The organism is Thioclava sp. 'Guangxiensis' (assembly GCF_045348365.1).
Taxonomy (GTDB): domain Bacteria; phylum Pseudomonadota; class Alphaproteobacteria; order Rhodobacterales; family Rhodobacteraceae; genus Thioclava; species Thioclava kandeliae.
Genome location: NZ_CP155822.1, coordinates 2,656,056 through 2,712,987 on the forward strand (window position 1 = coordinate 2,656,056; position 56,932 = coordinate 2,712,987).

53 protein-coding genes (2 of these 53 only partly in view) are annotated in these 56,932 nt (G+C 62.3%); 35 read left to right on the plus strand and 18 right to left on the minus strand.

Annotation, left to right across the window (positions count from 1 at the left end):
• The 3 genes from ABEB22_RS13170 to ABEB22_RS13180 form a co-directional block, all read left to right on the plus strand.
• On the plus strand, positions 1–545 hold the final stretch of the coding sequence (locus tag ABEB22_RS13170) for an efflux RND transporter periplasmic adaptor subunit (RefSeq protein ID WP_406870520.1). Its footprint begins 688 nt before the window's first position; 545 of the gene's 1,233 nt are visible here — the last part of the coding sequence; its start codon lies off the left edge, out of view; the stop codon is at positions 543–545.
• Between the two features lie 6 nt (positions 546–551).
• On the plus strand, positions 552–3,659 hold the full coding sequence (locus ABEB22_RS13175) for an efflux RND transporter permease subunit (RefSeq protein WP_350934128.1): 3,108 nt from the start codon (positions 552–554) through the stop codon (positions 3,657–3,659).
• A gap of 146 nt (positions 3,660–3,805) precedes the next feature.
• A complete protein-coding gene (locus tag ABEB22_RS13180) occupies positions 3,806–4,675 on the plus strand; it encodes a hypothetical protein (protein ID WP_339112421.1) in 870 nt (289 codons plus the stop codon).
• A gap of 392 nt (positions 4,676–5,067) precedes the next feature.
• Here the strand turns inward: ABEB22_RS13180 and ABEB22_RS13185 are convergent, their stop codons facing one another.
• Positions 5,068–5,967 carry a LysR family transcriptional regulator gene (locus ABEB22_RS13185; protein ID WP_339112420.1) on the minus strand — a complete coding sequence of 300 codons (900 nt, stop codon included), beginning with the start codon at positions 5,965–5,967 and terminating at the stop codon, positions 5,068–5,070.
• 135 nt (positions 5,968–6,102) lie between these two features.
• Between ABEB22_RS13185 and ABEB22_RS13190 the strand changes: the two genes are divergently transcribed.
• Together ABEB22_RS13190 and ABEB22_RS13195 are read left to right on the plus strand one after the other, a co-directional pair.
• Positions 6,103–7,179, plus strand: coding sequence for a dipeptidase (locus ABEB22_RS13190; RefSeq protein ID WP_406870521.1), 1,077 nt, complete (start codon positions 6,103–6,105; stop codon positions 7,177–7,179).
• A 72-nt stretch (positions 7,180–7,251) separates the two neighbouring features.
• Complete coding sequence (locus tag ABEB22_RS13195) at positions 7,252–7,653, plus strand: DUF2177 family protein (RefSeq protein WP_339112418.1); 402 nt, start codon at positions 7,252–7,254, stop codon at positions 7,651–7,653.
• 47 nt (positions 7,654–7,700) lie between these two features.
• Here ABEB22_RS13195 and ugpC read toward each other — a convergent pair whose 3' ends face one another.
• The 5 genes from ugpC to ABEB22_RS13220 form a co-directional block, all read right to left on the minus strand.
• Positions 7,701–8,786, minus strand: a complete 1,086-nt coding sequence (gene ugpC / locus ABEB22_RS13200; protein WP_406870522.1) for a sn-glycerol-3-phosphate ABC transporter ATP-binding protein UgpC — start codon at positions 8,784–8,786, stop codon at positions 7,701–7,703.
• Position 8,787: 1 nt separating this feature from the next.
• Entirely contained in the window at positions 8,788–9,636 is an 849-nt protein-coding gene (gene ugpE / locus ABEB22_RS13205; RefSeq protein ID WP_406870523.1) for a sn-glycerol-3-phosphate ABC transporter permease UgpE, read from the minus strand.
• Position 9,637: 1 nt separating this feature from the next.
• Entirely contained in the window at positions 9,638–10,522 is an 885-nt protein-coding gene (gene ugpA / locus ABEB22_RS13210) for a sn-glycerol-3-phosphate ABC transporter permease UgpA (protein WP_406870524.1), read from the minus strand.
• A gap of 67 nt (positions 10,523–10,589) precedes the next feature.
• Positions 10,590–11,906 carry a sn-glycerol-3-phosphate ABC transporter substrate-binding protein UgpB gene (gene ugpB, locus ABEB22_RS13215; protein ID WP_406870525.1) on the minus strand — a complete coding sequence of 439 codons (1,317 nt, stop codon included), beginning with the start codon at positions 11,904–11,906 and terminating at the stop codon, positions 10,590–10,592.
• Positions 11,907–12,099: 193 nt separating this feature from the next.
• Positions 12,100–14,289, minus strand: a complete 2,190-nt coding sequence (locus tag ABEB22_RS13220; protein ID WP_406870526.1) for an NADP-dependent isocitrate dehydrogenase — start codon at positions 14,287–14,289, stop codon at positions 12,100–12,102.
• A 327-nt stretch (positions 14,290–14,616) separates the two neighbouring features.
• On the opposite strand from ABEB22_RS13220, the gene ABEB22_RS13225 reads away from it, so the two are divergent.
• Together ABEB22_RS13225 and ABEB22_RS13230 are read left to right on the plus strand one after the other, a co-directional pair.
• The gene (locus ABEB22_RS13225; RefSeq protein WP_406870527.1) at positions 14,617–15,180 is read left to right on the plus strand and encodes a TetR/AcrR family transcriptional regulator; all 564 of its coding nucleotides are present in this window, start codon (positions 14,617–14,619) and stop codon (positions 15,178–15,180) included.
• Between the two features lie 204 nt (positions 15,181–15,384).
• Positions 15,385–16,560, plus strand: coding sequence for an ROK family protein (locus tag ABEB22_RS13230; RefSeq protein WP_406870528.1), 1,176 nt, complete (start codon positions 15,385–15,387; stop codon positions 16,558–16,560).
• A gap of 12 nt (positions 16,561–16,572) precedes the next feature.
• Here ABEB22_RS13230 and ABEB22_RS13235 read toward each other — a convergent pair whose 3' ends face one another.
• Positions 16,573–17,409: an alpha/beta hydrolase gene (locus ABEB22_RS13235; RefSeq protein WP_406870529.1), complete on the minus strand. Its 837-nt coding sequence runs from the start codon at positions 17,407–17,409 to the stop codon at positions 16,573–16,575.
• Positions 17,410–17,653: 244 nt separating this feature from the next.
• On the opposite strand from ABEB22_RS13235, the gene ABEB22_RS13240 reads away from it, so the two are divergent.
• From ABEB22_RS13240 to ABEB22_RS13265, 6 genes are all read left to right on the plus strand, one after another.
• Positions 17,654–18,025, plus strand: a complete 372-nt coding sequence (locus ABEB22_RS13240; protein WP_339112409.1) for an SUF system Fe-S cluster assembly protein — start codon at positions 17,654–17,656, stop codon at positions 18,023–18,025.
• Positions 18,026–18,085: 60 nt separating this feature from the next.
• Positions 18,086–18,670 (plus strand): MarR family transcriptional regulator, encoded by a 585-nt coding sequence (locus ABEB22_RS13245; protein ID WP_406870530.1) that lies wholly within the window; start codon positions 18,086–18,088, stop codon positions 18,668–18,670.
• Complete coding sequence (locus ABEB22_RS13250) at positions 18,667–19,446, plus strand: DUF3307 domain-containing protein (RefSeq protein WP_406870531.1); 780 nt, start codon at positions 18,667–18,669, stop codon at positions 19,444–19,446. Before ABEB22_RS13245 ends, ABEB22_RS13250 begins: the two co-directional genes overlap by 4 nt.
• A 27-nt stretch (positions 19,447–19,473) precedes the next feature.
• Positions 19,474–19,878: an iron-sulfur cluster assembly accessory protein gene (locus ABEB22_RS13255; RefSeq protein ID WP_339112406.1), complete on the plus strand. Its 405-nt coding sequence runs from the start codon at positions 19,474–19,476 to the stop codon at positions 19,876–19,878.
• Between the two features lie 92 nt (positions 19,879–19,970).
• A complete protein-coding gene (tpiA, locus tag ABEB22_RS13260; RefSeq protein ID WP_406870532.1) occupies positions 19,971–20,711 on the plus strand; it encodes a triose-phosphate isomerase in 741 nt (246 codons plus the stop codon).
• 124 nt (positions 20,712–20,835) lie between these two features.
• Complete coding sequence (locus tag ABEB22_RS13265) at positions 20,836–21,291, plus strand: heme-degrading domain-containing protein (protein ID WP_406870533.1); 456 nt, start codon at positions 20,836–20,838, stop codon at positions 21,289–21,291.
• A gap of 72 nt (positions 21,292–21,363) precedes the next feature.
• Here ABEB22_RS13265 and ABEB22_RS13270 read toward each other — a convergent pair whose 3' ends face one another.
• From ABEB22_RS13270 to ABEB22_RS13290, 5 genes are all read right to left on the minus strand, one after another.
• The gene (locus ABEB22_RS13270; RefSeq protein ID WP_339112403.1) at positions 21,364–22,755 is read right to left on the minus strand and encodes a TRAP transporter large permease; all 1,392 of its coding nucleotides are present in this window, start codon (positions 22,753–22,755) and stop codon (positions 21,364–21,366) included.
• A gap of 6 nt (positions 22,756–22,761) precedes the next feature.
• On the minus strand, positions 22,762–23,454 hold the full coding sequence (locus tag ABEB22_RS13275; protein ID WP_406870534.1) for a TRAP transporter small permease: 693 nt from the start codon (positions 23,452–23,454) through the stop codon (positions 22,762–22,764).
• Between the two features lie 119 nt (positions 23,455–23,573).
• On the minus strand, positions 23,574–24,587 hold the full coding sequence (locus ABEB22_RS13280) for a TRAP transporter substrate-binding protein (RefSeq protein WP_406870535.1): 1,014 nt from the start codon (positions 24,585–24,587) through the stop codon (positions 23,574–23,576).
• A gap of 224 nt (positions 24,588–24,811) precedes the next feature.
• On the minus strand, positions 24,812–26,041 hold the full coding sequence (locus ABEB22_RS13285; RefSeq protein WP_339114502.1) for a sigma-54 dependent transcriptional regulator: 1,230 nt from the start codon (positions 26,039–26,041) through the stop codon (positions 24,812–24,814).
• Positions 26,042–26,043: 2 nt separating this feature from the next.
• Positions 26,044–27,822 (minus strand): sensor histidine kinase, encoded by a 1,779-nt coding sequence (locus ABEB22_RS13290; RefSeq protein WP_406870536.1) that lies wholly within the window; start codon positions 27,820–27,822, stop codon positions 26,044–26,046.
• A 106-nt stretch (positions 27,823–27,928) separates the two neighbouring features.
• Between ABEB22_RS13290 and ABEB22_RS13295 the strand changes: the two genes are divergently transcribed.
• The gene (locus ABEB22_RS13295) at positions 27,929–29,131 is read left to right on the plus strand and encodes a cytochrome P450 (protein WP_406870537.1); all 1,203 of its coding nucleotides are present in this window, start codon (positions 27,929–27,931) and stop codon (positions 29,129–29,131) included.
• 10 nt (positions 29,132–29,141) lie between these two features.
• Here ABEB22_RS13295 and ABEB22_RS13300 read toward each other — a convergent pair whose 3' ends face one another.
• On the minus strand, positions 29,142–29,603 hold the full coding sequence (locus ABEB22_RS13300) for an Lrp/AsnC family transcriptional regulator (protein WP_339112398.1): 462 nt from the start codon (positions 29,601–29,603) through the stop codon (positions 29,142–29,144).
• A gap of 136 nt (positions 29,604–29,739) precedes the next feature.
• On the opposite strand from ABEB22_RS13300, the gene cobA reads away from it, so the two are divergent.
• From cobA to ABEB22_RS13330, 6 genes are all read left to right on the plus strand, one after another.
• Entirely contained in the window at positions 29,740–30,552 is an 813-nt protein-coding gene (cobA, locus tag ABEB22_RS13305; protein ID WP_406870538.1) for a uroporphyrinogen-III C-methyltransferase, read from the plus strand.
• Positions 30,552–30,860, plus strand: coding sequence for a DUF2849 domain-containing protein (locus ABEB22_RS13310; RefSeq protein WP_406870539.1), 309 nt, complete (start codon positions 30,552–30,554; stop codon positions 30,858–30,860). The genes cobA and ABEB22_RS13310 overlap by 1 nt, the downstream gene beginning before the upstream one ends.
• A gap of 13 nt (positions 30,861–30,873) precedes the next feature.
• Complete coding sequence (locus ABEB22_RS13315) at positions 30,874–32,538, plus strand: nitrite/sulfite reductase (protein ID WP_406870540.1); 1,665 nt, start codon at positions 30,874–30,876, stop codon at positions 32,536–32,538.
• Positions 32,510–33,307: a phosphoadenylyl-sulfate reductase gene (locus tag ABEB22_RS13320; RefSeq protein ID WP_339112394.1), complete on the plus strand. Its 798-nt coding sequence runs from the start codon at positions 32,510–32,512 to the stop codon at positions 33,305–33,307. Before ABEB22_RS13315 ends, ABEB22_RS13320 begins: the two co-directional genes overlap by 29 nt.
• Complete coding sequence (locus tag ABEB22_RS13325) at positions 33,304–33,675, plus strand: DUF934 domain-containing protein (RefSeq protein ID WP_339112393.1); 372 nt, start codon at positions 33,304–33,306, stop codon at positions 33,673–33,675. Before ABEB22_RS13320 ends, ABEB22_RS13325 begins: the two co-directional genes overlap by 4 nt.
• Before the next feature lie 163 nt (positions 33,676–33,838).
• Positions 33,839–34,669 carry a ferredoxin--NADP reductase gene (locus ABEB22_RS13330; RefSeq protein WP_406870541.1) on the plus strand — a complete coding sequence of 277 codons (831 nt, stop codon included), beginning with the start codon at positions 33,839–33,841 and terminating at the stop codon, positions 34,667–34,669.
• A gap of 47 nt (positions 34,670–34,716) precedes the next feature.
• Here ABEB22_RS13330 and ABEB22_RS13335 read toward each other — a convergent pair whose 3' ends face one another.
• Positions 34,717–35,460 (minus strand): metallophosphoesterase family protein, encoded by a 744-nt coding sequence (locus ABEB22_RS13335; RefSeq protein ID WP_406870542.1) that lies wholly within the window; start codon positions 35,458–35,460, stop codon positions 34,717–34,719.
• A 127-nt stretch (positions 35,461–35,587) separates the two neighbouring features.
• Between ABEB22_RS13335 and ABEB22_RS13340 the strand changes: the two genes are divergently transcribed.
• The 4 genes from ABEB22_RS13340 (at position 35,588) to ABEB22_RS13355 (ending at position 38,807) form a co-directional block, all read left to right on the plus strand.
• The gene (locus tag ABEB22_RS13340) at positions 35,588–36,247 is read left to right on the plus strand and encodes an NAD(P)H-binding protein (RefSeq protein ID WP_406870543.1); all 660 of its coding nucleotides are present in this window, start codon (positions 35,588–35,590) and stop codon (positions 36,245–36,247) included.
• 258 nt (positions 36,248–36,505) lie between these two features.
• Positions 36,506–37,054: a translation initiation factor IF-3 gene (gene infC, locus ABEB22_RS13345; RefSeq protein ID WP_339114501.1), complete on the plus strand. Its 549-nt coding sequence runs from the start codon at positions 36,506–36,508 to the stop codon at positions 37,052–37,054.
• 216 nt (positions 37,055–37,270) lie between these two features.
• Positions 37,271–37,873 carry a L,D-transpeptidase family protein gene (locus ABEB22_RS13350; RefSeq protein WP_406870544.1) on the plus strand — a complete coding sequence of 201 codons (603 nt, stop codon included), beginning with the start codon at positions 37,271–37,273 and terminating at the stop codon, positions 37,871–37,873.
• A 187-nt stretch (positions 37,874–38,060) separates the two neighbouring features.
• Positions 38,061–38,807 (plus strand): class I SAM-dependent methyltransferase, encoded by a 747-nt coding sequence (locus tag ABEB22_RS13355; RefSeq protein ID WP_406870545.1) that lies wholly within the window; start codon positions 38,061–38,063, stop codon positions 38,805–38,807.
• Between the two features lie 234 nt (positions 38,808–39,041).
• Here ABEB22_RS13355 and ABEB22_RS13360 read toward each other — a convergent pair whose 3' ends face one another.
• Positions 39,042–41,279, minus strand: coding sequence for a hypothetical protein (locus ABEB22_RS13360; protein ID WP_406870546.1), 2,238 nt, complete (start codon positions 41,277–41,279; stop codon positions 39,042–39,044).
• A gap of 140 nt (positions 41,280–41,419) precedes the next feature.
• Entirely contained in the window at positions 41,420–42,772 is a 1,353-nt protein-coding gene (locus ABEB22_RS13365) for a hypothetical protein (protein ID WP_406870547.1), read from the minus strand.
• A gap of 212 nt (positions 42,773–42,984) precedes the next feature.
• Between ABEB22_RS13365 and ABEB22_RS13370 the strand changes: the two genes are divergently transcribed.
• From ABEB22_RS13370 to ABEB22_RS13380, 3 genes are all read left to right on the plus strand, one after another.
• Positions 42,985–45,291 (plus strand): glycosyltransferase family 2 protein, encoded by a 2,307-nt coding sequence (locus ABEB22_RS13370; protein WP_406870548.1) that lies wholly within the window; start codon positions 42,985–42,987, stop codon positions 45,289–45,291.
• Between the two features lie 96 nt (positions 45,292–45,387).
• A complete protein-coding gene (locus ABEB22_RS13375; RefSeq protein ID WP_406870549.1) occupies positions 45,388–46,446 on the plus strand; it encodes a glycosyltransferase family 2 protein in 1,059 nt (352 codons plus the stop codon).
• 139 nt (positions 46,447–46,585) lie between these two features.
• Positions 46,586–47,557: a phosphoadenosine phosphosulfate reductase gene (locus ABEB22_RS13380; RefSeq protein WP_339112383.1), complete on the plus strand. Its 972-nt coding sequence runs from the start codon at positions 46,586–46,588 to the stop codon at positions 47,555–47,557.
• 177 nt (positions 47,558–47,734) lie between these two features.
• Here ABEB22_RS13380 and ABEB22_RS13385 read toward each other — a convergent pair whose 3' ends face one another.
• The gene (locus tag ABEB22_RS13385; RefSeq protein ID WP_339112382.1) at positions 47,735–47,956 is read right to left on the minus strand and encodes a hypothetical protein; all 222 of its coding nucleotides are present in this window, start codon (positions 47,954–47,956) and stop codon (positions 47,735–47,737) included.
• Positions 47,957–48,173: 217 nt separating this feature from the next.
• Between ABEB22_RS13385 and pyrC the strand changes: the two genes are divergently transcribed.
• The 5 genes from pyrC (at position 48,174) to ABEB22_RS13410 (ending at position 53,996) form a co-directional block, all read left to right on the plus strand.
• Positions 48,174–49,214 (plus strand): dihydroorotase, encoded by a 1,041-nt coding sequence (gene pyrC / locus ABEB22_RS13390; RefSeq protein WP_406870550.1) that lies wholly within the window; start codon positions 48,174–48,176, stop codon positions 49,212–49,214.
• A gap of 51 nt (positions 49,215–49,265) precedes the next feature.
• Entirely contained in the window at positions 49,266–49,946 is a 681-nt protein-coding gene (locus ABEB22_RS13395; protein ID WP_339112380.1) for an orotate phosphoribosyltransferase, read from the plus strand.
• Between the two features lie 257 nt (positions 49,947–50,203).
• Entirely contained in the window at positions 50,204–51,706 is a 1,503-nt protein-coding gene (locus ABEB22_RS13400) for a replicative DNA helicase (RefSeq protein WP_339112379.1), read from the plus strand.
• A 186-nt stretch (positions 51,707–51,892) separates the two neighbouring features.
• Positions 51,893–52,942: an alanine racemase gene (gene alr, locus ABEB22_RS13405; protein ID WP_339112378.1), complete on the plus strand. Its 1,050-nt coding sequence runs from the start codon at positions 51,893–51,895 to the stop codon at positions 52,940–52,942.
• Positions 52,943–53,093: 151 nt separating this feature from the next.
• Positions 53,094–53,996, plus strand: a complete 903-nt coding sequence (locus ABEB22_RS13410; protein ID WP_406870551.1) for a DNA repair protein — start codon at positions 53,094–53,096, stop codon at positions 53,994–53,996.
• 6 nt (positions 53,997–54,002) lie between these two features.
• Here ABEB22_RS13410 and ABEB22_RS13415 read toward each other — a convergent pair whose 3' ends face one another.
• Entirely contained in the window at positions 54,003–54,293 is a 291-nt protein-coding gene (locus ABEB22_RS13415) for an SH3 domain-containing protein (RefSeq protein ID WP_339112376.1), read from the minus strand.
• Positions 54,294–54,454: 161 nt separating this feature from the next.
• On the opposite strand from ABEB22_RS13415, the gene radA reads away from it, so the two are divergent.
• The 3 genes from radA to purF all read left to right on the plus strand — a co-directional run.
• A complete protein-coding gene (gene radA / locus ABEB22_RS13420) occupies positions 54,455–55,822 on the plus strand; it encodes a DNA repair protein RadA (RefSeq protein ID WP_406870552.1) in 1,368 nt (455 codons plus the stop codon).
• Between the two features lie 32 nt (positions 55,823–55,854).
• The gene (locus ABEB22_RS13425; protein WP_339112374.1) at positions 55,855–56,433 is read left to right on the plus strand and encodes a CvpA family protein; all 579 of its coding nucleotides are present in this window, start codon (positions 55,855–55,857) and stop codon (positions 56,431–56,433) included.
• Positions 56,434–56,560: 127 nt separating this feature from the next.
• A protein-coding gene (gene purF, locus ABEB22_RS13430; RefSeq protein ID WP_406870553.1) for an amidophosphoribosyltransferase crosses the window boundary here: on the plus strand, positions 56,561–56,932 show its beginning. It continues 1,104 nt past the right edge of the window; the window shows 372 of its 1,476 coding nt (coding positions 1–372); the start codon lies at positions 56,561–56,563; the stop codon falls past the right edge of the window.

Genomic DNA, 56,932 nt, shown 5'->3' on the forward strand with positions numbered 1-56,932 from the left:
CTGCCCAGATGCAGCGCACCAAGGATATGATCGCGGCTGGAACGCTAAAGACCAGCGATGACGTAAAGGCACAGGTGACGCTGGAAACCGGTGATGTCTATCCGCGGGATGGCAAACTGGTGGCGCCCTCCGCGGTCGTGTCGGATACGACCGGCACCGTGGATTACCGCGTCCAGTTCGATAATCCCGATGCGAAAATGCTTCCCGGCCAGTTCCTGCGTGTAACGATGACACTTGGCACGACCAAGGCGATCCTGATCCCGCAAAACGCCACTACCCGCAAGAGCGACGGCACGCTGACCGCCTTCATCGCCTCGGACGAGAACAAGGCCGAGCAGGTCACCCTGAGCACAAACGGCTCGTATAACAATCAATGGATCGTCACCAGCGGCCTGAAAGATGGCGACAAGCTGATCGTCGACGGGTTGATGAACCTGCAAAATGAAGCCGAGATCGAGACAGTGCCGGTTACCATCAATGACGAAGGCGTCGTCGAGGATGCCCAGACCGACGGTTCGGATGCGTCCGGCAAGGCCAGCGAGTAAGGGCTGATGGTCAATTTCTTTATCCACCGCCCGATTTTCGCTTGGGTTATCGCGATCACGATCATGCTGGCAGGCACGCTTGGCCTGACCTCGCTGCCCGTGGCGCAATATCCTGAAATCGCGCCGACAACGGTGCGGATCTCTGCCACCTATACAGGTGCTACCGCAGAGACCGTGCAGAACTCGGTGACCTCCACGCTTGAAGATGCGCTCACCGGCCTCGATGGCCTTCTTTACATGGTGTCGAAAAGCTCGGAAGGAAAGGTCAGCATCACCCTGACCTATGACGAGTCCATCGACCCGATCGACGCCCAGAACGATGTGCAGAACAAGATCTCCCAGGTCGAAAGCCAGCTACCGGATTCGGTGGTGCAGCAGGGTGTGAGCGTTTCGCGCTCCTCCAGTTCGATCCTGCTGGTGGCAGCACTCGTATCGGAAGACAACCGCTACACCCAGATCCAGCTGGGCGACATGGTCGCCAACCAGATTGAGGATCCGGTGCAACGGGTGCAGGGTGTGGGCTCGATCAATTCCTTCGGCTCGGGCTACGCAATGCGCGTCTGGCTCGATCCGCTGAAACTGCGCCAGTATGATCTGACCGCGACAGATGTGACCGATGCGATCACCGCGCAGAACACCAACGTCTCGGTCGGCTCGCTAGGCTCGCAACCCACGACGGCGGGGCAGACCTTCACCGCCACCATCACCGCGCAGAGCCAGCTGACCTCGGTCGAGGATTTCGAGAATATCCTTCTCAAGACCGATGCCGATGGCGGCACAGTCTTCCTGGGCGATGTGGCGCGGGTCGTGCTGGGTCAGGAAGATTACGGCACCCAGTCGCGCTTCAACGGCCAGAACGCCTCGGGCTTCGGGGTGAACCTCTCGACCGGTGCGAATGCGGTGGATACCGCGGCAGCCGTGCGGGCCAAGATCGACGAGATCGCCAAGAGCCTTCCGGCAGGTGTCGAGGTGAAATACGCCTATGATACCTCGCCCTTCGTGGAAGCCTCGATCGGCAAGGTGGAGCACACGCTCTTCGAGGCCATCGGCCTCGTGCTGATCGTGATCCTCGTCTTCTTGCAGAAATGGCGCGCGACGCTGATCCCGATCATCGCCGTGCCCGTGGTTCTGCTCGGGGCCTTCGGGATCCTGTCGGTCTTCGGCTATTCGATCAACACGCTGACGATGTTCGCCATGGTTCTGGCCATCGGCCTCCTGGTCGATGACGCCATCGTGGTGGTGGAAAACGTCGAGCGGGTGATGGAGGAAGACGACCTCACGCCACTGCAGGCGACGATCCGCTCGATGGGCCAGATCGTGGGCGCGTTGATCGGGATCGCGCTGGTCCTGTCGGCGGTGTTCCTGCCGATGGCCTTCTTCGGGGGCTCGACCGGTGTGATCTATCGCCAGTTCTCGGTGACGATCATCTCGGCCATGGTCCTGTCGGCGGTGGTGGCCATCATCATCACGCCCGCGCTTTGTGCGACGATGCTCAAACATAGCGACGGCAAGCAGCCCCCCGCGCCCGCGCGCTGGTTCAACCGCAATTTCGACCGGCTGAACGACTTCTATATCAGCACCGTCACGAAACTGCTGAAAGCGCCGATCATCGCGCTGGTCATTCTGGCAGCCTCGGTGGGCGGCGTTGTCGTGCTCTACAAGAACCTGCCCAGCTCGTTCCTGCCAACGGAGGACCAGGGCGCTGTGATGGTAATGATCACATTGCAGGAAGGCGCCACACAGGCGCAGACCAAGGATGTGATGACCAAGGTGGAGGACTACCTGCTCAATGACGAGAAGGACTATGTGACCTCGACCTTCGGGGTGCTGGGCTTCTCCTTCACGGGGACCGGCCAGAACAACGCGCTGCTCTTTGCCAAGCTGAAGGACTTCGACGACCGGACCGATGCGCAGGCTGCGGCTTCGGCAGTGGTCGGGCGGGCGATGGCCAAGTTCGGATCGAGCCGCAAAGGTCAAATCTACTTCCTGCTTCCGCCCGCAATTCAGGGTCTGGGCAATTCGACCGGCTTCTCGATGTATCTCGTGGATCAGGGCAATCAGGGCATCGAGAAACTGCGCGCTGCAGCCAACAAACTCGTGGCGACGGCAAATCAGGACAAGATGCTCTCTGCAGTCCGCGTGAACAATAACGAGGAGGAGGCCGCGCTGAAGATCAATGTCGACCAGCAGAAGGCGGAAAGCTTCGGGCTGACCATTTCCGAGGTCAATTCGATGCTCTCGACCATTTTCGCCTCGAGCAATGTCAACGACTACAATCAGGACGGCAACCTCAACCCGGTGATCGTTCAGGGGGATGCTCCCTACCGGATGCAGCCCGAGGATATCGGCAAGTGGTATGCGCGCAATACCGATGGCGACATGGTGCCCTTCTCGGCCTTCATGACGACCGGATGGCAGAGCGTCTCGCCCTCGCTGTCGCGGATCGGTGGCACACAGGCCATCGAGGTGCAGGGCAGCGCGGGGGATGGCTACTCCTCGGGCGATGCGATGAACGAGATGGAGAAACTGGTGGCCGATATGGATGGTGGCTATTCCGCCTCCTGGACCGGCATGTCCTATCAGGAACGCCAGTCGGGCAATCAGGCACCGATGCTCTATGCGATCTCGGTTCTGGTGGTCTTCCTGTTCCTCGCGGCGCTCTATGAAAGCTGGTCGATCCCGATCTCCGTCATGCTGGTGGTGCCGATCGGGGTGCTGGGCGCGCTTGCGGCTGCCAAGCTCTTCGGCCAGTCGAATGACGTCTACTTCAAGGTGGGCCTGCTGACGACGGTCGGTCTGGCCGCGAAGAACGCGATCCTGATCGTGGAATTCGCCAAGGATCTCGAGGCCGAGGGCAAGAAACTCTACGAGGCCACGATCGAGGCCGCCCGGATGCGTCTGCGCCCGATCCTGATGACTTCCATCGCCTTCATGCTCGGTGTTCTGCCTCTGGCACGCGCCTCGGGCGCGGGGGCTGCGGCACAGAATGCCATCGGCATCGGTGTTTTGGGCGGTATGGTGGCGGCCACCTTCATCGGGATTTTCCTCGTCCCGAGCTTCTATGTCCTGATCCGCAAGATCTCCGACAAGAGCGTGCGGGGCGAGAAGCTCTGAAATCCTGAAAACCGACTGCAAAGGCCCCGGAGCGATCCGGGGCCTCTTTCATACGCTTGCCTCCGGCGCGAGTCTTCGTGCGCATAAACGATTTCTGAAGATATCGCTGGCAGAAACACAGGGACATCCAGAACCCGGGATTGCCTATGTGCCAGTATGGCTTTTTCTTGCGCGCCCTGCCGCTCGCCCTCGCCAGCCTCGCGACCGCGCCGGTCGCGGCGCAGCCTGTGTCGCTGCTGGCCGCGCAGGGAGGCACTGTCGAGCGTTCGCAGGCCCTCATCCCGTCTTTGCAAGGCCAGTCGGCCGCCACTCCGCTGGTCGAGCTGGCAAGCCTTCCCACCAAGGAGCAGGCGGCGGCTGTCGCTGCGGAGGCGGGGCCGCTCCTGCCTGGTAGCCTCTTTGCCGGCACCGGAGGCTCGAGCTTCTTTGCCCCCATGCCGCGCCGTGTGCGTGCCAACCGCACCGCCGAGAACCCTGACAGCCTGATGGACCCGATGGAGCCGATCGCCCGTCTTGCGCCCTTCATGCGGCAGGGCTCGGATGAGGCCCAATGGATCCGTCACCTGATCGCGCAAGCAGAAGCTGGCCCTGCGGGGTATGACGCGGTCAATTACGGTGCCAAGCGCCGCCCCGCACGCGCGCCGAGCCAGATGACGCTGGGCCAGATCTACCAATGGATCGACGCGACCCCCGGCCAGCCCCATGCCATCGGGCGCTACCAGTTCATCCCGACCACGCTCAGGCGGCTTGCCAATATGCTGGAGCTGGACACCAGCACCCGGTTCAGCCCCGATATCCAGGACCGACTGGCAGACCTGCTCCTCGAGGAAGCGGGGCTGAGCAGACTGATGGCGGGCACGCTCTCGCGTCAGAGCTTCATGAACAATCTCGCCAAGATCTGGGCCGGCCTGCCGACCTCGACCGGGCAATCGCATTACCATGGATATGCGGGCAACAAGGCCACTATGACATGGGCGAAATTCGACCGCGAGATGGCGCGGATCTTCCCGGGTTAGGTTCTGCCGGACGTGGCCTTGCCGGCCCGGCGTATAAACTGAAAAAGGCGCCCATCGGGCGCCACTCTGCGTGCCTGAAAAAAGTGGACCGTATCGCGCCGCGCCTGTCCTCCCCGATCAGGGGCACGATACGGTCCTTATTTGATCTGACTTGCAGATCCACAGCAATCACACCGAGGGTCCTCCAACCCGACACCAGCTCCCCTCCCCGAGAGCCGATATGCAACCGGCATCATTGTCGTTCCTCCCACTCGATCCGGACCCAAGCACGACAGGTTCGAACCGTGTAAGGCAGTTGAAGCATGTGGCGCATCCGACGTCCAGCGGGTTATTCAAGTTTCTTGATTTACCTAGGGTCAATCAAATCCGGATTCCGCCCTCGGGACGCGGCGTCACAACACGAAACGGGCCCGCGATGCGCGGGTCGCGTTCTGTAAATATTCCGAGACAAGCCGGACCCGCGCGAGGTCTTCGGTGGACTGGTGCGACAGGATCCACATCGTGCGCTTGAGCACATGGCGCGGCGCGAGGATCGGCACGAGATCGGGATCGTCATGGATAACATAGGCGGGCAGCACACCGATCCCCGCGCCCTCCCGGATAGCCTCACGCTGCGCGAGGATCGAGTTCGAACCGAAGAGCACGGGATTGGTGATCCCCAGCTCGACCTGATAGCGCATCGCATCCGTGGGCAGCAGCTCGTCGACATAGCCCACATAGTTATGGGCCTTAAGGTCATCGATCGTCTTGGGCGTTCCATGCTTTGCCAGATAGTCCCGCGAGGCGTAGAACCCCAGATGGTATTCCGTCATCCGCCGTGCCAGAAGCCGCCCTGATGTCGGCAAAGCCATTGAAAACGTTAGGTGCGCCTCTTGCCGAGACAGCCGGAACGTGCGCGAGCGGACCAAAAGCTCGATCCGGATATCGGGATACTCCTCTTGGAATTGCGTGAGCACGGGCGCCACGAAGTGGATCCCCAGACCGTCGGGCGCGCCCACCCTGACGGTGCCCGAGGCGCGTCCCGCCTCGCCCCCGATCTCCTCGCGGGCCCGCCCTGTCGCGCGCTCGATCTCGAGCGCCATCGGCAGGATACGTTCGCCCGCGGGCGTGACCTCGTAGCCATCGGGAGATTTGGTGAAAAGCTGCGCGCCAATGGATTTCTCCAGCTGGCGCACACGCCGTGCGATTGTGGTCTGGTCGATCCCGAGCGCCTGCGCGGCCGCGACCATGCGTTTTGATCTGTGAAGTGCAAGAAAGAACTTCAGATCGTTCCAGTCGAATTCATGCTGCATTTGTGCAATGTAGCTCTGCAGAAATATGAATGTCAATTCGACGCAATCGGCTCTTTTACACATCCGGCAAAGGGTGTTCACTGCGACTCATTAGCGCAGGTGCGGCCTTCCGGGCAGCCCGCGCCCAGAAATCCGATGGAGAGTTTCGTGTCCAGTTTGCCCCAGATCCCCGTTTTCGACGGCCATAACGACTTCCTGCTGCGGCTTTTGAAAGATCCTGCCCGCCGCGAGGCGATCTGGAGCGGTGCGGATGGTCGCGGACAGATCGACCTACCGCGCGCCAAGGCAGGAAATTTTGCAGGCGGCTTTTTTGCCATCTACACCCCCTCGCCGATGTCGGGCGATCTGGCGCAGATGTTTGCCGCGATGGATAACCCGCCCTATTGCCTCGATCTGCCACCAATGATGCCGATGACCGAAGCGGTGGATGTAGCATTGGCCGAGACCGGCCATCTGATGTGGCTCGAACGCAAGGGCGATCTGCAAATTTGCAGGACATCCGCCCAGATCCGGGCCGCGATGGCCGCCGGAAAGATCGCGGCGATTCTGCATATGGAGGGCGCGGAGGCGATCAGCCCCGATCTGGATTCGCTCTATGTCTGGCACGCGGCGGGGCTGCGCTCGCTCGGACCGGTCTGGTCGCGGCCCACCGTCTTTGGCCACGGGGTGCCCTTTGCCTATCCCTCCTCCCCCGATACCGGCGACGGGCTGACCATGGCGGGCAAGGACCTGATCCGTGAATGCAATGCGCTGAGGATCATGATCGATCTGAGCCATCTCAACGAGAAGGGCTTCGACGATGTGGCCCGCCTGAGCGACGCACCTCTGGTGGCCACCCATTCCAATGCGCATGTGGTCACGCCATCGGCGCGCAATCTGACCGATCGCCAACTGACGCAGATCCGCGAGACCGGCGGGATGGTCGGCCTCAATTATGCCACGCAATTCCTGCGCCCTGACGGGATGCGCGGCGATTGCGGCTGGGACGAGATGATGCGCCATCTCGACCACCTTCTGTCGATCCTCGGCGAGGATCATATCGGGCTCGGCTCGGATTTCGACGGGGCCGACATTCCGTCCTGTCTTGGCGATGTCTCGGGCCTGCCCAGATTGCTGCAGGCAATGCTCGATCACGGCTTTGGCGAGGATCTGGTAAAGAAGATCGCCCATGAGAACTGGCTGGGGTTGCTGGAACGGACCTGGGGCGCATGATTTCCGCAAGACGCTGAAACTTCCGCGCCATGGGCGGCGTTGCTCTTGCAACAGTTCCAAAAGGAGAGCCCCATGCTCCAGATCCTCTCGGCCTATATCGCCTCCACAATCATTTTTCTCGGTCTCGATATGGTCGGGCTGAAATTCATCGTGAAACCGGTCTTCGACCGCCATATCTCGGACCTCTATGCCGATCCGTTCCGCATGGGGCCTGCGGCGGTCTTCTATCTGGCCTATGTGGCGGGCGCGGTATTTCTGGTCAGCCTGCCCGCACTTCGTGCCGATGCGCCGGTGCAGGCGCTGATCAACGGGGCGGTGCTGGGGGCGCTAGCCTATGGCACCTACGAGTTCACCTCGCTCGCGGTGATGCGCGACTGGTCGTGGGAGCAGGTCATCACCGATACGCTCTGGGGCACGGTGCTGACCGGTGTCTCGCTGTGGCTCGGTGTGCTGGTGGCGCGTCTCTTCGACTGACGGAAAGGCGCGCGCCTTTCCGCTGCATTTATGCAATCGCGTATTGCTCAAATGCCCATCAACTGCGGGGTCTGTGTCGCGGGATGCGCGCTCTGCCCGATACGCCGCCCCGTGATCGGATCGAAAAGATGCAGGCCGGCGGGGTCGACCGCAAGCTGCATGTTCGGCTCGATCTCCGTTTCGGGCGGCACCTGCGCGGCAAAGGGCTGGCCACCCAGCGTGCCATGCACAAGGCGGCTATTGCCCAGATCCTCGACATAAGCGGTGCGGAACGCCCCCGCGCCTGCCCGCAGGGTGACCATCTCGGGCCTGAGCCCCGCCACGACCTCGCCGCGCCCCGGCACATCCGCAGCAATGGCCAGATCATCGACCATCAGCACATTGTTCTCGATCCGCGCATCGATCAGGTTCATCCCCGGCGAGCCGATGAAGCCCGCAACAAACACGGTCTGCGGAGTGCGATACAACTCGAGCGGCGTGCCCACCTGTTCGATCTGCCCGCCATTGAGCACGACCAGCTTATCGGCCAGTGTCATCGCCTCCATCTGGTCATGGGTGACATAGACCGAGGTGGTGCCAAGGCGCTTTTGCAGCTGCTTGATCTCGCCGCGCATCGATACGCGCAGTTTCGCATCGAGGTTGGAGAGCGGCTCGTCGAACAGGAAGACCGAAGGCTCCCGCACGATGGCGCGCCCCATCGCCACCCGCTGGCGTTGCCCGCCCGACAGCGCACGCGGCTTGCGGTCGAGGAACGGCCCGATCTGCAGGATACGGGCGACGTCCTCGACACGCGCGGCAATCTCGGGCTTGGGCATGCGGCGGTTTTTCAGCCCGTAAGACAGGTTCTCGCGCACCGACATATGCGGATAGAGCGCGTAGTTCTGGAACACCATCGCGATGTCGCGATCCATCGGCTCGAGTTCGTTCACGACCCGTCCGCCAATGGCGATCTCGCCGCCCGTCACCGTTTCAAGCCCCGCGATCATCCGCAACAACGTGGATTTCCCGCAGCCTGATGGCCCGACCAGCACGCAGAACTCGCCATCCTCGATGGTCAGATCGACGCTCTTCACCGTGGGGGCCGTAGCGCCTGCATAGGTCTTGACGACTTCCGATAGGGTAATTGCGGCCATGTTATTTCTCCGTCTCGACAAGCCCTTTGACAAAGAGCTTCTGCATTGCGATCACCACGATCACGGGGGGCAGCATGGCCAGCACGACAGTCGCCATGACCTCGTTCCAGCGCGGGATATCATCGACGACCGAAGCCATCCGTTTGATCCCCATGACAATGGTGTAATAGCGCTCGTCGGTGGTGACGATCAGCGGCCAGAGATACTGGTTCCAGCCATAGATGAACAAAATCACCGAAAGCGCCGCGATATTGGTGCGCGACAGCGGCAGCGCATGATCCCAGAAGAATTTCAGCGGCCCCGCCCCGTCGATCCGCGCGGCCTCGGTCAGCTCATCGGGCAGTGTCAGGAACACCTGCCGGAAAAGGAAGGTCGCCGTGGCCGAGGCGATAAGCGGGATGGACAGGCCCGCATAAGAGTTGAGGAGCCCCAGATTGGCCACCACCTCGAAGGTCGGCACGATCCGCACCTCGACAGGCAGCATCAGCGTGATGAAGATCATCCAGAAGGCCAGCTGCCGGCCCGGAAAGCGGAAATAGCAGATGGCAAAGGCCGAGGTGATCGAGATCGCGATCTTGCCGATGGTGATGGTCAGCGCCATCACGAGGCTGTTGAACAGCATATGCACCAGCGGCGGCGTGCCCGAGGTCGAGACCCCCTGACCCAGCATGGTGAGATAGGATCTGATCCCCTCGGAGCCGAACCACAAGGGCACGGTGCCCGACACGAAACTCGAGGTCGGATGGGTGGAGGCCACAAGCGCAAGCCACACGGGCAGCGCCACGGCCGCCACACCGAGGATCAGGATGACATGCGACAGGATTGTCAGAAGCGGTCTGTTCTCGACCATCTCAATACTCCACCTTACGTTCGATATAGCGGAACTGGATCACGGTCAGCGCGATGACGATGCCCATCAGCACCACCGATTGCGCCGCCGACGCCCCCATGTTGAGCCCCACGAACCCGTCCTGATAGACCTTGTAGACAAGGATATTGGTGGCTTGCGCCGGTCCGCCCGCGGTCGCCGCATCGATCACGGCAAAGGTGTCGAACATCGTATAGGTGATGTTGATGACCAACAGGAAGAAGGTCGTAGGCGACAGAAGAGGGAAGACCACGCTCCAGAAGCGTCGCACGGGGCCTGCGCCATCAATGGCCGCCGCCTCGCGCAATGAGGCTGGAATGGCCTGCAACCCCGCCACGAAGAACAGGAAATTATAGCTGATCTGTTTCCAGCTCGCCGCCAGCACCACAAGGATCATCGCATCACTTGCATGGGTCGACTGGTTCCAGTCATAGCCCAGCTGGCGCAGTGCATAGGACATAATGCCAATGGTCGGGTTGAACATGAACCACCACAAAACCCCTGCCACCGCAGGTGCCACCGCATAGGGCCAGACCAGAAGCGTGGTATAGGCGCGGTTGGCGCGGATCACGCGGTCCACACAGGCGGCAAACAACAGCCCCGCCCCCATCGACACGCCCGCCACCAGCACCGAGAACACCGCCGTGACCTTGAAGGAGTTCAGATAGCTCGGATCCTCAAACAGCGCGATATAGTTTTCGAGCCCCACGAATTGCGTGGAAAACCCGAACGCATCCTGCCGCAGGAAGCTCTGCCACATGGCCTGCCCCGCAGGCCAGAGGAAGAAGATCACGGTGATCACCAGCTGCGGGGCAAGGAGCAGATAGGGCAGCCCTTTTGAGCGGAAGATCGTCTTTTTGGTCTGCATCGTCAGATCCTGTCAAACGGCACGAAGGCCCGCCGGATGCGCGGGCCTTCGCGGACTGTGTCAGCCGTTACTGGTTGGCTTTCTCGAACTCGCGCAGGAGCTTGTTGCCGCGCTCGTCAACCGACTGCAGGGCCTCCATCGCGGTTTTCTTACCGCCCAGAAGCGCCTCGAATTCCTCATCGATGATCGAGCGGATCTGGACGTAATTGCCAAAGCGCAGACCTTTAGAATTCTCGGTAGGAGTGTTCAGCGTGATCTGCTTGATCGCCACATCCGCGCCGGGGTTCTGCTCGTAATAGCCCTGCTCCTGGCTGAGCGAATAGGCCGCTTTGGTGATCGGCAGATAGCCCGAGAACTGGTGCCAATCGGCCTGCACTTCCGGCGAGGAGAGATAGGTGAAGAAATCGGCCACACCCTTATATTCCTCTTTCGAGTGGCCCTGCAGGACCCAGAGCGTCGCGCCGCCGATGATCGAGTTCTGCGGTGCGCCCGCGACATCATCGTAATAGGGCAGCATGCCGACGCCGACATCGAATCTGGAATTCGCCATCAGACCCGCGCGCGACCCCGAGGAGTTCATGACCATCGCACAGGTGCCCGACTGGAAGGCGGGGTTTGCGTCATCGCCACCGCCCGGACCGGCATAGCGGTAAAGACCCTCTTTCTGCCATTTGGCCAGATTGCCCCAGTGACGCGCACGCAGGTCATCAGCCAGCGTCAGCTCGGCACCAAGCCCGCCGAAACCGTTCTCCATCGTGCCGATTGGCAGATTGTGCCATGCCGAGAAATTCTCGGTCTGCGCCCATGAGATCCATGCACTGGTGAAACCGCACTCCGCCGCGCCCGACTCGACGATCTTCTTGGAGAAGGCTTCCATATCGGCCCAGGTCTTGGGCGGCGTGTTCGGGTCGAGACCCGCTTTGGCAAACTCGTCCTTGTTGTAATAGAGGACAGGGGTCGAGGAGTTGAAGGGCATCGAGAGCATATTGCCATCGGTGTCGGTGTAATAGCCCGCGACCGCCGGAAGATAGGCATCGGGGTCGAAATCGGCGCCCGCATCCTTCATCAGCTGGTAGACCGGATAGACCGCGCCCTTGGCCGCCATCATCGTTCCGGTGCCCACCTCGAAGACCTGCACGATATCGGGCTGCTGCTTGGCGCGGAACGCGGCGATCGCCCCAGTCATCGTTTCGGTATAGGTGCCTTTATAAGTCGGAATGACTTCATATTCATCCTGGCTGGCGTTGTAATCGGCCACGATCTCTTCGAGCTTCTGGCCCAGCTCGCCGCCCATCGCATGCCACCAAGTGACCTGCGTCTTGGCCGCCGCCATGGTTGCCGAGGCCGCCACAAGTGCGGTGCCCATCATCAACGTCTTCAACATCTTCTATCCCCTTCGTGAGGCTGTCGTGATCTGTTGAGCGAAGCGCTAAAGCGCCTATGTGACGTCTCCTTGCCATTTGTATTAAGGTTTTTTGACAAGCTGGCTCAGGGCAGGATTTGCGCTATCTGAAGTGGTCCGGCATAAAAAAGGGGGCTTCGAGCCCCCTTTTTCCGTATCATTCAACGCCGTTGGATCAGCCGATGATCGCGTTCAGCGTGGCCGAGGGGCGCATTACCGCTGCGACCTTAGCGGGATCGGCGTGGTAGTAGCCACCCAGATCCACGGCCTTGCCCTCTGCCGCTTTCAGCTCGCCGAGGATCGCATCCTCGCCGTCCACAAGTGCCTTGGCGATGGGGGCGAAATGCGCCTTCAGCTCGGCATCCTCGTCCTGGGCTGCCATCGCCACGGCCCAGTAACGGGCAAACCAGTAATGCGACGAACGGTTATCGGGCTGGCCGACCTTGCGCTCGGGCGAGCGGTTGTCCTCGAGCACCTTCTGGGTCGCATCCTCGACCGCTGCCGCCAGAACGCCTGCCTTCGCATTGCCCTTCTCGGCCAGGAACTTGAAGCTCTCGCCAAGCGCGCAGAACTCGCCAAGGCTGTCCCAGCGCAGGTGGTTCTCTTCGACCAGCTGCTGGACGTGTTTGGGGGCCGAGCCACCTGCACCGGTCTCGAACAGACCGCCGCCCTGCATCAGCGACACGATCGAGAGCATCTTGGCCGAGGTGCCCAGCTCGAGGATCGGGAAGAGGTCGGTCAGGTAGTCGCGCAGCACGTTGCCTGTGATGGTGACCACGTCATTGCCCTTGCGCATCTCGACGAAGGTAAAGCGGGTGGCTTCGCGCGGCGCCATGATCGGGATCTCGATACCGGCCTCTTTCAGAGCGGGTTCGACATATTTGATCAGCTCGGCGTCATGGGCGCGGTTGGCATCGAGCCAGAAGGCCGCAAGGCCGGTGGCCTTGGTGCGGCGGATCGCCAGACGGATCCAGTCCTCGATCGGCGCTTTCTTGACCGTGGCCGAGCGCCAGATATCGCCTGCTTCGACAGTGTGCGAATGCAGCACGGTGCCATTGTCCAGAACGATCTCGACCTTGCCATTGGCTGCGATCTCGAAGGTGGTCGGGTGCGAGCCGTATTCTTCGGCTTTCTGCGCCATCAGACCCACGTTGGAGACCGCGCCACAGGTGGTCACGTCCAGCTTGCCGGTCTCCTTGAAGTAATTGATCGTCTCGTCATAGACGCCGGCATAGGAGTTATCCGGAATGCAGCATTTGGTGTCGGCAGCTTTGCCATCCGGACCCCAGCCGATACCGCCTGCGCGGATCACGGCGGGCATCGACGCGTCGATGATCACATCCGAAGGAACGTGCAGGTTGGTGATACCCTTGTCGGAATTGACCATATACATCGGCGGCTTGGCGGCCAGCGCTGCCTTCAGGTCCGCTTCCAGCTCGGCATTGCCCTTGATGCGGGCTTCCAGATCACCGATGCCGCCATTGGGGTTGAAGCCCAATGCCTTCACGGTCTCGCCATGCTTGGCAAGGAAGTCTTCCAGATAGACCGACACGAAATGGCCGAAGATGATCGGGTCGGAGACCTTCATCATCGTGGCTTTGAGATGGACAGAGAACAGCACGCCCGGCTCCATGCTCTCGATCTCGGCTTTGACAAACGCATTGAGCGCCTTGGCCGAGAGGAAGGTCGCATCGACGATCTCGCCGGCCTGATATTTCAGACCCGATTTCAGAACGGTCTCGGTGCCGTCTTCGGCGGTGAAGACGATCTTCGCGCCAGTGGCGTCCGACAGAGTCGCCGATTTCTCGTTGGCAAAGAAGTCATCGCCGGGCATCGAGGCGACGGTGGTCTTGCTGTCTTTCGACCATTCGCCCATCGAATGGGGGTGCTGCATGGCGTAGTTCTTGACCGCTTTGGCCGAGCGACGGTCCGAGTTGCCCTCGCGCAGGACGGGGTTCACCGCCGAGCCCTTGATGGTGTCGTAGCGCGCACGCACGTCCTTTTCCTCGTCGGTCGAGGGCTCGTAGGGATAGTCGGGCAGCTTGTAGCCCTGCGCCTGCAATTCCTTGATCGCGGCGGTCAGCTGCGGCACCGAAGCCGAGATATTCGGCAGCTTGATGACATTGGCCTCGGGCGTCTTCACCAGCTCGCCCAGTTCGGCCAGATCATCGGTGATCTTCTGATCATCGGTCAGGTAATCGGGGAAGGTCGCCAGAATACGGCCCGCAAGCGAGATATCGCGCGTCTCAACACCCAGACCTGCCGCACCTGCAAAGGCGCTCACGATCGGCAGAAGCGAGCCCGACGCCAGCTGGGGCGCTTCGTCAACAATGGTGTAGATGATATCGGGGGTCTTGTTTGCCATGAAGAACGGTCTCCGAGCTGGTCTTGGGCAGATGCCCGTTGGGAAAGAGTTGTGCGCAGACTGGACCCGCCGCGCATGATTTGCAAACGGGTAACCCGCGTCCGTCGCCAAGTCAATGTGTGCAACCGTATACCACGCTCCTTGCTGCAAGGAACCGGTGCCAAAATAACTCTAGGGCAACAATTTACCCGCCCTTAAAGAATGACGCGTGGACAACGTGTTATGAGACCGCTACGGTCGCATGAACCCGATATTCCACCCTCTCTATTGCCAAAGGCCCGATATATATCCCCACGGGTGTATCGTGATGCTGGCACTCAAGGTCCGATGATCAAAACTGTCACCTCCCCAGCCTCCTCGACGACCCGCGATCGTATGATCGAGGTTGCGCATGATCATTTCTCAGCGCGCAGCTTTGATGCGTGCAATCTTCGCGACATTGCCGCCGATGTGGGGGTCGATGTCGCCTATCTGCACCGTTCACAGGGCGGCAAGCAAAAGCTATTCCAGGCCGTGATCGACCGCGCCCTCGAGATGTGCTTCGAGGATGCCAAGCGCTGCTCGACCTTCACGCGCTTCATCATCGAACGTATCCGCAATGGCGATCTGCGCACGCTGAATTACGGCCCGCTCCCGATCATCAGTCAGTCTCTGGCCTGCGAGGCCGTAAAGCCGCAGATCCAGGACGCGGTGCAGAGGCTTTTCGTCGATCCGCTCATTGCCGAACATGGCGAGAAGTTCCGTGTGGAGATCGTGGCGGTCTCGATGCTGTTTCTGGGCATGAAAATCTCCTCGCCCGTTCTTCCGACCGCGCTCCTGTCGGAAGAACAGCAGACGCTGCTCGACGAGATCGCGGTGGGCATGCTGGCGGCGCTGCTCGGCGGCGAGTGAGCGCCCGCCGCGACGTCACCTCCGAAATCGGCGGTTTGTGGCAAAAGCACCGGCCACTCTCTCGACCATTCGTCGAAACTACGCTAGTATCTCGATCTGACTGGTCAGCTTTTTACATAAAAGCGCGCGGCCGCACCCTGCGACTGCGCATCCTACAGCCAACCATGTCAGCGATACGGATATCCGCCTTCAAGGAGAGCAATCATGGATGGTGGGGAATTTTCCTCGCAGCGGCTGGGCGTCAACCACACCGGTGTGCGTGCCCATAACGAGCGTCTCGTTCTCAGCCTCATCCATCGCGATGGTGCCCTGCCGGGTGCCGAGATTGCCAAACGGATCGATCTGTCCGCCCAGACGATCTCCACTATCCTGCGCCGCCTCGAAACGGACGGGTTCCTGCTGCGCGGCAAACCGCAGCGCGGGCGCGTGGGCAAGCCCTCGCTGCCGATGGGCATCAATCCCGACGGTGCGATCAGCTTCGGGCTGAAGATCGGGCGCCGGACCTCGGATCTGGTGATGATGGCGCTGGACGGTCAGGTGCTGGCGCAAAGCCAATGCACTTACGAGCGCCCCACCCCGCAGCTGATCCTGGACTATCTGAAAGAGGGTATCGCCTCGCTGTCGGGCGAGCTGCGCCCCGAGCAGGTCGGGCGCCTTTGCGGCATCGGGATTACCGCGCCGCTGGATCTGTGGCGGGCCACCGAAAGCTGCGATATCGCGGGCAGGCATTTTCCCGAATGGCTGGGCTGCGATCTGGTCGAGCGCGTGGCCGAGTTCAGCAAGCTGCCTGTCAGCCTGATCAATGACGGCACGGCCGCCTGCTGCGCCGAGCAATATTACGGGCGCGGGCGCGAGGTCAGCGATTTCGCCAATGTCTTTCTGGGATCCTATCTGACGGGCGGGATTTCGCTCAATGGCGCCGTGGTCGAAGGCAACCGCCATAACGCGGGCATGCTGGGCGCGCTGCGGGTGATGTCGATCGAGGGGCAGAGGACGACGCTGGCCGATGAGGCCTCGATCTTCCTGCTGGAGGCCGCGATCCGTGATGCGGGGATGGATGCGGCGGGGATGTGGCGGATGCCGCAGGACTGGACCCCCTATCAGTCGCTTCTGGAACCGTGGCTCGACCGTAGCGCCAAGGCGATTGCACAAGCTGCCCGCGAAGCCTGTGCAGTGGTCGATTTTCAGGCATTGGTGATTGACGGGGCTTTCCCCGAACCGGTTCGGGCACAGCTGGTTGTCAAGGTGCGCGAGACATTGGCGGCGCTCGAGATGAACGGCATCCTGCCTCCCGATGTGCTGGAAGCCAAGACAGGCCATAACGCGCGCGCCATTGGCGCTGCGGCCGCGCCGATCTTCTCGCTCTATTTCCTGAGCTGAGCGCACACGCCCTCAGGCCTGCCGCAGGAAACTCACCGCATCCGCATAGAACGGCGTGGCCGAGGCGCCATGCGACAACCCGTCATAGATCTTCAGCGGCACGCCCGCGCCTTCGGCCATCTGGCGTGCCCGCCCCATCATGTCGCGCTCGCGGATCCGCGCCACGCGGTCGGCGGGCTGATGGGCGGCCTCGGCGGCATGGGCGGTCTCCTGCCCGCCAATGGTGATAAACAGTTTGCCCTCGCCCTTGGCCGCTCCCAAGAGCACCTGCGGATCGGTCCAGATCGACGGGCTGCCCGCGGCGACATGCGAGAAGAGACCGGGCGCAAGGCGGCGCGCCTGCAGTGCGAAAGACCCGCCAAAGGAGTGGCCGCAGATCATCCGCTGCGCCGGATCGCAGGCAAAGCGCGTCTCTATCTCGGGCATCAGCACAGCCTTCATCCAGCCGAGAAGCCGCTCGACCCCCGCCCCGGTCAGATCCTGCGTGCGCCGCGCCATATCGACAAGATCACGCGCAGGCCAACCGATGGCCACCACCGCCACGGGGGCTGCGTCCGCCCGCGCGGGGTCCTGCCCGCGCAGCCGCACCGCATCGCGCAGGGTGCCGAAGCTCCAGCCTGCATCCAGCGCATAGATCACACCATATCCCCCCGCCGGTGCGGGCGCCTCGGGATAGGCAATGCGGATGACGAAATCGCCCATATCCGATGGCAGGCTAAGTTCTTCCGTTCCATCGAGCCGCACCTCCGCCTGTCCCTTCTCCGCCTTCGCGGATCTGCCCGCCAGAAGCAGCGGCAGCCCCGCCAGAAGCGGCAGCACCCGTCGGCGCAGCTTCAGGTCTTCTGTCATCTCTGCCCCCTGCCTTGCGAATATATCCCGACCGGCCTACCCTATCCTCGTGCGATCGGCCAGATACAGGTCCCTTTTTTGGCCAGCCCCGTTACCTGTTGGTCCCGTGCTCACGCCCCGTTGATGTCACAAAGTCCCACCCCCACAGTCCATACCTCGCCTGTGTTCTCCTGCGCACTTTACGAAGCCCGCGCCAATCCCTATATCAATACTCAACTATTCGTATCCAATCCGGGAATTTCCTATGACGTCCGAAACACAGCAAGACGCACCGATGGAAGGCGCTCCCTTGATCAAGCCCTCCACGATCGACCATCCGATGTATGATTCGGTGGTTGCCGCGTGCCGGACCGTGTTTGATCCGGAAATTCCGGTGAATATCTACGATCTGGGTCTCATCTATACGATCGAGATCAGCGACGAGGATGATGTGCAGATCATCATGACCCTCACCGCTCCCGGCTGCCCTGTGGCGGGCGAAATGCCCGGCTGGGTGCAGGATGCGGTCTCCTGCGTCGCTGGAATCAAATCCGTCGATGTCGAGATGACCTTCGATCCGCAATGGGGCATGGATATGATGTCCGATGAGGCGCGGCTCGAACTGGGCTTCATGTAACGGCCCTTTCGCAAGCCAGACCCCTTGCATTACGCCATAGGCAAGTCATAATGCTTGCCTATGGATCTCGCTATTCTCACAGGTGACCTCGTCGGTTCGACCGGCCTGCCCCCCGATCTCGTCGAGGCGGGGTTTTCGTCTATGACCGGCCTGCAAGGGCTCGGGCCGGCATGGTTCAACCGTCATCGCGGCGATGGCTGGCAGATGGCACTGGCACAGCCCGCCTATGACCTGCGGCTTGCGCTGATGGTCCGCGCCTGCCTTCGCGCGCTCGATCCACGGCTGGAGACGCGGATCGCGATTGCGCGGGGAACCGGTAACATTCCCGAAAACGGCGATCTGAACAGGGCACAAGGGCCGGGTTTTGTCGCCTCAGGGCGGCTTCTGGACCAGATGACGGGAGCGGAGATCCGCCATGCCTCGGGCGGGGCTTGGTCGGCGGCCACCTGCCTTGCCGATGCGCTCAGCCACGGCTGGACACAGAAACAGGCCGAAGCGATGTGCCCGATGCTCGCTCTGCCTACGCCACCGCAACAAAGCGTGGCCGATCAGTTGGGCAAATCCCGTCAGGCCGTGGCGCAGGCCCTGCAAGGTGCGGGCTATAGCGCCATCTCCGGCGCCCTTACGCTATGGGAGGCGCCATGAGTGCCGAGAGCTTCTCCGCCCTGCTGCTGGCGCATCTGCTAGGGGATTTCATCTTTCAGCCGGCAAGGATGGCTCATGCCAAGGGGCAGCGCGGGATGCGCACCCGACTGCCCGCGCTCGTCGCCCATACCGGCGTGCATCTGCTGGTGCTCGGGATCATCCTGCCCGCGCCCGACGCGCTTGCGGCCCTTGGCCTGATCCTGCTGAGCCATTTCCTGATCGATCTGGCCAAGCCCGCTTTGCGCGGGCCTGCTCTACAGGTCTTCATGGCCGACCAGATGGCGCATCTGGCGGTGATCGTGGCCGTGGTGCTGGCCCTGCCCGATCTGTGGTCGCAAACGCTTTGGACGCAGCTCCAAAGCCCTTTGATCTCCTATCTGCCCACTGTATTTGCCCTGATTGCAGGCGCAATCCTCACCATCCGCACGGGCGGCTTCCCCATTGGCGCCCTGATGCGCCCGCTGGCCGACCGCGCACCCGAAGGCGGCCTACCCAAGGGCGGCCAACTGATCGGCGTGCTCGAACGCGCCCTGATTTTTGTATTAGTCCTCACAGCGCAGCCGCAGGGGATCGGCTTTCTGATTGCCGCCAAATCCATTCTTCGCTTCGAGGCAAAAGGCGGGCCGGACCATAATGCGGCCAATGAATATGTGATCATCGGCACGCTCGCCTCCTTCGGATGGGCCATTGCCTGTGCATATCTGACACTGGGCCTGTTGGCACATCTCGCGCCGATCGGCATTCCCGCCCTTGGAATTCCGGTGCCGAACCCCTAGATTGGGGGCTCATCCAAGGAGTCTCCCATGTTTGGCATTCCCGGACAGCCCGCTGTCACCATGACCCCCGCCGCCGTGAAGCATATTTCCAAGCTCATGAGCCGCGAGAACGCCGCCGGTTTCCGGATCGGCGTGAAGAAGGGTGGCTGCGCCGGTATGGAATATACGATGGAGGTCGCGCAGGAAGCGGGGCCGATGGATATGGTCATTGAGGAAGGCTCGGCGCGTGTGCTGATCGCGCCGACCGCGCAGATGTTCATGATCGGCACCGAGATCGATTACGAGAACGGCCTGCTCGAATCGGGCTTCAAATTCCGCAATCCCAACGTGGCCGAAGCCTGTGGCTGCGGCGAGTCGATCAAGTTCAAGGATATCGATGAACTGAGCGCCGAGGCCGCCCCCGCAGACGGCATCCCGCGCCTGAAAGGCTGAGCGATACCGCTAACATCTTCTCACCGGACCTCTTCCCCCTGCCCGCGCCCTGACATAGTCTGGGCGCGATTTGCATTCCCGAGGAGGACAACATGCGGAAACTAGCCGCCGGAAACTGGAAAATGAACGGGCTCGCGGCCAATCTGGCCGAGATCGAGACGCTGGTCGCAGAGCATGGCGATGCCGCCTGCGACGTGCTGATCTGCCCCCCCGCCACGCTTCTGGCCCCTATGGCCGCAACCGCTGCCGGCAAGATCGAACTCGGTGGTCAGGATTGCCACGCCAAGACCTCGGGCGCGCATACCGGCGATATCTCGGCGGCCATGCTGAAGGATGCCGGTGCCACCTCCGTTATTCTGGGCCATTCCGAGCGCCGCGCCGATCATGGCGAGAGCGACGCCGATGTCGCCGCCAAATCTCTGGCCGCCTATGAGGCGGGCCTTATTGCCGTGATCTGCATCGGCGAGACCGAGGCCGAGCGCGATGCCGGCACGACGCTGGATGTGATCGGCACCCAGCTTGCCGGATCGGTGCCCGATACCGCCACCGCCGCCAATACGGTTATCGCCTACGAACCGGTCTGGGCCATCGGCACGGGCCGCACCCCCACGCTCGAACAGATTGCCGAAGTGCATGATTTCATGCGCGACACGCTGGCCAAGCGTTTTGGCGAGGAGGCCAAAGGGATGCGCTTGCTTTATGGCGGCTCGGTCAAACCCTCGAATGCCACCGAGATCTTTGCGGTCTCGAATGTGGATGGCGCACTTGTGGGGGGCGCGAGCCTGAAGGCCGCCGATTTCGGCGCGATCATCTCGGCACTCTCGGCCACCTGAGCCCCCTGAATACCGCTGGCAGATGCGGGTCCGCCCGCGCCTGCCCCGCCCGCAATCGTCCGTCTCGGGATCACCCGACAGGCGCGCGGGCCTTTTCATGTTCATCACGCAAGGAGGAGCGCGGATGGAGTATACACTTGCCTCTCTGGCACAAGAGCAGTCAGAGCTTGGACTAAGCGTTTTCAATTACGATTTCATCTGGGATCTGGGCCAGCGCCTGCAGGCGCGTGCCAAGACCGAGAAGGCGCCGGTGGCGATCACCATCAGCCATGGCACGGATCTGGTGTTCTGCACGGTGCTCGAGGGCGCGACGGTGCTGAACCTCGACTGGGCCGCGCGCAAACGGGCGGTGGCGCATCAGTTCCATCGCAGCTCGCTCTCGCTGAGGATCGAGGCCGAGGAGGAAGGCCATGATTTCAACAAGCGCTATCTCTTGCCCGACAGCCGTTACTTCGCCACCGGTGGCGGCGTGCCGCTGATGGGGAAGAACGGCACCTATCTGGGCGCGGTCGCGGTCAGTGGCCTGCCCGATGTGGAAGATCACGGGATGATTGTCGAGACGCTGCGCGACATGCTCTAGGAACCCGCGAACCACAAAGTGAAAGCCGCCCCGAGGGGCGGCTTTCTTCGTGCGGGGAGGAGGAGGAAGGGCTTATTTGATGACCGTCTCGGGGCCCATGAAGGTGGTGGGCAGATAGGTCGAGAGCCACGGGATATAGGTGATCATGATCAGGAAGATGAACAGCACACCGAGGAAGGGAAGCGCTGCCTTCACCACCCGCATCATCGACATGCCTGCCACGCCGGAGGTCACGAAGAGGTTGAGGCCAACCGGCGGGGTGATCATGCCGATCTCCATATTCACCACCATGATGATGCCGAGGTGGATCGGGTCGACGCCCAGCTCCATGGCAATCGGGAAGACCAGCGGTGCCACGATCACGATGAGCCCCGAGGGTTCCATGAACTGTCCGCCGATCAGCAGGATCAGGTTGACGATCACGAGGAACATGATCTTGCCGAAGCCTGCCGAGAGCATCGCATTGGCGATCATCTGCGGGATCTGCTCGTCGGTCAGGACGTGTTTGAGGATCAGCGCATTGGCGATGATGAACATCAGGGTGATGGTCAGCTTGCCCGCCTCGAAGAGCGTCTTGCGGGTGTCCTTGTGCCACAGAGCCGTGACCAGCGCATAGGGGCGGCGCAGCAGGTTGGATTTGCGCTCCTCGCCATCATTGAGCGGACCCATATCCTTGTAGATGAAATTCGCCACGATCCAGGCATAGATGGAGGCAACGGCTGCGGCCTCGGTCGGCGTGAAGATCGCGCCGGTGACGCCGGGGATGCCGTAGATACCCACCATGATGATGACGATCAGCATCAGGCCCCAGAAGGCGTCCTTGAAAGCGGAGCCGATCTCGCCCCAGCCCGCGAACTCGCCCTTGGGCATTTTGCGGATACGGGCGAAGATATAGATCGCGATCATCAGCATCAGGCCCGCGAGGATACCGGGGATGACACCTGCGAGGAACATCCGGCCCACCGAGACCTCGACGGTCGAGGCATAGACCACCATAACGATCGAGGGCGGGATCAGGATGCCCAGCGTGCCCGCGTTACAGATGACACCTGCGGCGAAGTCCTTGGTATAGCCCATCTGGTGCATCGCGGCGATGACGATGGAGCCGATTGCGACCACGGTTGCAGGCGACGAGCCCGACAGAGCCGCGAAGATCATGCAGGCAAACACCCCCGCAATGGCCAGACCGCCATGGAAATGGCCGACACAGGCGATGGCAAAGCGCACGATCCGTTTGGCGACGCCGCCGGTGGACATGAAGCTCGATGCGAGGATGAAGAAGGGGATCGCCAGCAGCGTGTAGTGACCGGCCATCGCCTGATAGAGAGATTGCGCCACGGAGGCCAGCGAGGTCTCCGAGAAGGCCAGCAGGAAGAGGATCGAGCTCAGGCCGAGGGAGACGGCGATCGGCACGCCCAGAAGCAGCAGGCCGATGATGACCGCAAAGAGCAGAATGACTTCCATAACGTGTTACTCCTTACCGGCTGCGGTGGCGTGGGTCTGCGCCACACGGTCGACTTCGTCTTCGGCTTCATGGCTGACGATCAGGCTGTCCTGCGTGCCGCGGATCACCCGGATCAGGGCCTGAATGATGCGCAGGGTGATCAGCGCGACGCCGAAGGGAAGGATGAAATAGGGGATGACGCGGGGCAGTTTGTCATAGGCCTCGCCCTGGTTGATCAGCGGTTCGAGCCAGCGGAAGATCTCCAGCATCGGCACCTGATCGGTCTCGTACCATGCGCGGTCGCGGGTTTTCTCGAAACCGGTGGGGAACCAATGGCCCGAAGTCTGGTCGAGCGCTGCATAGGGAGCCCAGTAATCGTAAGCGCCCTTGAGCAGGAACACCGCATAAAGCAGGCAGCAGAGCGCCGAGATGACCGCCATCACCCGCTTGCCGCGCGCAGGCAGCATATTGGTGACCACATCCACACCCAGATGCGCGGTTTTCTTGAACGCATAGGAGACGCCCAGAATGACCAGCCATGCGAAAAGGATCAGCACCACTTCGAGGCCCCAGATCAGCGAGGCGTTGAACACATAGCGCAGAACGACATTCACGAAGGTGATCAGCGTCATGGCCCCGAGGATCAGTGCGATGGCGTTTTCCTCGAGACTGTCGAAGAACGCTCCCATCGGGCCTTTTGGCGTGGTATCATAGGACATGTCCCTGCCCCCTTTTCGAGATGATGGTAAATGGATGCGGGGCGCGAAAGGCTCCGCACCATGCGCGGAGCCTTCGGGCCGCAATCCGTGAGTGATGGTTAAGGGCGCGGCCCCTCACCTCAGTGCTTGGCGTTGATCTCCTGGGCCAGCGCGATGTTATCGGCGCCCACATCGCTCTCGAACTCGGCCCAGACCGGCTTCATCGCATCAACCCATGCCTGACGCTGCTCGTCGGTCAGCTCGCGCACTACAGCGCCTGCATCGATGACCGCCTGACGGTTATCGGCATCAACCTGCGCGATCGCGGCGTTACGGTCCGCCGAAACCTCGGCCATGATGGTTGCCAGCTGGTCGCGGATATCCGCGTCGAGGCTGTCCCACCAGTCGGTCGAGACAACGACCATATAGTCGAGCAGGCCGTGATTGGTCTCGGTGGTGCCGTCCTGCACTTCGTAGAATTTCTGGCCGTAGATATTGGACCAAGTGTTTTCCTGACCATCCACAACGCCGGTTTGCAGCGCGCCGTAAACTTCCTTGAACGCCATCGGCTGCGGGCTTGCATCCAGCGCCTTCATCTGTGCCACCAGCACGTCCGAGGGCTGCACGCGGAATTTCAGACCCTTCGCATCGGTCGGCAGCAGGAGCGGCTTGTTGGCCGAGAACTGCTTGAGCCCGTTATGCCAGAAGGCCAGACCCATCAGGCCGCGGCGCTCCATCGAGGCGAGCATGTCCTGACCTGCGTCAGATTGCTGGAACTCTTCCACAGCGTCCATGTTCTTGAACATGAAGGGAAGGTCGAAGATGCGGAAGACCTTGGTGAAGGTCTCGAATTTCGACAGCGAGGGGGCCGCCATCTGCACATCGCCCTGCAGCATCGCCTCGAGCACCTGATCATCATTATAGAGCGTCGAGTTCGGATAGACCTCGACACAGGCCTTACCGTTCATTTCTTCGTTCACACGATCTGCAAAGGCGCCTGCGGCGATCCCTTTGGGGTGCTTGTCGGCATTGGTGACGTGGCTGAACTTGATGACCATCTCGCCGTCGTCGCAGGCGGCATTTGCCAGACCAGCGGTTGCGATGATGGCGGTCGATGCCAGTGCGAATGCCTTGACGGTTTTCGTAACTTTCATGGGGCTCCTCCCAGATCCATGCGGCGCGATTGTCGCGCCCCTCTCCATGAACACAGGATTGCGGCCGCCATGCGCCCACCGCAATACAGTTATGCAAAAATAATTAAATTGTTTATCTTCAGGTGCTTATATTAAACACACATAAGCATAATCACAGGATTGTGCGAAATATCGCACTTGGCAGAAAACCGCCTGTGCGATATTTCGCACAACCTCGCGCCCTGTCAGGACCGGTAATCCTCGGGTTTCACACCATGCCGTGTGAGCTTGTCATAGAAGGTCTTGCGGGGCAGTTTAAGCGCCTTGGCCGCATCGGAGGCCCTGCCCTGATGTTTCTCCAGCGCGGTCACAAGAATACCGCGTTCGAGCCGCGCCATCTGCTCGGACAGGCCCGGCTCCTCCTCGGGATGCTCGCTATCGCTGAGTCCCATCGTGAAGCGCATCGCCTCCGACATCAACGCCCGCGCATTGCCCGGCCAGTCGCGGGCCGCCAAACTTTGCAGATAGCCCTGCGGAATCTCGGGCATCGGCAGCGAGGAATTCTCGCAAGCCAGACGCACATAATGGCGGAAGAGGATCGGGATATCCTCGGGACGCTCGGACAGCGCCGGCACCCGCACCCGCATCATATCGAGTTTCCAGTAGAGATCGGGATGAAAACGCCCCGCATCACGTTCAGCCGCCAGATCGCGATAGGTCCCCGCAATCAGCCGCGTGGCGGGCTGGGTTTCCAAAAGCTGCAGCAGAGTAAATTGCACAGGCTGCGGCAGATCGGCGATCTCGTCGAGATAAAGCGTGCCGCCATCGGCGGTGGCAAAGGCCTGCTCCAGCGTTTCGGGGCTCAGCCCCGCGGCCGAGCGTTTCTCGAACGGGCGTTGGGCCGCTGCAGAGAGGAGGTGGATCACCTCAGCCGCCTTGGAATTGCCCGCACCCGGCGCGCCTGTCACCAGCACCTCGGCCCCCGAGCGCGCGGCCATACGGCACGATTCCCGCAGCCGCTCGGCGACCTCCGAATTGCCCGCAAGCACCCGCGCCGCCGCATCGCCCTTGCGCGCCTCGCGATGGAGCGCGCGGTTTTCCATGACAAAGGCGCGGGTCTTCATCGCCTTCTCGACCACGGCCAGAAAGTCACGCGGCGCACAGGGTTTTTCCAGAAAGTCGAAAGCGCCTCCCGTCATGCCGCGCACGGCAGAGGGCACATCGCCCTCGCCCGTCAGCAAGATCACCGGCAGCTCGGGGTCGAGCCCGCGCACATAGTCGAGCAGGAAGAACCCGTCGCGCCCGGGCATGCGGATATCGCTGACCACGATACCGGAGAAATCGGGCGTCAGATGGTCCTTGGCCTCGATGAAACTGCCCGCCACGACAGGCTCCAGATCGGCCAGTTCGATGGTCTGCGACAGCGCCTCGCGCACGGCACGGTCATCATCGACCAGCAGCACCTTGTTCACCACACTCATGACATCTTTCCTTCCTTGGCCCGTTCTTTTGCCCGCGCCAGAACCAGCGTGAAGACCGCTCCGCCCTCGGGCCGGTTTGCCCCCGTCAGACTTCCGCCAAAGCTCTGCACGATCCGGTAGGAGATCGACAGGCCCAGCCCCATCCCTTCGTTCGTGCCCACCTCCTTCGTGGAATAGAACGGGTCGAACATGCGCTCGGTATCGGCAATCCCCGCGCCATTATCAAGCACGCGCAGGCAGACCTCCTCCGCCCGCTCCTCGAGCTGCAGGACGATCACCGGCGGATCCGCCTGCCCGCAGGCATCGGCGGCATTGGACAGCAGGTTCACCACCACCTGCGCCAGCCGCGTCTCGCCGCCCATCACCCAGACGGGATGATCGGGCGGGCTCCAGCGCAGCTCGAGCTTCGAGAGGCGCGAGCCCGAGATCTCGAGGGCGGTCGCGACCACGCGCACCATATCGACGGGCGAGGCAGGCTCGGTCTCGGGGCGGGCAAAGGCCCGCAGGTTGCGGATGATCCGGCCCATCCGCCCCGACATCTCGCCAATCCGGCGCAGATTGTCCTGCGTGCGCTCGGGCTTGCCGCGCTCGAGAAAGATCGCCGCATTCTCGGCATAGGTGCCGATCGCCATCAGCGGCTGGTTCAGCTCGTGGCTGATCCCCGCAGACATCTGCCCCAGCGCCGAGAGCTTTCCGGCCTGCACCAGTTCGGCCTGCGCATGCAGGAGCGCCTCATGGCTCTCGCGTAGCTCGCGTGTGCGCCGCGCCACCGCCTCCTCCAGCTCGACATTGAGCGCGGCCTCCATCGCCAGACGCTCCGCCAGTGCCTGACGCCGCGCCCAGAGCGTGGCGATAAGCGTCCCGATGGCCAGCATCGCCAGCGCCGCCACGAACATCTGCACCCGCGCCTCTTTCAGGATCGGCGCGACCGGCACCTCGGAATGGCCAGTGAGCCCGATCACCGGCAGATCCAGAGAGACCGGCAGCGCGCAATCCGGGGCACAAATGATCTCCTGCCCCGCGATCACCTTGCGCCGCGGCGCCACCGTGACGAAGGGGGTGTGTGCGGGATAGACCTTGGGATCGGGCAGCGCGGCACCGGCCTTGCGCCGGAAGACGAGACCCGCCCGATTTGCGGTAAACACCACCCCCTGCGTATCGGTAAACCACACCGGCAGCGGATCACCGCGGCCGGTCGCCTCGACCGTCTCGGCATCAAGCGTGAGACGGATGATCCCGGCCACACGGCGTCCGCCTTCGGGCTGTGTCACGAAAACAGGTGCGGCAAAGGCGAAGATGCGGTGCAGCCCGTCCCCCTCCACACCATGGGTCCGGCCGAGGGCACCATGGGAGGCCCGTTCGAGATCCTCGGTCATCGGCAGACGGGCCGGAAAGCCCTCCGGCGCGGCCAGAACCCCGCCATCGGGGCGCAGGAGCACCAGATGCTCGGCCCCTGCCAGATCGGCAAATCGCTGAAGGGTCCGGGCCACCTCGACGGCGCCTAGACCGTCGCTCCCCGCCACGAGCGCGCGCACATACGGGTGGTCCGCGGCCAGCACCGCATCCTCACGATATTGCGCAAGTGCCCCCACCAGCCGGTCGGAGGCCAGCCGCAGATCCGCCACACCGCGCGCCCGCGCCTGCGCCATGCCGGTTTCGGCCGCATGATACCAGACCGAGACCGACGCCCAGAAGAGCGCGGCCAGCGCCACGCAAAGCGCGCCCGCATTGCGCAGCTTTCTCAGGCGGGAAAGAGGAGCGGTGCCCTGTGTCATGCTTCCTGTCATCCGGTGGCGGCCGCGATCTGTCAACCGTCGATCTGTTTGCGGGACGGCGCCAAGACCGCTTGCCAATCTTTTGGACCGGGCGCTTAATGGCCCGATGACCGAACTGCTCTCCCTTCCCCATCTCTCCCGCTCCCCGCGTGATCCCGCTTTCGTGCAGGATCCCTATCCGTTCTATGACATGATCCGGCAGGCGGGCCCTGTGGTGCAGTGGCAGGAGTGGGGGCTTCCGGTGACCGCGCGCTCCACGGTCGTCTCGGCCTGCCTGCGCGACCGGCGTCTCGGGCGCGAGGCACCCGAAGGGTTCGGCCAGACCCCGCCCGCCCATCTGGCGCCGTTCTACGATATCGAGGCGCATTCGATGCTGGAGCTTGACGGCCCGCGCCATGCCAAATTGCGCGCACAGGTGCTCCGCGCCTTTACCTCGCGCCGGATCGCGGCGCTTGCGCCCGAGATCGAGACGCTGTGCCACCAGCTGATCGATGCGTTCCCTGCCGGTGGATGCGATCTGCTGCCCGCCTATGCCCAGCATCTGCCCGCCATCATCATCGCGCGTCTCTTGGGGCTGCCGGACGCGACCGCCCCAGATCTGCTACGCTGGTCGCATGCGATGGTGGGGATGTATCAGGCCCGTCGCACTGCGGAGGTGGAGGCCAAGGCGGTCGCCGCCAGCAGCGAATTCGCGGCCTTCATCCGCGCAACGCTTGCCGAGCGGCGTCGGGATCCGCGCGAGGATCTGCTGTCGGCGATGCTGGCTGCGCAGGCCGGGGATGGCTCGGGGCTTAGCGAGGACGAGATCCTCTCGACAGCGATCCTGCTGCTGAATGCGGGGCACGAGGCGACGGTGCATAGCCTCGGAAATGCGGTGGCCCAGTTTTTGGAGCGGGGGACGCAATGGCCTCAGGGCGATCCCGCCGCCGAGGCCGCGCTGGTCGAGGAGGCGCTCAGGATCGATCCGCCGCTCCATCTGTTTGAGCGTTGGGTACTGGAGGATATGAAGATCGGAGGGCAGGCCTTCCGCCGTGGCGACCGGATCGGGCTATTGCTGGCCGGTGCCAACCGCGATCCATCCGCGTGGGACAGGCCAGGGATTCTGGACCCCGCCCGCCCGAGCCGCCCGCATCACGCCTTCGGGGCTGGCGCGCATTTCTGCCTCGGCGCGCCGCTTGCGCGGATGGAATTGCAGATCGGGCTGCGGGTCCTGTTTGCGCGCCTGCCAAATCTGTCTCTGGGCGAACGCCCGGTTTATGCTGACCTCTACCCATTCCACGGGCTCGAGACGCTCGCGCTGAGCTATTGAGGCAGGCCGCTCACAGCGGCAGCATGGTGGTGCTTTTGATCTCTTCCATCGACAGGAGGGCGGTCACGTTATGCACCTTCACCTCGGAGATCAGCGCCTGATAGAACACATCATAAGCGCGGGCATTCTTGACGCGGACCTTCAGGATATAGTCAATATCGCCTGCCAGACGATGCGCCTCCATCACCTCGGGGCGCGAACGCAGCGCGCTGAGGAATTTCTGCTGCCAGTCTGCCTCGTGTTCCGAGGTCCGGATCAGCACGAAGAAACAGGCGTCAAAGCCGAGCGCCTCGGCATCGAGGATCGCTGTCTGCTGGCCGATGATGCCCGCCTCGCGCATTTTGCGGATACGATTCCACACGGGCGTCTTGGACGAACCCACCTTGCGGGCGATATCGTCCAGCGACTGGCTGGCATCGAGCTGCAGCTGCGAAAGAATTTTCCTATCCATGTCATCGATACGGACCGACATTCGCGCAACCTCCAGTGATCGGAACATATGTTCCAAGTTCATATGCGATACGAACATATATCCTTATCTGCAAGACCCCCATAGCGTAAAGGTGGGATATTTTCCTATATAGAGGGAGCCAAACAGGGGTTTTCCGATGTCTCAGAGCCAGATCGCCAAAGATACATCCCTCGTCACCTTCGCCGGTGCGGGTCCCGGCTCTGCCGATCATGTCACTCTGGCGGTGGCGCGGGCTCTGGAAAGCGCCGATATCGTGCTACATGATGCGCTGGTAGGCCCCGAAGTGCTGGACCTGATCGGCGCGCAGGCCACCCGCATCCGGACTGGCAAGCAGGGGTTCGGACCCAGCATGGCGCAGGACGAGATTTCCGCGCTGATCGTGGACTTCGCGCTACAGGGACGCCGTGTGCTGCGCCTGAAATCGGGGGATGCTTCGGTCTTCGGGCGACTGAACGAGGAAATCGCGGCCCTTGAGGCGCATGGCATAGGCTTCCGCGTCCTGCCCGGTGTCACCTCGGCCTCGGCCGCCAGCGCGGCCATCGGCCAGAGCCTGACCGAACGTGGCCGCAATAGCGAGCTGCGCCTGCTGACGGGCCACGACACCGAAGGCTATACCGATTCCGACTGGGCCCGCCTTGCCGCTCCCGGCGCGGTGGCCGCCTTCTACATGGGCAAGAAAGCCTCGCGCTTCATCCAGGGCCGCCTGATGATGCATGGGGCTGCCCCGAGCACGCCGGTCACCCTTGTCGAGAACGTGAGCCAGCCCGACCAGCGGATCTGGGCGGCAAACCTTGCCACCCTGCCCGATCAGGCTAGCCTATGTCAGGGGCCGACGGTCATTCTTTTCGGTCTCGCGCCGCGCGCGGCGGTGGCCACCCTTTCCCTTACCGATCTTCACCAGCCGGATCACACCGCCCTGGAAGTCCACGCCCGTGAGGAGGCATTCTGATGGCACGCAAATTCACGCCCAAAGTCCTGACCGCCAATGACCTGATGGAAGGCGATGTGATCTATCTCGCCGCCGACGGCACGTGGGTGCGCGACCATGCGCAGGCCGAGTTCCTCGAGGACGAGACCATTGCCGAGATGCGCATGCTGGTGGCACAGGGCCAGCCCGAGATCGCCGTAGGCCCCTATCTGGCCGATGCGAAAATGGGCGAGAACGGCCCCGAACCCATCCATTTCCGCGAGGCTTTCCGGACCCGCGGCCCGTCGAACTACTTCCACGGCAAGCAAGCCGAAACGGCAAGCCAGTAACAAGGAGCGCGCGATGTATACCTATTCCGATTTCGACGAAGCTTTCGTCCGCGAGCGCTGCAAACAGTTCCGTGCGCAGGTCGCCCGCCGCATCGACGGCTCGCTGACCGAGGACGAGTTCAAGCCGCTGCGCCTGATGAATGGCGTCTATCTGCAGCTGCATGCCTATATGCTGCGCATCGCCATCCCCTATGGCACGCTGCGCTCGGACCAGATGCGCCAGCTGGGCATGATCGCCGACAAGTTCGACAAGGGCTATGGTCACTTCACCACCCGCCAGAACATCCAGTTCAACTGGCCCACGCTGAAGGATATCCCCGATATCCTCGACGCGCTGGCCGATGTGCAGATGCATGCGATCCAGACGAGCGGAAACACGATCCGCAACACGACCGTGGACCATTTCGCCGGTGCCGCCACCGACGAGATCGCCGATCCGCGCCCGACGGCCGAACTGATCCGGCAGTGGTCCACCGACCACCCCGAATTCCAGTTCATGCCGCGCAAGTTCAAGATCGCGGTCGGGGCCTCCACCCATGACCGTGCCGCGCTCAAGGTGCATGACCTCGCCGTGGAGCTGGTCGACAAGGACGGCCAACAGGGCTACCGCATCCTCGTGGGCGGGGGCTTGGGCCGCACGCCGATGATCGGTCAGGTCATCACCGATTTCATCCCGAAAGCCGATCTTCTGCCCTATCTCGAGGCGGTGGTCTCGACATGGAACATCATCGGTCGCCGCGACAACAAATATAAGGCCCGCATCAAGATCACCGTCTTCGAGAACGGGATCGAGAAGATGCGCGAGCTGGTCGATGAGGAATTCGCCAAGACCCGCGCGAAATTCTCGGGCTACGACCAGGAGGTTCTGGCGGATCTGGAGCGCCAGTTCGCGCCGCCGGCCTTCAAGAATGCCGACCCTTCCTCACTGGAGACGGCCGTTGCGGTCGACCCGCTGCTCGCGCGCTGGGTTGCCCGCAACACAAATCCCCATAAGGTCGAGAACCATCTGTCGGTGGTGATCTCGCTCAAGGAGCATGGCAAGACGCCGGGCGATGCGACGGGCGACCAGATGCGCCTGATGGCCGATCTGGCCGATCAGTATGGCTATGGCGAGCTGCGTATCAGCCACGAGCAGAACGTGATCCTGCCGCATGTCGCCAAGGCCGATATCCCCGCGCTCTTCACCGAACTCGCCAAGGCGGGTCTGGCGACGGCGAATGCGGGCCTGACCTCGGATATCATCGCCTGCCCCGGCATGGATTACTGCGCGCTGGCCACCGCCCGCTCGATCCCCGTGGCCGAGCAGATCGCACTGCGCGTCAAGGAGCTGGATCTGGAGGACGAGATCGGTCTGATGAAGATCAAGATCTCGGGCTGCATCAATGCCTGCGGGCATCACCATGTGGGTCATATCGGCATCCTCGGTCTGGACCGTGCGGGTGTCGAGAACTACCAGATCACGCTGGGCGGCGATGCGACCGAGACGGCCGCCATCGGCGAACGCACCGGCCCCGGTTTCGCCTATGACGAGGTGGTTCCTGCGGTGGAGCGTCTGCTGAAGACCTATCTGGAGAAACGCAACTCCGCCGAGGAAACCTTCCTCGACGCCTATCGGCGCCTCGGTGCCGATCCCTTCAAGGAGGCGCTATATGGAGACGCTAAGAAAAATGCCGCGTGACGGCTGGGCCTCGATCGAGGACCGCGTCGCGGGGCTGAACAGCCGCTACAAGCACCATGCCGCCATCACCGTGATGGAGAAGGCGCTTGATGACCATGACACGGGCGATGTGGCGATGGTGTCGTCTTTCGGCGCGGAATCCGTTGTACTTCTGCACATGGTCTCGCTGATCCGTCCGGCCACGCCCGTGCTGTTCATCGATACGCATATGCTGTTTCAGGAGACGCTGGATTACCAGAAGGATGTGGCCGAGAAGCTGGGGCTCACCGAGGTGCGCACTATCACGGCCGATCCCAAGGATCTGGCCTTCGAGGACCCCGACGACACGTTGCACCAGTTCAACACGGATGCCTGCTGCGCGCTGCGCAAGACGATCCCGCTCGAACGGGCGCTGAGCCAGTTCGATGCGTGGATCACGGGGCGCAAGCGCTACCAGTCGGGCACCCGTGCGGCGATCGACTTCTTCGAGGTGGAAACCCCCACCCGCATGAAGATCAATCCGCTGGCACACTGGACGCGCGAGGATCTGCAGGAATATATGATCCAGAACCGCCTGCCGAAACATCCGCTGGTGGCCAAGGGCTATCCGAGCATCGGCTGCGCCCCCTGCACCAGCCCCGTGAAACCGGGCGAAGACCCCCGCGCGGGCCGCTGGCGCGGACAGACCAAGACCGAATGCGGGATCCATTTCATCGGCGGCAAGGCCGTGCGCGTGGGCCCCGATGGCAAACCGATTGACGAAACCCTCAAGGGAGACACCGTCGCATGAGCAAGATTGTACGCGATGACGGCTTTCATGCCGATGAGTTCACGGGCGATGCTGTGGTGCTGCCCTCCGATACCGATCCCGCACAGCTGGCGGCGCTGACGCAAGGCGCCGAGATGGTGATCTGCGAGTTCCCGTCCTTCTCGGACGGGCGCGGTTTCACCCTTGGCCGCCGGTTGCGCGATCTGGGCTTTGCGGGGCGTCTGCGCGCCCGCGGCCATGTGATCGCCGATCAATATGCGATGGCGCGGCGTCAGGGCTTCGACGAGGTCGAGATCTCGGACGAGCTGGCCACCCGCCAGCCGCAGGAGCAATGGGTCTTCCGCGCCGACTGGCAGGACCATTCCTATCGCCGCCGTCTGGTCGGCTGAGCATTTGGGGCTTTGCCATAATCGCGTCAGTGCGCTATGGCAGAGCCCAGCCAGAGAGAGCCAATCCCGGACGGGCCAGTTTACGAATGGGCCAGCCGTCCACCATGTTCATTCCGGATGCCCCTCCCCATTGCCCGAGGCCCGGACCAAACACGAGACCGCCATGACCGATACCGCAACCAAAACCCCCGCCGTAAAGACCCTTCCCGATGCGCAGACCGTCACCTCGGTCAAGCACTGGACCGACAGCCTGTTCTCGTTCCGCGTGACGCGCCCGCAATCCCTGCGCTTCCGCTCGGGCGAGTTCGTGATGATCGGCCTGATGCAGACCGACGAGAAGACTGGCAAGGAAAAGCCGCTCCTGCGTGCCTATTCCATCGCCTCGCCCAATTGGGACGAGGAGCTGGAATTCTACTCGATCAAGGTGCCGGATGGCCCGCTGACCTCGCGTCTGCAGCATATCAAGGAAGGCGACGAGATCATCCTGCGCCCCAAACCGGTGGGGACGCTGGTGCATGATGCCCTCCTTCCGGGCAAGCGCGTGTGGTTCCTTGCCACTGGCACCGGCCTTGCGCCCTTCGCCTCGCTGATGCGCGACCCCGAGACCTATGAGAAATTCGACGAGGTCATCATGATGCATACCTGCCGCACCGTCGAGGAGCTGACCTATGGCCGCGAGCTGGTCGAGGGGCTGCAAAATGACGAGCTGATCGGCGAGATGGTGGAGGGAAAGCTGAAATACTATCCCACCACTACCCGTGAGGATTTCCCCACCATGGGCCGCATCACCACCAACCTGTCCTCGGGCAAGGTCTTCGAGGATCTGGGCCTTGCGCCGATGAACCCCGAAACCGACCGTGCGATGGTCTGCGGGTCGCTGGCGTTCAACAAGGACGTGATGGAAGTGCTCGAGAGCTTCGGTCTGCGCGAGGGCGCCAATTCGGAGCCGCGTGAATATGTGGTCGAAAAGGCTTTCGTTGGCGAAGGCGTCTGAGCCCGTCCTGACCGAGTAGCAAACGCCCCGCCTCTGCGGGGCGTTTTTCATTCGAGCCAGCCGGTTGTCAGGGCCCGCGCCCATTCGGCCCGCCCCTCGGCTTCGGCCCGTGCCACCATCGCGGCACTGTCATAGGCCACATACCGGAAGGCGGCCTGCCAGCCCGCAGCCCGCCGTTCGACCACCGCATAGCTGGCATGGGGGGAGCCAGTCTGCATCTTATGCGGCACGGGCTCGTCATCGTCATAGGCGGGACAGCCGACACTTCCGGGATTGAGGATGATCCGCCCATCGGGCAACCGGACAAGGCGCGGGATATGGGTGTGGGCGCAAAGGATCAGACCCGCATCCACCCCTTCTGCCTCCGCCTCGATCTCGGAGAGACTGGCCGTGCGCGGCACACCATCAGGGCCGACACGCTCCAGCCAGTAACTTTCATCGCTTCGCGGCACGCCGTGACAGGCAAAGATCCCGTCTTCCAGCTCCAACACCTTGGGTAGCGCCCTGAGCCAGTCCAGATCGGCAAACGACAACTGGTCGTAAGCCACCCTGTCGGACTGGCCCATCGCGGCGGGCTCTCGCGTGATCAGATAGCGGTCATGATTGCCGCAGATAGACAACATCTCCCGCGACCGCAGACGTGCTGCTGTCCCCACCGCATCCAGCGGCCCGCTGAAATGATCGCCCAGATTGATGATCTGGCCGGTCCCCTGCGAATCGATATCGGCCAGCACCGCCCCGAGCGCATCGGAATTTCCGTGGATATCGGCAATCACGGCAAAACGTCGCATGGCATCCATTCCCTCTGGTCTTGTGCCTCTCATGGCCCGCAGACGGCAAGAAATCCGGCGCCACCCCTTTCCTTGCCGCGCTCAGCGCTAGCTGAGCACTCAACAGTCTATGCGAAGGAATCTTGAGATGGCACGAATTTTTCTGATCGGATCCACTGGTGGCGTCGGATCCCGGCTGGCGCCCATGCTGGTGGCGGCAGGCCACGAGGTCACGGCGCTCCACCGCAAGCCCGAGCAGGCAGACCGGCTGCGCGCGCAGGGCGCGACGCCCGTACAGGGCGACATCATGGAGCTGATGGCGCAGGATCTGGTGCCGATGATCGAGGGGCATGGCATTGTGGTCTTCTCGGCGGGGGCGGCAGGTTCGGGGGTGGAGCGGACCTCACGCATCGATGGCGAGGGCCCGCGTGAAGTGGTGGCCGCGATGGACCGTGCGGGGGTGGACCGGCTCTATCTGGTCTCCGCTTTCCCCGAGGCCGGGCGCGGACGCGATCCGAACCCCAATTTCGAGCATTACATGCGGGTGAAGAAAGAGGCCGATGCGGCGGTGGTGCGCAGCGATCTGTCCTGGGTCATCCTGCGTCCCGGCACTCTGGTCTCCGAGGAGGAGGATGGCGGCATCAGCGCGGGGCTGGCCCTGCCCTATGGCAGTGTGAAACGCGGCAATGTCGCGCGGGTGTTGGCCACGCTGATCGACATGCCCGCCATCAGGCGCGAGCTGATCGAGCTGACCGATGGCGATGAGACGCCCGAAGACGCGCTGAGCACATTGCGCCGCGACATCTGAGCCGGCGATCGTGCGGCAGGGTGCGGGACAGATTCGTTGCGCGCCTGCCTTGCCCCCGCCCTGCCTCGGCGCGAGCGGGCGAGGTCACGCTCCCCTCCACAGTGCTCCGAAAACACCCAGATCACGGGCTGCTCCGGCTTCGCGCGAAATTTAATCCGATTTGCACCCCGTGCTGGAACCGGATGGCGACGATTGCGGTTGAATCCTGTGAAAAGCGGCCCTATTTTACGGCCCAACAGATTTTTTGGCTATAGAAGGATGAACGCCATAGCCCGCAGACCACATAATGCCCCGCCGACCCGCGACACTGGTCCTCGCGTGAACGGACGGATCCGCGCAACCGAAATTCGCCTGATTGGCGCGGAAGGTGAAAACGTTGGTGTCGTGACCCCGGCAAAGGCGATGGCAATGGCTGACGAAGCCGGTCTCGACCTTGTCGAGATTTCCCCCAATGCGAAACCTCCGGTCTGCAAGATCATGGATTTCGGCAAGTTTAAATACGAACAGCAGAAACGCGAAGCCGAAGCCCGGAAGAAACAGAAGATCATCGAAGTCAAAGAGGTCAAGTTCCGTCCGGGGACCGACGTGCATGACTACGAGGTCAAACTGCGCTCCGTGAAGAAATTCCTCGAAGGCGGCGACAAGGTAAAAGTCACCCTGCGCTTCCGTGGTCGCGAGATGGCACACCAGAACCTCGGTCTCGAACTGCTAAACCGCGTCAGGGATGATGTCGGCGAACTGGGCAAGATCGAGAACATGCCCAAGCTCGAAGGCCGCCAGATGGTGATGATGATCGGGCCGAAATAAGGCCCGAGATCGCGAAGGCTGTGCAGCGCCATAGCCAGCAGGGACGCCCTCCTCGGTTTTCGGGGAGGGTTTTTCGTGGCGCATAACAGTGGCGGGTTCGTGATATTTCTGTCACCCTGTCACAGATCGCATCTGCGTGAGCAGGCGTGAATTGAGCGGGCAACGGCTTTGTGAGATTTTTGCCCATATTCCGAAGTCTGAACGGGAGTTCAAACAATGTCTCATGATCGTTCCGGTCATCTTTCGCGGCGTAGCGCCCTGCTTCTGGGCGGTGCCGCACTCTGTGCGCCCGCGATTGCCCGTGCCGCAACGCAGGACATCCCCATGGCGCAGCAGGAAGCCATCGTGGCGGCCCCCTCGCGCCATAACATCTCGGCCTTCCGCGAGATCCACTGGCAGGACCATTTCGACACGCTCGACCGCGTGACGCTGATTGCCGATACGCATTCCAAGGCCCTGCATTACTGGGCGGTAAATGGCGCGGATTACCGCCTCTATCCGACCTCGGTGCCGATGACCGACGCGCTGACCAAGCGCGGCTATACCGAGATCGTGCGCAAGAAGGTCGGCCCCGACTGGACGCCCACCAAATCCATGCTGGTGAAAGATCCCTCGCTGCATTACATGCCGCCAGGCCCCGATAATCCGCTGGGCACCCGCGCGATGTATCTCAGCTGGCCCGCCTATATCATCCACGGCACCCATGACACCCGCAAGATCGGCCGCCGCAGCTCCTCGGGCTGTATCGGCCTCTATAACGAGCAGGTGGAATCTCTTTACGAACTCTGCCCGGTGGGCACGCAGGTCAAGATCCTCTGACCAAAGTCAGACATCCGATCCCGGGAAAAGGCGCATCTTTGCAAATGCGCCTTTTTTCGTGTTCGGGACGGGAGCCATGCGGTTGCGCAAGGGTCCGCCACGCGACGTCACCCCGAACAGGGGCTATCTTCATCATTCCGTTACCATGATCATATCTTCTGTTCCAAAAGTGACAGAGAGGATCATCATGGCTCTGCCCGATACGCTATGCGCCCGCCTCATCGAGACGGTAAAGACCGAGAATCTCGGTGGCCAGTTTCTCATGCTCGGCCGCCAGCGCTGGATCGGTTCCCGGCGCGGAGCCTCGGCCGAGCTGTTTGCCGAGATGATGACCGCGCATCTGCCGCAGCTCAGCGAAGCGGATCTGCAGGATTCGTCCTCGATCTATTGCGAGACTTTCTTCCGGCAACTGGGCTTCACCTCGGTCGATTCGATGGACATCTCGGACTTCGAGGGGGCTTCGATCATCCATGATCTCAGCCAGCCCCTGCCCGATACGCTGCGCGAGCGGTTCGATGTGATCTATGATGGCGGCACCTGCGAGCATATCTTCGACCTGCCCGCAGCCTACCGCAATCTGGATGCGATGCTGCGCCCCGGGGGCACGCTGATCGGTCACTCGCCCTGCAATGGCTGGATCAATCACGGATTCTACCAGCTGACGCCGGAAATGGTCTACGGGTTCTGGGAGGCCGGTCTGGGCTATGAGGTTCTGGACCTGAAGCTGCAGCCGATGCTGCCCAATTTCGCCAATGCCTATGCCACGACCACAAACCCGAACGAAACAGGGGTGCGCCCGCGGCTCAGCCGGAAACTGCCGCAGAATTCGCCGATCATGCTGGTCTATGCGGTGCGTAAACCTGCGTCGGCTTCGCCCGAGACAGGGGTTTACCAGACCGATTACAAGTTGAAATGGGATGCGGCTGCCGCGTAACCCCTGTCGCTCGAGCCAGAAACGACGACCTATGAAATTCAAAGCGCCGCAGGAGGGAGGCCCGCGGCGCTTTCATCGGATCGGGTAAGGGAGACACCCGTTTGATCCGCAATGGGCAGACCCCGCCGGAAACCGGCTAGAGGGAGAAGGGATCTGCCTGACCTTTGTCTAGGCCCACAGGAGATAAAGGGCTTTGACATATATCAATTCGCATGTCCCGCCCCCGTTTACCAATCAGCTTTTCGGGAGATCGCGCAGGGCCTTTCTCACCGGCCCGTTATCGTTGCGCTTCAAGATCCACTCTCCCAACCGGCGCGCCAGTTTCAGATGCCCGCGCGCGACACAGCGGTTGAACAGCTCTTTCTGGTAGCGCGGGAAATTGCGCCTTGCCCGGAGCGCCATGTGGAAATCCTGCGGGCGCAGACTGCCTTCGAGCGCCTTGAGGATGATCGGTGTGAGGATGCCCATCTGGTTGAGCGACGATCCGAGTCTATGGCCCAGTAGCGGCGCGCGCAGTTTCATGACATTGGGCGCGTCAAAACGCGCGGCATGGCCCGCATCGAGGGGCTCGTAGGGATCATAGAGGATGCTCACACGCGCGGCCGCTTTCGAGGCTTCTGCCGCATCGCCATATTTGCCCGAGAAATCCTGCCCCCAGACGGTCTTGTAGCGCGTCTCCCATGGCACCACCGCCTTGTCGACGGTGGATTGCGGCGAGATCACCACCACATCCGCGCCGGGACAGGCCGCCGAGAAGGCCGCCGCCGCATAACCGCCCATCGAGGCGCCATAGAACACGACCCGCTCGAATTGCGCGAAGAACCCCTCGGCGGCCAGCCGGTCGAATTCGTCAAACACCCAAGGGTCGCGATACCATGTCCAGCCGCCCGCCATCGCGCCCAGCATCGACCAGCCCTGTTTCTCGATGAAACTATAGCCCCACGGTCTGCGATCCTCGCGCTTGCCCATAGCAATGTCGAGATTGTCGAAGGTCACCACCAGTGTCTTGCCGCGTGGCACATAAAGAAAGCTGTGCTGGCCGTTATCGGTGTAAAACCCGTCGGGCCCTGCCAGCTCGCGCGCGATCTCAGCCCAGGCCGGATCGCTTTCGGCCTTAGGGGCAAAAGGGCTGAAAAGCACCCGCGTGATCTTGCCATTGCCACGGCCCTCGAACTCCTCGAGCGCCGCGCTCTCGCCATATGGCTTGAGGAAGGGGAACGCACCGGTGCCCGCACGGATATCCATCAGCATCCGGCTGTCGGCGTGGAACAGTTTGCCCATCAGCGGTGCGAGATGCCTGATCTTGGCGCTATCGCCGAAACTGGCCAGCGACAGGACCAGATCGGCGGGTTTAATCTCCTCGAGCCGTGTCACGATGCGGATCCGCGCACCATCGACGCCCGCCGTCACCAGCTGCGCCTTCACCGCCTGCGCATGGCCGGAGGCAAGCGCCGGCCATGCGCCGTCACTGCCCAGATCAATCAGGTCGATCTCGCAATCGAACCGCTCCTGCGCGGCCAGTGCCAGATCGGGTGCCATCGCACCCAGATCGGCGATCCGTTCGATCCGGGTCAGGCCGGTTCTCTCCAGAAGGGCCGCGGCCTGCGTCCCTTGCGCCTGTTCGGGCGGGGTCACGGGCGTGACGGGCTCGGCGGGTTTTACCGACCCGTCGGGCAGCACGCCATGCTTGCTCATCAGCATTCCCACACAGCTGCGGGCTTTCGGGATGCCGCCATGTTTCTCGTTGATCCGCGCGCGCAGGCGACGGCCATAGAAATGGATCGAATAGGTCTCGTCGGTCACATGTTTCTGCCAGTCATAGCCCGGCTGGGTCATCTTGGCGCGGTATTTGTAATCGATCGGATAGAGGGCGGCCTGCGGCAGGGCGTATTTGATCTCGCCTGTTTCCTTGAGGAAATGGGTCAGGCCATGCGGCCCCCATACGCCCCAAGGCTGATCACCCGCATGGACGGGTTCGCCACGCTCGCGCGCCTCCAGCAGCTCGCGGGTATAGTCATCGCCATACCATGTGGGGATGGCATATTCGTCATTGGTGAACTCGATAAGCCGGCCCAGAGCCTCGCTATCTTGCGGCAGGCCCAGCACGCCGCCATTCACCCCCTCCTTGCTTTCCCATGCAAAGAAATGCCCCGTGGGGCTGGTGAAGGGTTTCACGCAATAGGCATCGGTATCGGCCCAGATCATATGGTCGTTCTTGGCCAGAAGATGATAGCGGAAGCGGTCCGAATGCAGCGCGGGCGAATTGGTGCGGCCATGGCGCAGGAACTGCTCCGAGGAGAGGATCTCGTTGGCATCGGCAATCGCCACGCCCTCGGGCACATTGGGGATCGGCTCGTAGGAATAGAGCGTGATATGCTGGCCCGCATCCACAAAACTCTTCAGACAGAGAACTTCGAGAAAGCTCATCTTGCCGCCGATCCAGAGGGCTGCAACCTGATAATCTTTGTTCATATTCCGTTCTCTCTCTGCACAGCGCGATGCTGCCCTGTCATCCTGCTCCGACGCAGGGGAAACTGCACGGGAGAATACGGTTATCATGCGAAGTAACTGCGACGAATCCAAGGCGTTTTCTCTGCAGGCCGCGGGCTGTTTCAAAGCCCCCCCGCCTTCGGCGCGAAACTGACCCGCACTGTCTCGGGGGCAGTCTCGCCAAAGGGCGCGGCGATCTGGGTCAGCGTGCCACGCGAACGCAAGAAGGGAAACCCGCGCGAGCCGCGGCGGATATCGATCACCAGCCTGCCATCGGGACGCAGCATTCTGGGTAAAAGCGCGCCGAGCGGCGCCACCGGCCATTGATCCCCGTAGCTGCCCAAAGACAGAACCAGCCCGTCAGGCTCGAGAAGGAACGGATCGGGAACATATCGGATCAGATCACGCCGCACCCCTTGCTCCGCCAGCCAGTCGGTATAGGGGGCCACCCAGTCGGAGATCGTCTCGCGTGCCCCGCCCTCCTCGGTCAGATCCACGAGAACGATATCGCAATTGTGCCGCCGGTGTGCCGCTAGCGCCAACGCCGGTGCCCGACCGCCAAGATCGTAGCAGGCCCGCACGACACCCACGCCCATCTGCGCCAGCACCTGTGGATCGATCCCTGTCTCCTCGAAACGGGTCCGCCCGCGCGAGGTGATCGGGGCAAACTCCGCCCGCACGCCATGTTTGCGGCACAGATGGTCCAGATAGCTGCCCGGCTGGGGTGCACTATGCGGCAGCCGCCCGAGCTTGCGCTTGTTGGAGGCCCACAGGTGCAGCCCCGTGGTCAGAGTCGAGAGCGCCGCTTTCACCTGCCCCTCGCCCCGCAGGAAGGTCTCGCGCTGCGGGAAGGGCACGGGGTAGAAGGCCGCCATCGGCTGGACCTTATCGGCCAAGCCCAGCGCACGGGTGAAATGGGTCACCATCAACGGCCCCCAGATGCCCCATGGCTGCTGGCTGACATGCACCGGATTGCCCTGCTCTGCCGCCTCACGGTAATTGCGCTGCATCTCGGGGGGCAGAAAAGGCGCCACCGAGAAGCGGTCGCGGGTAAACTCCAGCATCGCCTGTAACAGCTCGCCCTGCGCCGGAAGCCCCAGAACCGCATTGTTGATACGGTCACTTTTGGGAAGCTCATAGGCCAGAACATAGGGGCTTTCGTAGTCCAGCGGGCGGTGACAATAGACATCGGTATCAACCCAGATCATGCCGGGGCACTTGGCCAGCATATGCAGACGGAACAGATCGGCAAACAGCGCGAAACTGTCCTTGCGCTCGTATTTCAGAAACCCTTCCTGCGGATCGGGGTCGAGGATCTCGCGTCCGTCGCGCTGGATGACGCCTTCGGGAACATTGCCGATGGGTTCGTAGGAGAACAGCGTGATGTTCTGCCCCTGATCAACGAAGCTCTTGAGGCACAGGATCTCGAGCCAGCTCAGCCGCCCCCCGATCCATAGGGTCCCGATTTCACGCATATTTCCCTCGACACGGCAGGCAAGGCCCAGCGCCCTTACCATAATCTGGCACCAACCTGCCCGAAGAATTGACAATTTCCAACGGAATACACGAAAAAACCGACATGGTCTTAACTCTCTATGCGGCATATGCTTGCATGGAGGCTCAGGCCTCTCGGGCTGGGGGTTCGCCGCCCGAGATAGAACAGGCCAAGACGCAGGACAAATAGACGATGGCATCAGTGATCAGACGCAGCCTCATGGCAGAAGCCCCGCAAGGGCCCGATGGAGACGGCCCCGAGACGACAGGACCGTGGCTGCTGGATGCTGTTGCATGGGAGATCGGCGGCACCCGCCATTTGCGTGCGATGCTGGCCACCCCCTCTAAGGTCGAACAGGTCACCGGGCTCGAGGGCGGCCAGATCACCGAGCTGCGCGACGTAGCAGGGGGCGCGATGGTCTGCGCGACCCTTCCGGCAGGCACGGCCGCTGTCCTGACCACGACCAGGACTGAAGGGGCTACGCCCTTTACACGCTCTCTGGCAACGGCCCCCGCAGAATGGGACGTCCTGCGCGGGCGGAACTGTCTCTTCGGGCAGCGTCTGGAAGAAAGCGCCGATACGGTCCTCGACTGGCTTAGCTGGCATGCCGACCAGCATGAGGCCGATGGCGCGGTGATCCTCAACCGCTTCCCCGATGATGCCTTCGTCGCGGCTCTCGACAAGGGGATTGCCCAGCGCGATCTGGAGATCGAGGTGATCGTTCTCGATTGCCCCGTGCCCATGGGCAAACCCGATACCGGACCCGAGAGCCATCCCTTCCTAGCCCCCGATGCGCCCGGCAAGGACCGGATGGAGATCCCCGCGCCCGATGCGACCCGCTCTCCGCTTGGACAGGGGCTGGTCTTCGAAATTGCCAAATGGCGGTTTCTGGCAGAAGCACGCGCAGTGCTGGTGCTGGATGTGACCGACTTTCTTGCCCCTGTGGCCGATGGCAGGACCGGTGCTTTTGACACCTGTGCCGCGGCGCCTTCGGGTGTAGTGATGCTGGTCGGGCGACGCATTTATCCATGGCGGATCCGTAATGACGCGCCGGAGCGCTTTGCCGATCATATCTGCCGCCAGTTCGATGCGCGGCGTGGCACGGCGCGCTGGGGCTGTGCGCCGGCCAAAGCAGGGCTCGAGGCCACATGGCGAATGACCCGCGTGGCTTATGCCAAACCGGACCCTGCGCATGTCTTCACCTTCTGGCGGGCCATGGCGCTGCGGGTGCCGGGGCGCAAGGCGGCAGAGCTGGCCCCCAAAACCTCGCTCGTGGAGGATGAACAGCTTCTGGCACTCGCGATGGATGTCTGGGGCCATAAGCCCGTGCGTCCGCCTGTGTCCAAGGTCAAGGCTGTCCCCAAACCCGCGATCAAAGCAGGCTCGACCGCGATCGTGACCACGATGAAGAATGAAGGCCCCTTCATCATGGAATGGCTCGCCTATCACCGCGCGATCGGGGTAGACCAGTTTCTGATCTATACCAATGACTGCACCGACGGCACCGATACGATGCTGGATATGCTGATGGCAAAGGGGCTTGTGCAGCATCGCGAGAACCCGTGGCGTCCGGGTGGAGAACTCAAACCCCAGCACGCAGCCCTGCAGGCCGCCGAAGCCGAGCCGGTCATTCAGGAGGCCGGTTGGGCGATCTGCATGGATGTGGACGAGTTCATTAATATCAAGATCGGCGATGGCACCCTGACCGATCTCTATAAAGCCATGGGCGAGGCCAATATGATCTCTCTCACATGGCGGCTCTTCGGTAATGCCGATGTCCATGAATATGAGGATCGCTTCCTTCTGGACCAGTTCACCACCTGCGCCCCCGAGGTCGTGCGCAAGCCGCATCAGGCCTGGGGGTTCAAGACGCTATTCCGCAATATGGATATCTACAAGAAGATGGGGGTGCACCGCCCCAAAGGTCTGGTGCCCGATCTCTGGGATCAGGTGAAATGGCTCAACGGCTCTGGCCAGCCCATGCCGCGCGAGATGTTCCGCAATGGCTGGCGCTCGACGCTCGAGACCTATGGCTATGACTGGGTGCAGCTCAACCACTATGCCGTGCGCTCGGCGGAAAGCTTTCTGGTCAAACGCGACCGCGGGCGGGTGAACCATGTGGACCGCGATCAGGGGCTCAATTACTGGTTCCGGATGAACCACAATCTCGAGACCGAGACCTCGATCCAGCGGATGATCCCTGCGCTACAGGCCGAATATGACCGGCTGATGGCCGACCCCGAGATCCGCGCGGCCCATGAGGCGGCGGTGAGCGCCCACCGCGCCAAGATCGCCGAACTGCGTGCCACCGAGAATTACGAGAATTTCTACGGCGATCTGACAAGTGCGAAATACGAGCGCCTCTCGCGTATGCTCCAGCATTTCGGCTCGGCTGTGTTCAATGCCGGTCCAGACTGCCTGCCCGAGGACATGCATCTGCGCGAAGTGGCGCCCGATTTCTTCTTTACGGTCGAACATGCGGGCGAGGCAGAGCATTGAGGGGCGCGTTACGCCTCTGGCTGGCGGCGGATGCCTCCGGCAGGGATATTTATAGACGCTGGAAATGCGCTCCCTTACCCGGCAGGACGGGCGCCGATGGCTGATCCCTGCATCCTCGGCATCAGCTGTATGAAAAACGAAGGCGCCTTTCTGCTGGAATGGATCGCCCATCACCGTGCCATCGGCATGAGCGACTTCCTGATCTATTCCAATGATTGCGAGGACGGGACGGATCTCATGCTCGACCGGCTCGCCGCGATGGGCGGGCTGCATCACGAGTGCAACCCCGGCCCCTGGAAGCGCGGGCCGCAATGGGAAGCACTCTTGCGTGCCGACAAGCATCCCGCACAGGCTCGTGCCGACTGGACGCTTGTGTTCGATGTGGATGAGTTCGTGAATATCCATATCGGGACGGGCCAGTTCGGAGATCTGATCACCGCCCTGCCCGAGGCCGATGCGATTGCGCTGACATGGCGTTTTTTCGGTAATGACGGGGTGGTGGAGTTTGCAGACCTACCTGTGACCGAGCAGTTCCGGCGTGCCGCCCCCACGCAAATGCTCTGGCCGTGGCGGGCCTCGATCTTCAAGACACTGCTGCGCAATCGCGGACAGTATCGCAAGCTGGGCGTGCACCGCCCGCGCGGACTAAAGGACGGGGCAACCCCGCGCTGGCATGACGGATCGGGCACTGTCCTGCCCCCGCTCTATCATAAGAACCGCCTTTTCACACCGCCCGACAGAGAGTGCCGGAGGCTGGTTCAGCTCAACCATTACGCGCTGGGCTCGATGGAGAATTATGTGGTCAAATGCGATCGCGGGCGGGCCAATCGTGATGTGGGCGGCTTCGATCTCTCCTACTGGGTCGAGCGGAATTTCTGCAGCGAAACCGATGTGAGCATCGAGCGCACCCGCCTCCGGCGCGAGGAGATCCGGCAGGAACTGCTGGGCGACCCCGTGCTGGGTCCGCTGCATGCGCAGGCGGTCGCGTGGCGGCGGGCGCGGATCGATGCGCTCCTTCTGGAGGAGGCGCCACGCGCGATGTTCGGACGTCTGCTGCTGACACCGCCCACACGCCCCTTGTCCGAATCCGATGCACGGCGCATGCTGAGGCTGGGACAATTGGCGCATCGGACGCAACATGATGACGAATTGTGAACAATCGCGCCATCCTCACGAGATTGTTGACGTAAAACTTTGTAGCCATTGCATTTTCTTTCGTTCACCTTGTTTTCGTCACTTTCGGATAGTGAAAGGTTAACGGAAGATAGGGGATAGTCGGGGTCGAGGATGAGCGATGACCCGTGGCTGTCATGCGGGCCGGTTTGAGGATCGAGGGGTGGAACAGATGCAGGATATGAGCGTGACGGACTGGCAAAGCCGCATGGCCGCGCTTGGCGAGGAGTTCGGTCATTACGAAGAGCTTGGCCGTGCCCATGCCGCGCTCTTCAGTCAGGATGCGCCGGTCCTTCTGGTCACTTTCGAGCTACGTAACCCGCTCATCGATTCCGATGAGGAAGGTCTGCCGCTGGGATACCGGATCGCGCAGGAAGGCGGCTGGTCGAGCCTGACGCTGATTGCCGAGGATGCGACATGGTTCCGCTCGCCCGAGGTTTATGCCTATTTCGACCGTCTGGTGGATGACGGTTTCTTCGAGGATTTTGACCGCGTCGTTTTCTATGGTGCGGGATCATGCGGCTATGCTGCCTGTGCCTTCTCGGTGGCCGCGCCGGGAGCCACGGTGCTGGCGATCCAGCCGCAGGCGACGCTGGAGCCGCTGCTGGCAGGATGGGACGACCGTTTCCCAGAAATGCGTCAGGTCAGTTTCGATGACCGTTACGGCTTTGCCCCCGATATGATGGAGGGCGCCGAGCAGGGCTATATCATCTATGATCCGCTCGAGCGGCTCGACGCGATGCATGCGGCTCTGTTCTACCGCCCCAATATCAAGCTGATGCCCTGCATTCTGGCGGGTGGACGAATCGCCTCGCTGATCGCGCGTTGCGGCCAACTGGAACTGATGATCGCGCGGGCCTGCGAGGGCAAACTAACGCCGCGCGTGCTGCGCCATATCTATCGCGACTGCCGCAAGAACATCTCCTATACCCGCAATCTTCTGCGTGCGGTCGATGCGATGGACCGCCCCTATATGGAGGCACTGGTCTGCCATCATGCGGCCGTGCGGCTGAAAGCACCACGGCTGCGCAAACGCTACAACAAACTTGTGGGCGAGCTGGCCAAGAAGGGCATCATTCTCGAACAGGCCTGAAGGGCTGCCCCGTCGCCCCGTAATGCAAAAGGCGACCCGAACCATATGGTTCGGGTCGCCTTTCAAATTTTTACCATTCAACGTGTTACAAACTCTTGGCCTGTCGCCGGTGGCCCGGAAGAGACATACGAACGGCATGCCTCAGGCGGATGGGACCAACGGGAGCAGTTTCTACACTCAGGCGTAGAGACGGTCGCGATAGACATGGGCGACGATCTCGTCGCGCGCGATGCCCTTCATCGCCAATTGCGCATCGGACATGGCGTTCAGGCGAACGATTTCCGACTGGCGCGATTTCGCTTCGGTTGCCAGAACCAGAGCGCGGCCCGCTTTCTGGAACATACGGGCGATCACGGAGCCCAAAGAAGACTTATGGGCAGTATTTACAAAACTTGCCATTTGGAAAACTCCTGTTTCGTGCTTTCAGGACTTTTCCTCCCTGCCTACCCAGATAGGGAAGATGTCCTGCCACGACTACGCCCATTTATTGCAGCCCCGCCATGCAAGCGGCGCAACCGTTCCCGCCACAGGCCCGCCACAGGAAGGCGGTCGTTTTCCCGCAGCCGCGCCGCTCTTCGCGCTGGATTTGCGCGCGCGCTCGGGGTAAGCGGAACCCATGACCCAGATCACCATTCCCCGCCCCGATGACTGGCACCTGCATCTGCGTGATGGCGCGATGCTGAAGGCCATCGCCCCCGAAAGCGCCCGCCATTTCGGCCGCGCGATCATCATGCCCAATCTGGTGCCGCCGGTTGTGACCGGCGCTCAGGCTTCCGCCTATCGTGACCGTATCCTCAAGGCACTGCCCGAAGGGGCGAGCTTCGAGCCGCTGATGGTGCTGTATCTGACCGAGGAGACCGACCCCGAGGATGTGGCCGCAGCCCATGCCTCGGGTCTCGTGAAAGCCGTGAAACTTTACCCCGCAGGCGCCACGACCAATTCGGCCTCGGGCGTGAAGGATTTCGACAAGGTCCGCCCCGTGCTCGAGAAGATGGCCGAGATCGGCCTGCCGCTCTGCGTGCATGGCGAGGTGACCGCGCCTGAGATCGATATCTTCGACCGCGAGGCAGTCTTCATCGACCGGATCCTCGATCCGGTTCTGCGCTCGGTCAAGGGGCTGCGCGTGGTGATGGAACATGTCACCACCAAGGACGGTGTGGACTATGTGAAATCGCAGGGCGACGATATGGGCGCCACGATCACCACGCACCATCTGATCATCAACCGCAACCACATCCTCGTGGGCGGGATCAAGCCGCATTATTACTGCCTGCCGGTCGCCAAACGCGAGGTGCATCGCCTGGCGCTGGTCGAGGCGGCAACCTCTGGTAATCCGCATTTCTTCCTCGGCACCGACTCGGCTCCGCATACCGATCATGCCAAGGAAAACCCCTGTGGCTGCGCGGGCTGTTTCACCGCAACCAACACGATGGCGCTTCTGGCGCATGTGTTCGAGGCCGAGGGCAAGCTGGATAACCTTGCGAAATTCGCAAGCGAGAATGGCCCGGCCTTCTACCGCCTGCCGGTGAACACGGCCACGCTCACACTGAGCAAGACCTCTGAGGCCGCCCAGTGGCCCGCCAAGATCGCGGTGGAGGACAGCCCCGTGACCGTCTTCGATCCGGGCTTCCCCTGCTTCTGGCACGTCCAGGACTGATATTCCCCGCGCCGGTCCGCCGGCGCGGTTTTCCACAAGAAGGTTTCCCTCATGATCCCCGCAAGCTTCCCCCCGAAAGAAGAGATCGCCCGCCTGACCGCGCGTATGCTGCTGGAAATCAAGGCCGTGCATTTCAATGCCCGCGAGCCCTTCACGCTGGCCTCGGGCCTGCCGTCGCCCACCTATATCGACTGCCGCAAGCTGATCAGCTTCCCGCGCATCCGCTCGACGCTCATGGATTTCATGGCCGTGACTGTGATGCGCGAGGCAGGTTTTGAGGCGTTCGACAACGTGGCCGGTGGCGAGACCGCGGGTATTCCCTTTGCCGCGATGGTGGCCGAGCGTCTCGCCCTGCCGATGACCTATGTGCGCAAGAAGCCCAAGGGCTATGGCCGCAATGCCCGTATCGAGGGTGCAATGTCCGAAGGAGAGCGTGTGCTGCTGGTCGAGGACCTGACCACCGATGGCGGCTCGAAACTGTCCTTCGTCGATGCGATCCGCGAGACCGGTGCGACCTGTGCCCATACCACTGTGATCTTCTATTACGGCATTTTTGACGAGACGATCCCGAACCTGCGCGAGCATGGTGTGGAGCTGTCGTATCTGTGCACATGGTGGGATGTTCTGGCCGAGGCGCGCGCCCAGGGCGCGTTTGATGCCGAGACGCTCGACGAGGTCGAAGCCTTCCTCAAAGCGCCCCGTGCGTGGCAAGACGCCAATAAAAAAGACTGACCCCGGTCAGCTGTCTCGCCTGACGCGAGATTCCTGTGGATAAGGCTGTGGGCGGGCCTGTGCGCAAAATGTGCACAGGCCCGCCCTTTCGCATTTTCTTTCGCTCCCTCACGCCGGATATGGTAGAACGGGATCAAACCACCACAATACCCGCCCCTTGCGGAGCCTGTTCGCGGCTGAAGTGCTATGGGTTTTCCACATTGAGTTTTGCGGGAAGGATAAGGTAAGAGACCCGCTCACGGGTATCGAGGCATGAGATGAACGAGATCAGCGCAGTTCGAAACGATCATATCGACCAGCACGGGGCTCAGGAGGCCGATCCGGTTCCGCATAATATCGAAGCGGAACAGCAGCTTCTGGGCGCGATCCTGACCAATAACGATATCTATGACCGCATCGCCCAAGTGGTGAAGGCCGATCATTTCTACGAGCCCGTCCACCGCCGCATCTACGAGACCGCCGTGGCCCGCATCCAGAAGAACGCGCTGGCCTCGCCGGTGACGCTGAAGGGCTATCTGGAGGATGACAGCGGCCTGAAGGAGCTAGGCGGGCCGGCCTATCTGGCGCGCCTCGCGGGCGCAGCCATCTCGGCCTATGCCGCGCGCGATTACGCGCAGATGATCCATGATCTGGCGCTGCGTCGCGAGCTGATCAATGTCGGGCGCGAGCTGTCGGCCAATGCCTCCAAGCTCGATGTCGGCCAAGAGGCCGAACAGCTGATCGTTCAGACCGAAGGTGCGCTCTACAAGCTGGCCGAGTCGGGCACTGCCGAGAAGGGCTTCGTCTCCTTCCTCAAGGCCGTGACGGAGGCCGTGCAATCGGCCAATGCCGCCTATCAGCGCGAGGGGGGGCTGGCCGGTATCTCGACCGGCCTGCGCGATCTCGACAAGAAGCTGGGGGGGCTGCATTCCTCGGACCTCATCATTCTTGCCGGTCGTCCCTCGATGGGGAAAACCTCGCTGGCCACCAATATCGCCTTCAACATCGCCAAAGCCTATAAGCGCGGCCAGAAACCCGATGGCAGCGAAGGTGCGATCGAGGGCGGTTGTGTGGGCTTCTTCAGCCTCGAGATGTCGGCCGAGCAGCTGGCCGCGCGTATCCTGTCCGAAGCCGCCGAGGTGCCCTCCGAACAGATCCGCCGTGGCGATATGTCCGAGCACGAATTCCGCCGCTTCGTCGAGGCCGCGAAATCGCTCGAGACCTGCCCGCTCTATATCGACGACACGCCCGCTTTGCCGATCGCGCAGGTGGCCGCCCGCTGCCGTCGCCTGAAACGGACGCATGGGCTCGATGTGGTGATCGTGGACTACCTGCAGCTTCTGCGTGGCTCGGGGCGTGGCGATAACCGCGTGCAGGAGATCGGCGAGATCTCGATGGGCCTGAAGGCAATCGCCAAGGAGCTCAACATCCCCGTCATCGCGCTCTCGCAGCTGAGCCGGACAGTGGAAAGCCGCGAGGACAAACGTCCGCAGCTTTCGGACCTGCGGGAATCGGGCTCGATCGAACAGGATGCCGATGTGGTGATGTTCGTCTATCGTGACGAATATTACAAAGAGCGCGAGAAACCGGGCGATCACGAGCTGGAAAAGATGGCCGCGTGGCAGCAGGTGATGGAGCAGGTCCATGGCAAGGCCGAGATCATCTTGGGCAAGCAGCGTCACGGGCCGATCGGCTCGGTCGAGGTGGCCTTCGAGGGTCGCTTCACCCGCTTCTCCGATCTGGCTAAGGCATGGCAGGGCGACGGCTCGGACGGGTTCTGATTCGTCCTGCACCGGACAGACAGTCCCCTAGCCGCAAACAAGCGCGCGGGATATTCTTCTCCCGCGCGCCCAAATCCCGCCGATCGCGCGTCGTGAAACCACAGGTCTTGCGCATATTCTTCGGCAAATCCGCGCCGCTGCGGTTAGTTCTTGACGAGGCACGCAGAAAGGCGAAGACATTCGCCCATGGCAAGCTCTACTCTTCATATCGACCTCGACGCCATCGCCTCCAACTGGAAGGCCCTGGACGCCAAATCGGGCCCCGCGACGCAGACCGCCGCGGTGGTAAAAGCCGATTCCTACGGATTGGGGGCGGACCGTGTGGCCCGCACCTTGCTGCGCCAAGGCGCAAAAACCTTCTTCGTGGCCTTGGCCGAGGAAGGCGCGAAACTGCGCCAAGCGATTGGCGATGGACCGGAAATCTTCATCCTGTCCGGTCATATGGCAGGCGATCGCGACATGCTGGTCGATCTCGACCTCACGCCGGTGCTGAATTCCGCCGAGCAGGTGAAACGCCATATGGAAGTGTCTCCGGCCACCCCCTTCGGCGTGCAGCTTGACACCGGCATGAATCGCCTCGGGCTTGAGGATGCTGACTGGCGCGCCCTTGCGCCGATGCTGCTGGAGAAATCGCCCAAACTGGTCATGAGCCACCTCTCCTGCTCGGACGAGGTCCATATGGGGATGAACGAGCGCCAGCTGGCCGAGTTTACCCGCATGACCGACGGCACCGGCCTGCGCCGTTCGCTCTCGGCGACCGGCGGCCTGATCTACGGTAAAGAGTATCATTTCGATCTCGTGCGTCCCGGTATCGGCCTCTATGGCGGCATGCCCTTCGCGGAGGCCAGACCTGTGGTCACCCTCTCTCTTCCCGTCATCCAGACGCGGATGGTGGAGGTGGGCGAAACGGTGGGCTATGGCAATACTTGGGAGGCCAAACGCCGCAGCCATGTGGCCACGATCTCGGCAGGCTATGCCGACGGGATCAGCCGCCGCCTGTCGAACAACGCACAGCTCTGGGCGGGCGACACACCCTGCCCGCTGATCGGCCGTGTCTCGATGGACCTGATCACCGTGGATATCACCGATCTCGACGGCACGCCCGAGGAGCTGGATCTGCTGAACACCCATCAGGGTGTCGATGCGGTGGCCGATCTGATCGGCACCATCGGCTACGAGGTCCTGACTTCGCTGGGCGCCCGCTACGAGCGCCGCTATAGCGAAACGCTGGCCTGAGCCACAACCGGCAGGCGCAAGACCTCGTTCTTGCGCCTGTGACGGCCCCGCATAGGCTGCGGCCCCTTGCATTCACATATCTTTTACCGCAAGCTTCCCTTGGGTGAAGAGCCGCGTCTTGCATGCGGCAACGGGTTTTCAGGGGCGTGTGATGGCAGCAACTTCTCGCAAGGCGGCGATGGCCGATACACAGCCCGGAACAATTTCCGACACGGTGTCCGACATGACGGGGGCCGCCCATCTGCGCAGCCTTGCCAAACGGCGCGGCGATCTTGCGGATATGGTCAATGCCACCGTCTCGGGGCTGGTTCTGGTGCTGGCGGTCTGTGCAGCGGGACAGTTTCTGGCCTCCGCCACGGGGCTGATGCCATGGCTGAACATTGCAGCCTCGTTCGATGGCGGCGCGGTCACTGATCTGGGTCCGTGGCTTCAGGGAGGTTTTGCCGCGATCGCTCTGGTGCTGGCGCTTTACCTGCCCGCCCATTCGCGCGTCAGCCGCCTCGAGCGCAGTCACCGCAACTTCCATATCTCGATGCAGGACGTGGCCCATGCCTACCGGATTGCCCATGAGGCGGATCGTGCGGGGGTCTTCGCGCTCTCGGGCGAATTTGACGCTATGCGTGAGCGGATTGCATGGCTGCGCAGCCATCCCGATCTGCCTGCCCTCGAGCCGGAGCTTCTGGAACTTGCCGCCCAGATGAGCCTGCAATCGCGCGACCTCTCGCGGATTTACAGCGATGCGCGGGTGAACCGTGCGCGCGACACTCTCAGGGCCCGCCAGCAGGAGACAGACCGGCTGGATGCCCAGATCAAGCTGGCGCGCAAGACCTGCGACGAGATCGGCCATTGGCTGACCGATGTCGAGGCCGAGGAGCGGCGCGTGACCCGCGAGTTCCAGCTCCTCGAGCGGGATCTAGTCGCGGTTCTGGCGGCGCTTGGCTACGAGTTGGAAGAGCCGCAGGCACCTGTCACCCCCAAACGCCCGACGAGCAAGGCCGCGAAGGGCTCGAATGTCGTGGCGCTGCCCGGGCCGAATGATCCTCCGGCCCGGTAAGCCCTGTTACATGCCCATCCCGAGATAATCGGCCGAGACATAGCCCGACACGCCCGGATTGTCGGCCAGCGACACACGGCACCAGAGCTGGCCGCTCTCGGTCACGCATTTCTGCTTGGTCAGGCGCGTGCCATCGGGCAGGCCCATGATGATGTTGAACCCGAGCCCCGGCCCGGCCCGCAGCTTCAGCAGATCATCGGGACCGGCCCCTTTGACGACGGCATGGTTGCTGCCCATCGCGCTACAGCTGGCGATAGAACTCAGCGCCAGGGCGGAAAGAAGAAGACGGATGCGCATCGGAAAGCCTCTCGTGGTGAATCTCACCCCCTCTATAGGAAACCCCGCCCCGCGCGCCAATTCCCCCGCCCCGATTTTCTCGCCCCGATTTTCTGCACGGCAATTCTTGCAAGAGCGGTCCGGCCTCTTGATGTTCGCCCTGTGTTCCGCATATTTAACGGATGGCTAAAAACATCCTCTCCTATACCTGCACCGCCTGCGGCGCCGTCCATCGCAAATGGAACGGTAAATGTGATGCCTGTGGCGAATGGAACACGCTGATCGAGGAGGCCCCTCTTTCGGCGGGGCCCAAGGGCAAGACGCTGGGCACCTCCAAGGGCCGCGTCATCGGGCTGAGCAGCCTCGCCGACGAGGAGGCCCCGCCGCCCCGCACCTGTTCGGGCATGGCCGAATTCGATCGTGTTCTGGGCGGTGGTCTGGTGCCGGGATCGGCCATTCTGGTTGGCGGCGATCCGGGGATCGGGAAATCCACCCTGCTCCTGCAAGCGGTCGCGCGCTTTGCCCAAAGCGGTTTGAAGTGCCTCTATATCTCGGGCGAGGAAGCCTCCTCGCAGGTGCGGATGCGCGCGCAGCGGCTCGGGCTGGCCGATGCGCCGGTGCAACTGGGCGCCGAGACCAACCTGCGCGACATTCTCACCACGATGGAATCCGAGGCCCCCGATCTGGTGATCATCGATTCGATCCAGACCATGTGGGCCGATAATGTCGAATCGGCGCCGGGCTCTGTGTCTCAGGTCCGCGCCGCATGTCACGAGCTTGTCAGCTTCGCCAAGAAACGCGCCTGTTCGGTGGTTCTGGTGGGCCATGTCACCAAGGAAGGCCAGATTGCGGGCCCGCGCGTGGTCGAGCATATGGTCGATACCGTGCTCTATTTCGAGGGCGAACGCGGGCACCAGTTCCGTATCCTGCGCGCCGTGAAAAACCGCTTCGGCCCCGCCGCCGAGATCGGTGTTTTCGAGATGACCGGCGGTGGGCTGGCAGAAGTCACCAACCCCTCGGCGCTCTTCCTGTCGGAACGGGGTCAGGCCGCCCCCGGATCAGCGGTTTTTGCAGGGATTGAAGGCACGCGGCCTGTGCTGACAGAGATTCAGGCGCTGGTCGCCCCTTCTACCTTGGCCAGTCCGCGCCGCACCGTGGTGGGGCTCGATAGCGGCCGTATCTCTACGATCATCGCTGTGCTGGAAAGCCGTTGCGGCATCCCCTTCACCGGCCTCGATGTATTTCTTAATGTGGCAGGCGGGATGAAGGTGACCGAACCGGCAGCCGATCTGGCTGCCGCCGCGGCACTTCTGAGTGCCCGAGAAGACACAGCCCTGCCTGCCGATATGGTGATTTTTGGCGAAATCAGCCTTTCGGCGGCCCTCCGACCGGTGGGTCAGGCGGAAAACAGGTTGAAAGAGGCGGCAAAACTTGGTTTCTCACAAGCTATTGCTCCTTCCGGCACGAAAACCGAAGGGGGCGACGGGATCGCCCTGAGGAAACTCCCCGATCTCGTGACATTTGTCGGAGACATGTTCGGCGCCGGTTGACGCGCGGGCGAGACTGAAGGACGTAAAAACGTATGGACGGGTTCACTATCGTCGACGCCATCGTGGCGGTCATCATTATCCTGTCGGCCATTCTGGCCTATAGCCGCGGCTTCGTGCGCGAGGCGCTGGCGATTGTCGGCTGGATCGCCGCCGCCGTGCTGGCCTATATCTTTGCCGATGCGGCCCGCCCGCTCGTCGCACAGATCCCCGTGCTGGACCGCTTCCTTGCGGGCAATTGCGATCTGGCCACCATCGGCGGCTTTGCGGCGGTCTTTGCGCTGGCACTGATCGTGATGAGCTTCATCACGCCCCTCTTCGCCTCCGCCGTGCAGCGTTCGGCGCTTGGCGGCCTCGATCAGGGTCTGGGCTTCCTCTTCGGGGTGATCCGTGGCGTGGTGCTCGTGGCTGTGGCCTTCGTCGTCTATGACCGTGTGATGGTGCATGACCAGATGGCCGTGGTCGACGATTCGCGCTCGGCCAAGGTCTTCTCGCGTATGTCGGTCCAGATGGACGAATCGATGCCCGCAGACGCGCCCGGCTGGATCACTGCCCGTTACGAACAGCTCGTCTCGGCCTGCCCGGTCGATCCCGCACAGCCGATCGAGCAATAACAGCCCCCCCGAGGGTAAAACGTGACATCGTTGTAAAGCTTTCTGGAACGGGAGGGGTTAACACCCCTCCCGTTTCGCATTATATGGCCCTCAACCCTCCCAGATTCCGAGCCCGGAGCCAGTTTCCATGAACGATCTGCCCCAGCCCTTCCTTTCCCATCCCTTTGATGATGACAAGCTGAAGGAAGAATGCGGCGTCTTCGGCGTTGTCGGCGTAAAAGACGCAGCCAACTTCGTGGCGCTCGGCCTGCATGCGCTCCAGCACCGCGGCCAGGAAGCAGGCGGCATCGTCGCCCATGACCCCGAACACGGGTTCAACTCTGCCCACCGTTTCGGCTATGTCCGCGATAACTTTACCAAAGCCTCGCTGATGGAGACCCTGCCCGGCCCGATCGCGATCGGCCATGTGCGCTATTCCACCGCCGGCAAAAAAGGCGCCGTGATCCGCGACATCCAGCCCTTCTTCGGCGAGTTCTCGCTGGGGGGTGCGGCAGTTGCG

Bases quoted from the DNA above. Each gene is read 5' to 3' on its own strand.
- ABEB22_RS13175 (WP_350934128.1), top strand. From the start codon at position 552: ATGGTCAATTTCTTTATCCACCGCCCGATTTTCGCTTGGGTTATCGCG.
- ABEB22_RS13180 (WP_339112421.1), top strand. From the start codon at position 3,806: ATGTGCCAGTATGGCTTTTTCTTGCGCGCCCTGCCGCTCGCCCTCGCC.
- ABEB22_RS13185 (WP_339112420.1), bottom strand. From the start codon at position 5,967: ATGCAGCATGAATTCGACTGGAACGATCTGAAGTTCTTTCTTGCACTT.
- ABEB22_RS13190 (WP_406870521.1), top strand. From the start codon at position 6,103: ATGGAGAGTTTCGTGTCCAGTTTGCCCCAGATCCCCGTTTTCGACGGC.
- ABEB22_RS13195 (WP_339112418.1), top strand. From the start codon at position 7,252: ATGCTCCAGATCCTCTCGGCCTATATCGCCTCCACAATCATTTTTCTC.
- ugpC (WP_406870522.1), bottom strand. From the start codon at position 8,786: ATGGCCGCAATTACCCTATCGGAAGTCGTCAAGACCTATGCAGGCGCT.
- ugpE (WP_406870523.1), bottom strand. From the start codon at position 9,636: ATGGTCGAGAACAGACCGCTTCTGACAATCCTGTCGCATGTCATCCTG.
- ugpA (WP_406870524.1), bottom strand. From the start codon at position 10,522: ATGCAGACCAAAAAGACGATCTTCCGCTCAAAAGGGCTGCCCTATCTG.
- ugpB (WP_406870525.1), bottom strand. From the start codon at position 11,906: ATGTTGAAGACGTTGATGATGGGCACCGCACTTGTGGCGGCCTCGGCA.
- ABEB22_RS13220 (WP_406870526.1), bottom strand. From the start codon at position 14,289: ATGGCAAACAAGACCCCCGATATCATCTACACCATTGTTGACGAAGCG.
- ABEB22_RS13225 (WP_406870527.1), top strand. From the start codon at position 14,617: ATGATCAAAACTGTCACCTCCCCAGCCTCCTCGACGACCCGCGATCGT.
- ABEB22_RS13230 (WP_406870528.1), top strand. From the start codon at position 15,385: ATGGATGGTGGGGAATTTTCCTCGCAGCGGCTGGGCGTCAACCACACC.
- ABEB22_RS13235 (WP_406870529.1), bottom strand. From the start codon at position 17,409: ATGACAGAAGACCTGAAGCTGCGCCGACGGGTGCTGCCGCTTCTGGCG.
- ABEB22_RS13240 (WP_339112409.1), top strand. From the start codon at position 17,654: ATGACGTCCGAAACACAGCAAGACGCACCGATGGAAGGCGCTCCCTTG.
- ABEB22_RS13245 (WP_406870530.1), top strand. From the start codon at position 18,086: ATGGATCTCGCTATTCTCACAGGTGACCTCGTCGGTTCGACCGGCCTG.
- ABEB22_RS13250 (WP_406870531.1), top strand. From the start codon at position 18,667: ATGAGTGCCGAGAGCTTCTCCGCCCTGCTGCTGGCGCATCTGCTAGGG.
- ABEB22_RS13255 (WP_339112406.1), top strand. From the start codon at position 19,474: ATGTTTGGCATTCCCGGACAGCCCGCTGTCACCATGACCCCCGCCGCC.
- tpiA (WP_406870532.1), top strand. From the start codon at position 19,971: ATGCGGAAACTAGCCGCCGGAAACTGGAAAATGAACGGGCTCGCGGCC.
- ABEB22_RS13265 (WP_406870533.1), top strand. From the start codon at position 20,836: ATGGAGTATACACTTGCCTCTCTGGCACAAGAGCAGTCAGAGCTTGGA.
- ABEB22_RS13270 (WP_339112403.1), bottom strand. From the start codon at position 22,755: ATGGAAGTCATTCTGCTCTTTGCGGTCATCATCGGCCTGCTGCTTCTG.
- ABEB22_RS13275 (WP_406870534.1), bottom strand. From the start codon at position 23,454: ATGTCCTATGATACCACGCCAAAAGGCCCGATGGGAGCGTTCTTCGAC.
- ABEB22_RS13280 (WP_406870535.1), bottom strand. From the start codon at position 24,587: ATGAAAGTTACGAAAACCGTCAAGGCATTCGCACTGGCATCGACCGCC.
- ABEB22_RS13290 (WP_406870536.1), bottom strand. From the start codon at position 27,822: ATGACACAGGGCACCGCTCCTCTTTCCCGCCTGAGAAAGCTGCGCAAT.
- ABEB22_RS13295 (WP_406870537.1), top strand. From the start codon at position 27,929: ATGACCGAACTGCTCTCCCTTCCCCATCTCTCCCGCTCCCCGCGTGAT.
- ABEB22_RS13300 (WP_339112398.1), bottom strand. From the start codon at position 29,603: ATGTCGGTCCGTATCGATGACATGGATAGGAAAATTCTTTCGCAGCTG.
- cobA (WP_406870538.1), top strand. From the start codon at position 29,740: ATGTCTCAGAGCCAGATCGCCAAAGATACATCCCTCGTCACCTTCGCC.
- ABEB22_RS13310 (WP_406870539.1), top strand. From the start codon at position 30,552: ATGGCACGCAAATTCACGCCCAAAGTCCTGACCGCCAATGACCTGATG.
- ABEB22_RS13315 (WP_406870540.1), top strand. From the start codon at position 30,874: ATGTATACCTATTCCGATTTCGACGAAGCTTTCGTCCGCGAGCGCTGC.
- ABEB22_RS13320 (WP_339112394.1), top strand. From the start codon at position 32,510: ATGGAGACGCTAAGAAAAATGCCGCGTGACGGCTGGGCCTCGATCGAG.
- ABEB22_RS13325 (WP_339112393.1), top strand. From the start codon at position 33,304: ATGAGCAAGATTGTACGCGATGACGGCTTTCATGCCGATGAGTTCACG.
- ABEB22_RS13330 (WP_406870541.1), top strand. From the start codon at position 33,839: ATGACCGATACCGCAACCAAAACCCCCGCCGTAAAGACCCTTCCCGAT.
- ABEB22_RS13335 (WP_406870542.1), bottom strand. From the start codon at position 35,460: ATGCGACGTTTTGCCGTGATTGCCGATATCCACGGAAATTCCGATGCG.
- ABEB22_RS13340 (WP_406870543.1), top strand. From the start codon at position 35,588: ATGGCACGAATTTTTCTGATCGGATCCACTGGTGGCGTCGGATCCCGG.
- infC (WP_339114501.1), top strand. From the start codon at position 36,506: ATGAACGCCATAGCCCGCAGACCACATAATGCCCCGCCGACCCGCGAC.
- ABEB22_RS13350 (WP_406870544.1), top strand. From the start codon at position 37,271: ATGTCTCATGATCGTTCCGGTCATCTTTCGCGGCGTAGCGCCCTGCTT.
- ABEB22_RS13355 (WP_406870545.1), top strand. From the start codon at position 38,061: ATGGCTCTGCCCGATACGCTATGCGCCCGCCTCATCGAGACGGTAAAG.
- ABEB22_RS13360 (WP_406870546.1), bottom strand. From the start codon at position 41,279: ATGAACAAAGATTATCAGGTTGCAGCCCTCTGGATCGGCGGCAAGATG.
- ABEB22_RS13365 (WP_406870547.1), bottom strand. From the start codon at position 42,772: ATGCGTGAAATCGGGACCCTATGGATCGGGGGGCGGCTGAGCTGGCTC.
- ABEB22_RS13370 (WP_406870548.1), top strand. From the start codon at position 42,985: ATGGCATCAGTGATCAGACGCAGCCTCATGGCAGAAGCCCCGCAAGGG.
- ABEB22_RS13375 (WP_406870549.1), top strand. From the start codon at position 45,388: ATGGCTGATCCCTGCATCCTCGGCATCAGCTGTATGAAAAACGAAGGC.
- ABEB22_RS13380 (WP_339112383.1), top strand. From the start codon at position 46,586: ATGACCCGTGGCTGTCATGCGGGCCGGTTTGAGGATCGAGGGGTGGAA.
- ABEB22_RS13385 (WP_339112382.1), bottom strand. From the start codon at position 47,956: ATGGCAAGTTTTGTAAATACTGCCCATAAGTCTTCTTTGGGCTCCGTG.
- pyrC (WP_406870550.1), top strand. From the start codon at position 48,174: ATGACCCAGATCACCATTCCCCGCCCCGATGACTGGCACCTGCATCTG.
- ABEB22_RS13395 (WP_339112380.1), top strand. From the start codon at position 49,266: ATGATCCCCGCAAGCTTCCCCCCGAAAGAAGAGATCGCCCGCCTGACC.
- ABEB22_RS13400 (WP_339112379.1), top strand. From the start codon at position 50,204: ATGAACGAGATCAGCGCAGTTCGAAACGATCATATCGACCAGCACGGG.
- alr (WP_339112378.1), top strand. From the start codon at position 51,893: ATGGCAAGCTCTACTCTTCATATCGACCTCGACGCCATCGCCTCCAAC.
- ABEB22_RS13410 (WP_406870551.1), top strand. From the start codon at position 53,094: ATGGCAGCAACTTCTCGCAAGGCGGCGATGGCCGATACACAGCCCGGA.
- ABEB22_RS13415 (WP_339112376.1), bottom strand. From the start codon at position 54,293: ATGCGCATCCGTCTTCTTCTTTCCGCCCTGGCGCTGAGTTCTATCGCC.
- radA (WP_406870552.1), top strand. From the start codon at position 54,455: ATGGCTAAAAACATCCTCTCCTATACCTGCACCGCCTGCGGCGCCGTC.
- ABEB22_RS13425 (WP_339112374.1), top strand. From the start codon at position 55,855: ATGGACGGGTTCACTATCGTCGACGCCATCGTGGCGGTCATCATTATC.